This is a genomic window from Lentzea tibetensis (assembly GCF_007845675.1).
Taxonomy (GTDB): Bacteria; Actinomycetota; Actinomycetes; order Mycobacteriales; family Pseudonocardiaceae; genus Lentzea; species Lentzea tibetensis.
In genome coordinates, this window is the sequence record NZ_VOBR01000007.1 from 1 (window position 1) to 55,970 (window position 55,970).

58 protein-coding genes, 4 tRNA genes and 1 riboswitch (1 of these 63 running past the window's edge) are annotated in these 55,970 nt (G+C 70.1%); of the genes, 19 read left to right on the top strand and 43 right to left on the bottom strand.

Annotated elements, in window-relative coordinates:
- Positions 1-439 precede the first annotated feature (439 nt).
- The 10 genes from FKR81_RS12360 to FKR81_RS12405 form a co-directional block, all read right to left on the bottom strand.
- A complete protein-coding gene (locus FKR81_RS12360) occupies positions 440-1,030 on the bottom strand; it encodes an MBL fold metallo-hydrolase (protein ID WP_146351242.1) in 591 nt (196 codons plus the stop codon).
- On the bottom strand, positions 1,030-2,115 hold the full coding sequence (locus FKR81_RS12365; RefSeq protein WP_146351244.1) for an S-(hydroxymethyl)mycothiol dehydrogenase: 1,086 nt from the start codon (positions 2,113-2,115) through the stop codon (positions 1,030-1,032). The genes FKR81_RS12360 and FKR81_RS12365 overlap by 1 nt, the downstream gene beginning before the upstream one ends.
- A gap of 13 nt (positions 2,116-2,128) precedes the next feature.
- On the bottom strand, positions 2,129-2,647 hold the full coding sequence (locus tag FKR81_RS12370) for a VOC family protein (protein ID WP_146351246.1): 519 nt from the start codon (positions 2,645-2,647) through the stop codon (positions 2,129-2,131).
- Positions 2,648-2,669: 22 nt separating this feature from the next.
- Positions 2,670-3,494: a chorismate transformation enzyme, FkbO/Hyg5 family gene (locus FKR81_RS12375; RefSeq protein WP_146351248.1), complete on the bottom strand. Its 825-nt coding sequence runs from the start codon at positions 3,492-3,494 to the stop codon at positions 2,670-2,672.
- Positions 3,495-3,623: 129 nt separating this feature from the next.
- On the bottom strand, positions 3,624-3,896 hold the full coding sequence (locus FKR81_RS12380) for a DUF4235 domain-containing protein (protein WP_146351250.1): 273 nt from the start codon (positions 3,894-3,896) through the stop codon (positions 3,624-3,626).
- A complete protein-coding gene (locus FKR81_RS12385; RefSeq protein ID WP_146351251.1) occupies positions 3,893-4,180 on the bottom strand; it encodes a DUF3618 domain-containing protein in 288 nt (95 codons plus the stop codon). Before FKR81_RS12385 ends, FKR81_RS12380 begins: the two co-directional genes overlap by 4 nt.
- The gene (locus tag FKR81_RS12390) at positions 4,177-4,566 is read right to left on the bottom strand and encodes a phage holin family protein (protein WP_146351253.1); all 390 of its coding nucleotides are present in this window, start codon (positions 4,564-4,566) and stop codon (positions 4,177-4,179) included. The genes FKR81_RS12385 and FKR81_RS12390 overlap by 4 nt, the downstream gene beginning before the upstream one ends.
- 48 nt (positions 4,567-4,614) lie before the next feature.
- Complete coding sequence (gene trxA / locus FKR81_RS12395; protein WP_146351255.1) at positions 4,615-4,983, bottom strand: thioredoxin; 369 nt, start codon at positions 4,981-4,983, stop codon at positions 4,615-4,617.
- A gap of 57 nt (positions 4,984-5,040) precedes the next feature.
- The gene (locus FKR81_RS12400; RefSeq protein ID WP_328593139.1) at positions 5,041-7,665 is read right to left on the bottom strand and encodes a helix-turn-helix transcriptional regulator; all 2,625 of its coding nucleotides are present in this window, start codon (positions 7,663-7,665) and stop codon (positions 5,041-5,043) included.
- Positions 7,666-7,704: 39 nt separating this feature from the next.
- Positions 7,705-8,841: an FAD-dependent monooxygenase gene (locus FKR81_RS12405; RefSeq protein ID WP_222598245.1), complete on the bottom strand. Its 1,137-nt coding sequence runs from the start codon at positions 8,839-8,841 to the stop codon at positions 7,705-7,707.
- Positions 8,842-9,020: 179 nt separating this feature from the next.
- On the opposite strand from FKR81_RS12405, the gene FKR81_RS12410 reads away from it, so the two are divergent.
- The 8 genes from FKR81_RS12410 (at position 9,021) to FKR81_RS12445 (ending at position 15,886) form a co-directional block, all read left to right on the top strand.
- Positions 9,021-9,926: an ABC transporter substrate-binding protein gene (locus tag FKR81_RS12410; protein WP_146351258.1), complete on the top strand. Its 906-nt coding sequence runs from the start codon at positions 9,021-9,023 to the stop codon at positions 9,924-9,926.
- Positions 9,916-10,722: an amino acid ABC transporter permease gene (locus tag FKR81_RS12415; RefSeq protein ID WP_146351260.1), complete on the top strand. Its 807-nt coding sequence runs from the start codon at positions 9,916-9,918 to the stop codon at positions 10,720-10,722. Before FKR81_RS12410 ends, FKR81_RS12415 begins: the two co-directional genes overlap by 11 nt.
- Positions 10,706-11,467: an amino acid ABC transporter ATP-binding protein gene (locus FKR81_RS12420; RefSeq protein WP_146351262.1), complete on the top strand. Its 762-nt coding sequence runs from the start codon at positions 10,706-10,708 to the stop codon at positions 11,465-11,467. Before FKR81_RS12415 ends, FKR81_RS12420 begins: the two co-directional genes overlap by 17 nt.
- A gap of 1 nt (position 11,468) precedes the next feature.
- Positions 11,469-13,136 (top strand): aminotransferase class V-fold PLP-dependent enzyme, encoded by a 1,668-nt coding sequence (locus tag FKR81_RS12425; protein WP_146351264.1) that lies wholly within the window; start codon positions 11,469-11,471, stop codon positions 13,134-13,136.
- Positions 13,133-13,510, top strand: coding sequence for a PPOX class F420-dependent oxidoreductase (locus tag FKR81_RS12430; protein ID WP_146351265.1), 378 nt, complete (start codon positions 13,133-13,135; stop codon positions 13,508-13,510). Before FKR81_RS12425 ends, FKR81_RS12430 begins: the two co-directional genes overlap by 4 nt.
- Positions 13,491-14,639 carry a precorrin-6y C5,15-methyltransferase (decarboxylating) subunit CbiE gene (cbiE, locus tag FKR81_RS12435; RefSeq protein WP_146351268.1) on the top strand — a complete coding sequence of 383 codons (1,149 nt, stop codon included), beginning with the start codon at positions 13,491-13,493 and terminating at the stop codon, positions 14,637-14,639. Before FKR81_RS12430 ends, cbiE begins: the two co-directional genes overlap by 20 nt.
- Complete coding sequence (gene cobM / locus FKR81_RS12440; RefSeq protein ID WP_146351270.1) at positions 14,636-15,379, top strand: precorrin-4 C(11)-methyltransferase; 744 nt, start codon at positions 14,636-14,638, stop codon at positions 15,377-15,379. The genes cbiE and cobM overlap by 4 nt, the downstream gene beginning before the upstream one ends.
- A gap of 111 nt (positions 15,380-15,490) precedes the next feature.
- Positions 15,491-15,886, top strand: a complete 396-nt coding sequence (locus FKR81_RS12445; protein WP_146351272.1) for a hypothetical protein — start codon at positions 15,491-15,493, stop codon at positions 15,884-15,886.
- Here FKR81_RS12445 and FKR81_RS12450 read toward each other — a convergent pair.
- Positions 15,873-18,644: an AfsR/SARP family transcriptional regulator gene (locus tag FKR81_RS12450; RefSeq protein ID WP_235921492.1), complete on the bottom strand. Its 2,772-nt coding sequence runs from the start codon at positions 18,642-18,644 to the stop codon at positions 15,873-15,875. The genes FKR81_RS12445 and FKR81_RS12450 overlap by 14 nt on opposite strands.
- Positions 18,645-18,699: 55 nt before the next feature.
- Here FKR81_RS12450 and FKR81_RS12455 point away from each other — a divergent pair, with 55 nt between their 5' ends.
- Positions 18,700-19,407: a cobalt-precorrin-6A reductase gene (locus FKR81_RS12455; RefSeq protein ID WP_235921493.1), complete on the top strand. Its 708-nt coding sequence runs from the start codon at positions 18,700-18,702 to the stop codon at positions 19,405-19,407.
- Here FKR81_RS12455 and FKR81_RS12460 read toward each other — a convergent pair.
- Genes FKR81_RS12460 through FKR81_RS12470 form a run of 3 tightly spaced genes read right to left on the bottom strand, consistent with a single transcriptional unit; the run spans position 19,379 to position 22,454 of the window.
- Positions 19,379-20,854: a precorrin-2 C(20)-methyltransferase gene (locus FKR81_RS12460; RefSeq protein ID WP_146351274.1), complete on the bottom strand. Its 1,476-nt coding sequence runs from the start codon at positions 20,852-20,854 to the stop codon at positions 19,379-19,381. The genes FKR81_RS12455 and FKR81_RS12460 overlap by 29 nt on opposite strands.
- Complete coding sequence (locus FKR81_RS12465) at positions 20,851-21,477, bottom strand: precorrin-8X methylmutase (protein ID WP_146351276.1); 627 nt, start codon at positions 21,475-21,477, stop codon at positions 20,851-20,853. Before FKR81_RS12465 ends, FKR81_RS12460 begins: the two co-directional genes overlap by 4 nt.
- On the bottom strand, positions 21,474-22,454 hold the full coding sequence (locus FKR81_RS12470; RefSeq protein ID WP_146351278.1) for a hypothetical protein: 981 nt from the start codon (positions 22,452-22,454) through the stop codon (positions 21,474-21,476). The genes FKR81_RS12465 and FKR81_RS12470 overlap by 4 nt, the downstream gene beginning before the upstream one ends.
- Before the next feature lie 51 nt (positions 22,455-22,505).
- Positions 22,506-22,576, top strand: a riboswitch (cobalamin riboswitch).
- Positions 22,577-22,631: 55 nt separating this feature from the next.
- Between FKR81_RS12470 and cobN the strand changes: the two genes are divergently transcribed.
- Positions 22,632-26,237: a cobaltochelatase subunit CobN gene (gene cobN, locus FKR81_RS12475; RefSeq protein WP_146351280.1), complete on the top strand. Its 3,606-nt coding sequence runs from the start codon at positions 22,632-22,634 to the stop codon at positions 26,235-26,237.
- On the opposite strand, the gene FKR81_RS12480 is transcribed toward cobN, so the two are convergent.
- Positions 26,234-28,861, bottom strand: coding sequence for an AAA family ATPase (locus FKR81_RS12480; protein ID WP_146351282.1), 2,628 nt, complete (start codon positions 28,859-28,861; stop codon positions 26,234-26,236). The genes cobN and FKR81_RS12480 overlap by 4 nt on opposite strands.
- A 225-nt stretch (positions 28,862-29,086) precedes the next feature.
- Here FKR81_RS12480 and FKR81_RS12485 point away from each other — a divergent pair, with 225 nt between their 5' ends.
- Complete coding sequence (locus tag FKR81_RS12485; RefSeq protein WP_146351284.1) at positions 29,087-31,711, top strand: LuxR C-terminal-related transcriptional regulator; 2,625 nt, start codon at positions 29,087-29,089, stop codon at positions 31,709-31,711.
- On the opposite strand, the gene FKR81_RS45630 is transcribed toward FKR81_RS12485, so the two are convergent.
- Genes FKR81_RS45630 through FKR81_RS12500 form a run of 3 tightly spaced genes read right to left on the bottom strand, consistent with a single transcriptional unit; the run spans position 31,662 to position 33,559 of the window.
- Positions 31,662-32,063, bottom strand: a complete 402-nt coding sequence (locus tag FKR81_RS45630; protein ID WP_407936521.1) for a LapA family protein — start codon at positions 32,061-32,063, stop codon at positions 31,662-31,664. The genes FKR81_RS12485 and FKR81_RS45630 overlap by 50 nt on opposite strands.
- 20 nt (positions 32,064-32,083) lie before the next feature.
- The gene (locus FKR81_RS12495; RefSeq protein WP_146351286.1) at positions 32,084-32,578 is read right to left on the bottom strand and encodes a DUF742 domain-containing protein; all 495 of its coding nucleotides are present in this window, start codon (positions 32,576-32,578) and stop codon (positions 32,084-32,086) included.
- 39 nt (positions 32,579-32,617) lie between these two features.
- Complete coding sequence (locus FKR81_RS12500; RefSeq protein WP_146351288.1) at positions 32,618-33,559, bottom strand: anti-sigma factor RsbA family regulatory protein; 942 nt, start codon at positions 33,557-33,559, stop codon at positions 32,618-32,620.
- Between the two features lie 207 nt (positions 33,560-33,766).
- Between FKR81_RS12500 and FKR81_RS12505 the strand changes: the two genes are divergently transcribed.
- A complete protein-coding gene (locus FKR81_RS12505) occupies positions 33,767-34,588 on the top strand; it encodes a MerR family transcriptional regulator (RefSeq protein ID WP_146351290.1) in 822 nt (273 codons plus the stop codon).
- Positions 34,589-34,978: 390 nt separating this feature from the next.
- Here the strand turns inward: FKR81_RS12505 and FKR81_RS45980 are convergent, their stop codons facing one another.
- Both FKR81_RS45980 and FKR81_RS12515 read right to left on the bottom strand, forming a co-directional pair.
- Entirely contained in the window at positions 34,979-35,098 is a 120-nt protein-coding gene (locus FKR81_RS45980) for an SEC-C metal-binding domain-containing protein (RefSeq protein WP_222598263.1), read from the bottom strand.
- 158 nt (positions 35,099-35,256) lie between these two features.
- The gene (locus FKR81_RS12515) at positions 35,257-35,913 is read right to left on the bottom strand and encodes a GTP pyrophosphokinase (RefSeq protein ID WP_235921498.1); all 657 of its coding nucleotides are present in this window, start codon (positions 35,911-35,913) and stop codon (positions 35,257-35,259) included.
- Between the two features lie 33 nt (positions 35,914-35,946).
- On the opposite strand from FKR81_RS12515, the gene FKR81_RS12520 reads away from it, so the two are divergent.
- Complete coding sequence (locus FKR81_RS12520; RefSeq protein ID WP_222598246.1) at positions 35,947-36,819, top strand: threonine ammonia-lyase; 873 nt, start codon at positions 35,947-35,949, stop codon at positions 36,817-36,819.
- Here the strand turns inward: FKR81_RS12520 and FKR81_RS12525 are convergent.
- From FKR81_RS12525 to FKR81_RS12545, 5 genes are all read right to left on the bottom strand, one after another.
- Positions 36,808-37,185, bottom strand: coding sequence for an STAS domain-containing protein (locus FKR81_RS12525; RefSeq protein ID WP_186762937.1), 378 nt, complete (start codon positions 37,183-37,185; stop codon positions 36,808-36,810). The genes FKR81_RS12520 and FKR81_RS12525 overlap by 12 nt on opposite strands.
- A gap of 94 nt (positions 37,186-37,279) precedes the next feature.
- Positions 37,280-38,347, bottom strand: coding sequence for a PAS domain-containing sensor histidine kinase (locus FKR81_RS12530; protein WP_146351293.1), 1,068 nt, complete (start codon positions 38,345-38,347; stop codon positions 37,280-37,282).
- A 26-nt stretch (positions 38,348-38,373) separates the two neighbouring features.
- A complete protein-coding gene (locus FKR81_RS12535) occupies positions 38,374-38,766 on the bottom strand; it encodes an ATP-binding protein (RefSeq protein WP_186762938.1) in 393 nt (130 codons plus the stop codon).
- A gap of 70 nt (positions 38,767-38,836) precedes the next feature.
- On the bottom strand, positions 38,837-39,469 hold the full coding sequence (locus FKR81_RS12540) for a response regulator transcription factor (protein ID WP_146351297.1): 633 nt from the start codon (positions 39,467-39,469) through the stop codon (positions 38,837-38,839).
- Between the two features lie 35 nt (positions 39,470-39,504).
- On the bottom strand, positions 39,505-39,747 hold the full coding sequence (locus FKR81_RS12545; RefSeq protein WP_235921499.1) for a glycoside hydrolase family 13: 243 nt from the start codon (positions 39,745-39,747) through the stop codon (positions 39,505-39,507).
- Between the two features lie 140 nt (positions 39,748-39,887).
- Between FKR81_RS12545 and FKR81_RS12550 the strand changes: the two genes are divergently transcribed.
- Entirely contained in the window at positions 39,888-40,841 is a 954-nt protein-coding gene (locus tag FKR81_RS12550; protein ID WP_146351300.1) for an alpha/beta fold hydrolase, read from the top strand.
- Here the strand turns inward: FKR81_RS12550 and FKR81_RS12555 are convergent.
- Positions 40,818-41,282, bottom strand: a complete 465-nt coding sequence (locus FKR81_RS12555) for an SRPBCC family protein (RefSeq protein WP_186762939.1) — start codon at positions 41,280-41,282, stop codon at positions 40,818-40,820. The two genes, FKR81_RS12550 and FKR81_RS12555, sit on opposite strands and share 24 nt — an antisense overlap.
- Before the next feature lie 31 nt (positions 41,283-41,313).
- Here FKR81_RS12555 and FKR81_RS12560 point away from each other — a divergent pair, with 31 nt between their 5' ends.
- Positions 41,314-41,721 carry a MarR family winged helix-turn-helix transcriptional regulator gene (locus FKR81_RS12560; RefSeq protein WP_146351303.1) on the top strand — a complete coding sequence of 136 codons (408 nt, stop codon included), beginning with the start codon at positions 41,314-41,316 and terminating at the stop codon, positions 41,719-41,721.
- 90 nt (positions 41,722-41,811) lie between these two features.
- Here the strand turns inward: FKR81_RS12560 and FKR81_RS12565 are convergent.
- The 4 genes from FKR81_RS12565 to FKR81_RS12580 all read right to left on the bottom strand — a co-directional run bounded on the left by FKR81_RS12565 (position 41,812) and on the right by FKR81_RS12580 (position 42,598).
- Positions 41,812-41,883 (bottom strand) — tRNA-Val (locus FKR81_RS12565).
- A 1-nt stretch (position 41,884) separates the two neighbouring features.
- Positions 41,885-41,956 (bottom strand) — tRNA-Cys (locus tag FKR81_RS12570).
- A gap of 37 nt (positions 41,957-41,993) precedes the next feature.
- Positions 41,994-42,066, bottom strand: a tRNA-Gly gene (locus FKR81_RS12575).
- Positions 42,067-42,172: 106 nt separating this feature from the next.
- Positions 42,173-42,598 (bottom strand): SsgA family sporulation/cell division regulator, encoded by a 426-nt coding sequence (locus FKR81_RS12580; protein WP_030477975.1) that lies wholly within the window; start codon positions 42,596-42,598, stop codon positions 42,173-42,175.
- Positions 42,599-42,864: 266 nt separating this feature from the next.
- On the opposite strand from FKR81_RS12580, the gene FKR81_RS12585 reads away from it, so the two are divergent.
- The 4 genes from FKR81_RS12585 (at position 42,865) to FKR81_RS12600 (ending at position 44,839) form a co-directional block, all read left to right on the top strand.
- Entirely contained in the window at positions 42,865-43,497 is a 633-nt protein-coding gene (locus FKR81_RS12585; RefSeq protein ID WP_235921500.1) for an RNA polymerase sigma factor, read from the top strand.
- A complete protein-coding gene (locus FKR81_RS12590) occupies positions 43,494-44,285 on the top strand; it encodes an anti-sigma factor (protein WP_146351307.1) in 792 nt (263 codons plus the stop codon). The genes FKR81_RS12585 and FKR81_RS12590 overlap by 4 nt, the downstream gene beginning before the upstream one ends.
- A 4-nt stretch (positions 44,286-44,289) precedes the next feature.
- Positions 44,290-44,715, top strand: a complete 426-nt coding sequence (locus FKR81_RS12595) for a TIGR02611 family protein (RefSeq protein ID WP_146351309.1) — start codon at positions 44,290-44,292, stop codon at positions 44,713-44,715.
- Between the two features lie 52 nt (positions 44,716-44,767).
- Positions 44,768-44,839: transfer RNA gene (locus FKR81_RS12600), tRNA-Val, on the top strand.
- A gap of 123 nt (positions 44,840-44,962) precedes the next feature.
- Here FKR81_RS12600 and FKR81_RS12605 read toward each other — a convergent pair.
- The 13 genes from FKR81_RS12605 to FKR81_RS12665 form a co-directional block, all read right to left on the bottom strand.
- Positions 44,963-46,306: a site-specific integrase gene (locus tag FKR81_RS12605; protein WP_146351311.1), complete on the bottom strand. Its 1,344-nt coding sequence runs from the start codon at positions 46,304-46,306 to the stop codon at positions 44,963-44,965.
- The gene (locus tag FKR81_RS12610; RefSeq protein WP_222598247.1) at positions 46,303-46,503 is read right to left on the bottom strand and encodes a helix-turn-helix transcriptional regulator; all 201 of its coding nucleotides are present in this window, start codon (positions 46,501-46,503) and stop codon (positions 46,303-46,305) included. Before FKR81_RS12610 ends, FKR81_RS12605 begins: the two co-directional genes overlap by 4 nt.
- A 360-nt stretch (positions 46,504-46,863) precedes the next feature.
- A complete protein-coding gene (locus FKR81_RS12615) occupies positions 46,864-48,429 on the bottom strand; it encodes a YfjI family protein (protein ID WP_146351314.1) in 1,566 nt (521 codons plus the stop codon).
- Positions 48,430-48,532: 103 nt separating this feature from the next.
- Positions 48,533-49,429 (bottom strand): bifunctional DNA primase/polymerase, encoded by an 897-nt coding sequence (locus FKR81_RS12620; RefSeq protein WP_146351317.1) that lies wholly within the window; start codon positions 49,427-49,429, stop codon positions 48,533-48,535.
- 97 nt (positions 49,430-49,526) lie between these two features.
- A complete protein-coding gene (locus FKR81_RS12625) occupies positions 49,527-49,748 on the bottom strand; it encodes a hypothetical protein (protein ID WP_146351318.1) in 222 nt (73 codons plus the stop codon).
- 26 nt (positions 49,749-49,774) lie between these two features.
- The gene (locus FKR81_RS12630) at positions 49,775-51,352 is read right to left on the bottom strand and encodes a DNA cytosine methyltransferase (RefSeq protein ID WP_146351320.1); all 1,578 of its coding nucleotides are present in this window, start codon (positions 51,350-51,352) and stop codon (positions 49,775-49,777) included.
- Positions 51,352-51,786, bottom strand: a complete 435-nt coding sequence (locus tag FKR81_RS12635) for an RRQRL motif-containing zinc-binding protein (protein WP_235921501.1) — start codon at positions 51,784-51,786, stop codon at positions 51,352-51,354. Before FKR81_RS12635 ends, FKR81_RS12630 begins: the two co-directional genes overlap by 1 nt.
- Entirely contained in the window at positions 51,783-52,217 is a 435-nt protein-coding gene (locus FKR81_RS12640) for a hypothetical protein (RefSeq protein ID WP_146351322.1), read from the bottom strand. The genes FKR81_RS12635 and FKR81_RS12640 overlap by 4 nt, the downstream gene beginning before the upstream one ends.
- On the bottom strand, positions 52,214-52,843 hold the full coding sequence (locus FKR81_RS12645; RefSeq protein ID WP_146351324.1) for a GGDEF domain-containing protein: 630 nt from the start codon (positions 52,841-52,843) through the stop codon (positions 52,214-52,216). Before FKR81_RS12645 ends, FKR81_RS12640 begins: the two co-directional genes overlap by 4 nt.
- A gap of 98 nt (positions 52,844-52,941) precedes the next feature.
- Positions 52,942-53,400: a single-stranded DNA-binding protein gene (gene ssb, locus FKR81_RS12650; protein ID WP_146351325.1), complete on the bottom strand. Its 459-nt coding sequence runs from the start codon at positions 53,398-53,400 to the stop codon at positions 52,942-52,944.
- Positions 53,401-53,427: 27 nt separating this feature from the next.
- Positions 53,428-53,895, bottom strand: coding sequence for a hypothetical protein (locus FKR81_RS12655; protein WP_146351327.1), 468 nt, complete (start codon positions 53,893-53,895; stop codon positions 53,428-53,430).
- 19 nt (positions 53,896-53,914) lie between these two features.
- A complete protein-coding gene (locus FKR81_RS12660; RefSeq protein WP_146351329.1) occupies positions 53,915-54,403 on the bottom strand; it encodes a Pycsar system effector family protein in 489 nt (162 codons plus the stop codon).
- Between the two features lie 191 nt (positions 54,404-54,594).
- Positions 54,595-55,970 carry the 3' portion of an FtsK/SpoIIIE domain-containing protein gene (locus tag FKR81_RS12665; protein ID WP_146351331.1) on the bottom strand. It continues 607 nt past the right edge of the window, so the window shows 1,376 of its 1,983 coding nt (coding positions 608-1,983); the start codon falls outside the window, past its right edge; its stop codon occupies positions 54,595-54,597.

A 55,970-nucleotide genomic window follows, 5' to 3' on the forward strand; every position in this document is an offset into this window, starting at 1 on the left:
GACTTGGGGTGCGGCGTGGTACCCCTATCGGGCCGGCAGGTGCTCTTCCTGCCGGCGGAGCCGGCCCCACCACGCCGCGAGGGGCCCCAAGTCAAGGCCCAATCGCTGCGCCGAAGGCGCGACGCAAGCCACGACAGCGAAACACCGAAGCGCAGTAAGCATCAGACCCCGGCCCCAAGAAAAACCAGCAGCCAAGCAGGGACCCGAGCCCCGACGAGAACCGGCAGCCAGGCAAAGACCCGAGCCCCGGCGAAACCGGCAGCCAGGCAAAGAACCCGGCCCCGACGAGAACCGGCAGCCAGGCAAAGACCCCAGCACCACCGAGAACCGGCAGCCAAGCGACACCTCGGACACGAGCGCCGATGAGACTGGAAGCAGGTGCCTCGTCGGACCCGCAACCCAGGCCGGACGAGACACCGCTACCGCAACCTGAGCGGGGCTAGAAGAGCTCCGCTCCGATCGTCGTGCTGGCGCCGTGTCCGGTGTGGACCACGGTGTCCGGCGGCAGGGTGAACAACCGCTCCTTGATGGACCGCTCGATGGTGGGCCGGTCCGAGTAGGAGCGCCCAGTAGCACCGGGACCACCGGAAAACAGCGTGTCGCCGGTGAACAAGAGACCCATGTCGGGCACGTGGAAGCAGCACGCGCCCGGCGCGTGGCCCGGCGTGTGCAGGACGTGCACCTCTACGGTGCCGACTGGGATGACCTGGCCGTCGGACAGTTCGCCCGGTTGCTCGCTGGGGTGGGTCATGTTCCACAGCACCAGGTCGTCGGGGTGCAGCAGGATGGGGGCGCCGGTGGCGTCGGACAGTTCCGGAGCGAAGCGGATGTGGTCGTCGTGGGCGTGGGTCGCCAGGATGGCTACCACCCTGCGGGGGCCGATCACGTCCAGGATCGCGGGTACCGAGTGCGGGGCGTCGATCACCACGCACTCGTTGTCGTCGCCCAGCACCCAGACGTTGTTGTCCACGTCGAAGGTTTCGCCGTCCAGCGAGAAGGTGCCGGACGTGACGGTGTGGTCGACTCGCATCAGAAGACCACCACGGAACGTAGTACCTCGCCCTTGTGCATCTTGTCGAACGCGGCCTCGACCTGGTCGAGTGCGATCTCCTCGCTGACGAACGCGTCCAGGTCGAAGCGGCCCTGCTGGTACAGGTCCACGAGCATGGGGAAGTCGCGGGTGGGCAGGCAGTCGCCGTACCACGAGGACTTCAGCGAGCCGCCGCGCGAGAAGAAGTCGATCAGGGGCATCTCGAGTTGCATGTCGGGGGTGGGGACGCCGACGAGAACCACAGTGCCTGCCAGGTCTCGGGCGTAGAACGCCTGCTTCCACGTCTCCGGGCGGCCTACAGCATCGATCACCACGTCGGCGCCGAAGCCTTCGGTGAGGTCCTGGATCGCGGACACCACGTCTGCCGAGCGGGCGTCGATCGTGTGGGTTGCGCCGAAACCCTTGGCCCACTCCAGTTTTCGCGGGTCCATGTCCACCGCGATGATCTTCGCGGCGCCTGCTATGCGGGCGCCCGCGATGGCGCCGTCGCCCACGCCGCCGCAGCCGATCACGGCCACCGAGTCGCCGCGTGAGACGCCGCCGGTGTTCACGGCCGCGCCCACGCCGGCCATGACGCCGCAACCCAGGAGGCCGACTGCGGCGGCGCGGGCTGCGGGTGAGACCTTTGTGCACTGTCCTGAGTGGACGAGAGTTTTCTCTGCGAAGGCGCCGATGCCCAGTGCGGGGGACAGGGCGGTGCCGTCGGACAGGGTCATCGGCTGGGAGGCGTTGAACGTCGAGAAGCAGTACCAGGGCTTGCCGCGGCGGCAAGCCCGGCACGAGCCGCACACGGCGCGCCAGTTGAGGACGACGAAGTCGCCCGGCTCGAGGTCGGTGACGCCGGCGCCGACCTGTTCGACGACGCCCGCCGCCTCGTGGCCGAGCAGGAACGGGAAGTCGTCGTTGATGCCGCCCTCGCGGTAGTGCAGGTCGGTGTGGCAGACCCCGCACGCCTGCACGCGCACGACCGCCTCGCCCGGTCCCGGGTCGGGGACCAGCACCGTCGTGAGCTCGACCGGCTGACCCTTGCCTCGGGCGATGACGCCCTTGACTTCCTGCGCCACGTGCGACTCCGTTTCAGTCGACCAGGTGCTCGCCTTCGAACACCCCGAGCTCTTCGCGGTAGAACTCAACACCTACACCGTTGGGGTCGCGGATGTACAGGCTGTCCTCGACGCCGCGATCCGGGCCGAGGTACTCCACACCCGCGGAATCCAGCTTCGACTTGATCTGGTCGAAGTGGTCCGAAGAGACGGACAGCGCGAGGTGCTGCACCGCGCCGATGGTCTCCGAGTAGTCCGGGTGCTCATGGCCGGGGAAGTCGAAGAACCCCAGCAGGTTCCGGTTACCGATGTCGAAGAAGAAGTGACTGGAACCGCGGTAGTCGCGGTTCTCCACGAGCTCCACGAGCGGGAAGCCCAGGAACTCCTGGTAGAAGCGGATCGTCTCCTCGACGTCCTTGCAGATCAGGGCGAGGTGGTGCACGCCGCGGACCGGGGTCGCGGGCCGACCGGTCCGCGGCTGGAGGTAACGCGACTTCAGTTCGGCTCGTCGTGACCTGATGGCGTCGAGCTCAGCACCGTCTGGCTGTGGCATGCCGCCCAGAGTAGTTTCATTTTCAACCTGCCACACCTTCGAACTCTGCGGTCCGGTCCGAGTGCAGCAGTCCGGCGTGGAGGTAGGCCACGTCGGTCTCCGCCAGCAGGCGCGACTCGCAGTCGTACTGCACCGACGCCATCTGGTCCGGGTGCCGCACGTAGACCTTCAACGACGTGATGTCGGTCAGCTCGTACCCGCGGTCGATGCCCCAGTCCCGCAGGTTGATCTTGCTGATCAGGTGCTCGACGTCGTCCAGCGACGACGCCGAGAAGTACAGCCGGTCGTGCAGGAACGTGCCGCGCGCGCCGGTCGGCGCGATGATCGTCACCGGCACCCCGGTGCGGCACGCGAGCAGGTGAAACGCGGTGCCGCCGCCGAGCGACTTGATCGCGGTCGCCGTCGGCAGGCCGCTCCACGTCACCGGCCGCTTCGCGAACGCCTCGGCCTGGCCGAGCAGGAAGTCCTGGTAGGTGCGCGGGGTGAGGTCCTCGAGGAAGTTCCACATCCGGAACACGTGGTGGTAGCCGAGCGCGCCCGCCAGCTCCAGCGCCGCGCGGAACGCGAGGCGGGCGGCGTAGGTGTGCTCGTTGCACGGCGGGATGCGGCCCGCGCAGAACAGGTACTCGCCGTCGTGCGAGAACGCGATGGCCTTGTGCTCACCCGACTCGACCGGCCGGGGCGTCGCCCACACCTCGGCGAAGCTGTTGGCGGGCTCGTCGACGAGGTGGACGTTGAGGGTGGCGTGGCCGCCGCGTGACTCAGGGTTGAACGTGGTGCCGGTGTAGTTCACGACGCCCAGCGCGCCGGGGACCGGGCCCGTGATGGGCTCGAATCTGGAAGACAATGCGCGAGCGTTCAGTTGTCGCGTCATCTTCAGCCTCCCGGAGTCGACCGGGCCAGAGTATGTCGCGAACCGATTGGTGTGTACCTTTGCGTCTCGATTGGCGCAATTCGCACACCGTCCGTAGAGGACTCAATCCTCCTCGTCGCCCGGCCATTCACCTGTCAACTTGTCGAAACCTGTGGCGCCGCCGCGATCGATGACAGCCTTGACCAGGCCGAATATTGCGCCCTGCAACGTTGCTGCCAGCAAGACCTCTGTCCACGTCCCGTTGCGCATCGTCGCGCTGGGTGCTTCTTTTTCACCGCTTATGAATTTCCACACCTGGCCGAAAACTGCCGACGCGGCCAGCCCGCCGAGCACGCCGAAGAGCAATCCCAGTGGTCGGTACAAGAGCTTCGTCATCGGGACCTCCTGGACAGGATCCACAGCAGCATCACGATCGCGCCCAGCACGGCGGCGACCGCGGCCGGATGCCTGCGCGCTTTCTCGATCTGCACGGCGACGGGTTCCGGCAGCTGCTCGACGGCGTGGTCGGTGGCCGCGGTCATCCTGGCGGTCGTCTCGTGCGCCTTCTCCTTGACACGACCGGGCACGTCCATCTTGTGCGCCAACGCTTCCACGGTCTCACCGAGCTGCTTGCGGGTGCGTTCGATGTCCTCGCGCAGCTCGTCTTCCGGGGTGGTCATCGGTGGGCTCCTTCACGGATCGCGGTGATGTCCTGCTTGACGCTCTCGACCGCTTCGCGCGGAACCGGGGGAGTGCCCTGTTTGACCTGCGAGCGTCCGACGAGTGCCAGCACACCCGCGACCAGGAGCAGCGCGCCCGCGACGATGAACGCCGCGATCCACGCCGCGAGCACCGTGGCCAGCAGCATGATCAGCCCGGCGACGACGCTCAGGCCGCCCCACCACGCGAAGACGCCGGCTCCGCCGAAGAGGCCGGCGCCGGCGCCAACGTGTTTGCCCTTGTGCTTCAGCTCCGCCACGGCGAGCCTGATCTCGTCGCGGGTGAGCCTGCTCACCTGCTCGGACAGCTGGTTCACCAGCTGCGCGGTCGACGTGTCGTGGTTCATGCACGTCGGCTACCCGCAGCCGCGAGCGTTTACTCCGTCACCGCGAGGTCACTGGGCTTCCTGGGCCTGCTTCACCTTCTCGTGCACCTCGGCCATGTCGACGTCGCGCGCCTGCTTGATCAGGTCCTCCAGTGCGGGCGCGGGGAGTGCGCCGGGCTGCGAGTACAGCACCACGCCCTCGCGCACGATCATCAGCGTCGGGATCGACCGGATGCCGAACGCGCCGGCGAGCTGCTGCTGGTCCTCGGTGTCGACCTTGCCGAACACCAGGTCCTCGTGCTGCTCGGAGGCGTCCTCGAAGATCGGCGCGAACTGGCGGCACGGGCCGCACCACGACGCCCAGAAGTCGACCAGGACGATGCCGGACCCGCCGACCACCTCATCGAAGTTCTCCGTGGTCAGGTCCACCGTGGCCATCTGCGTTCCTCCTATGTCGGCTGTCCGGTCCAACGGACGACAGCCAACAAGAATTCCCTAGGCGCTGCTGGCCATGTCGGTGGGCAGGTCGGTCCGGTCCTTGACGTTGAGCTTCCGGTACACGCGGGTGAGGTGCTGCTCGACGGTGCTGGGGGTGATGAACAGCTTGTCCGCGATCTCCCTGTTGGTGTGCCCGGTCGCGGCCAGCGCGGCCACCCGGCGTTCCGCGCCGGACAGCGCGTCCGCACCGCAGGCCGCGTGCGGTTCCTCGTCCGGCAGGAGCTCGCGGCACAACGGCAGCGCGTCGCACTCCTTCGCGATGTGCCACGCCCTGCGCAGCACCATCCGCGCGCGCCGCTGGTCGCCGAGCGCGTGGTGGGCGCGGCTGAGCTCACCCGACGCGCGCGCCAGCTCGTAGCGGTCGCCGCACAGCTCCAGCACCTCGGCGGCCTCGGCCAGCAGCGCCGGTCTGCGCGTCGGGTCCTCGCACGCGGCGAGGATCCGCAGTGCCGCGCCGCGCGCCCGCGACGGGCCCTCGCCGGTGATGTCCAGCTGTTCGAACGCCAGCGAGCGCGCCCGATCTGGCATGTCCTGGCGCAGCCACGCTTCGGCCGCGCCGGTCCGCCACGGCACGAAGCCCGGCGCGTCGAGCCGCCACGAGCTCACCAGCTCGCCCACGACGAGGAAGTCGGCCAGCGCGGCGTGCTGCCGCCCGGTCGCGAGGTGGTGCTGCCCGCGCGCGTACAGGTAGTGCACGCCCGCGCGCGTCTCGAACATCGTCTCCGGCACGGGCAGTTCGACGAGCCGCGCGGCGTCGTCCAGCCGCCCGGAGTACGTGGCGGCGAGCAGCGCGCAGCTCAGCGGGAAGCCGAGGTTCGTGCCCCAGCCCTGGGCGTCGAGCGTGGTGAGCGCGGTGTCGGCGTACCGCGCCGCCTCGCGCAGGTCACCCTGGCGCACCGAGATCTCCGCGCGGGTGCCGGACAGCGTGGCCCGCAACGTGTCCGCCCGCTTGCCCTCGGCCGCGGCGAGCAGCCGGTCGCACCACGTCGCGGCCGTGTCGAGCCGGTCGGCGTAGACGAGCGCCAGCAGCGCGGCGACGCGGTAGTCGGACACGCCGTTCGCCCGCGCGCCCTGCAGGATCTGCTCGGCGGTGACGACCGCCTCCTCGCCGCACCGGCCGGTCAGCACCTGCGCCAGCGCGGTCGTCGCGCGCGCCCACGGGTCGGCGGTGAGCGTGCCCGGCGGCTCCGCGGCACCGGTCCGATCGGCCAGCCGGGGGTAGCAGCAGGCCAGCCACAGCTCGACGGCCTGCGGAACCGACCTGGACGCACGCGTCCGTTCGAGTGCTTCCGCGGCCTCGGTGAAGCGGCCGTGCCACAGCATCTGGCGCATCAGCGACACGGTGTCCCAGCATCCGAGCAGTCCTTCGCGCGAAGCGGCGAGCAACGCGGGGAAGTGCCGTGCCGCGGTGGCCGGGCTGGTGCGCCATTCCACGCGGGCGAGCCGGGACCGGATCGACGCCCGCTGCTTGTCGTCGGTACCGGTGCGCACGGCCCGTTCGAGGTGCAGCACGGCCTGCTCGACGTCACCCTCGCGCAGCGCGTGCTCAGCCGCCTCGTGCAGGACGGGCGCCGCCCACGCCGCGAGCGGACGGTCCGCCGCGGCGAGGTGCCGCGCGATGTCGATGGCCGGCGCGCCCTGGTCGTGCAGCAGCCGCGCCGCGCGCAGGTGGAGTTCCCCCAGCTCACTCCGGGAGAGGTCGTCGAGAACGACGGACGCCGACGCGGGGTGCCGGAACCAGCCGTCGGCGAGCAGGCCCGCCGACTCCATGGCGTGCACCGTGCGCGGCACGTCCAGCACGTCCACCCCGGTGAGTTGGGCGAGCAGCGTCGGCGACGGGTCCTCGCCCAGCACCGCGAGTCCGGCGGCGAGCGCGACGACGGCGGGGTCGCTGCGGTGCACGCACGCCAGCAGGTCCTCGCGGAACGCGGGCCCGAAGAACCGGCGGGTCGTGTCGTGGTCCTCCAGCAGCGCGTGCGCGAGCAGCGGGTTCCCGCCGCTGAGCTGGTGCACGTCGTCGGCGAGGTGCGCGGCGAGCTGGCCGGTCTCGCGCCGGGACAGCGCGGCGAGCCGGATGCGGCGGCAGTGCCGTTCGCGCAACAGCTCGGAGTGGAACGGCGTGCGGGGCTGGTCGATCTCGGTCAGCACGAGCAGGACGCGGGCCGTGCCGACCCGTCTGGCCAGGTACAACAGGCAGTCCAGCGACGGGGCGTCGGCGTGCTGGACGTCGTCGACGCCGATCAGCAGCGGACGCTCCTCGGCGAGGTCCGTCAGCGCGCGGCTGACGTCGTGCAGCACCATCGCGTGCTCGGCGACGCTGGGGTCGAGCTCGGTCAGCCCGTTGCCCACGAGCCGGGCGATCCGGTCCGGTGTGGCCGGCAGCAGCTGACTGATGACACCGAGCGGAAGCAGTCGTTCGGCCGGCGAGCAGGTGGCCTTCTGGAACCGCAGTCCGTCTTTTGACGCTTTCTCGGCAAAGGTGTGAATCAACTCCGTCTTTCCGCAACCGACCGGGCCGCTCACCAGAGCGACCCGGCCGTTTCCGGAAAGGCAGTCCGCTCCCATGCGTTCGAGTTGGGCAAGTTGGTCCGCTCGTCCGATCAAGGTCACGCTCGTCCGCACGGCTTTTGAACGGCCGAAGGTTCGAACGAATTTATGAGTTCACTCGATCGGACGCGGCCGGAATCGGCGCCGGAATAACTGCTCGCGCAGGTCGTCCACGAGATCGGCCAGATCGCACTCGTCGTGCGCGGTGCCGAACAGGTAGAAGTCCGGCCGCACGAGCGCACCGATCTCACCGGCCTCGGCGAGGTACGGCAGGTACACGTCGTCGACGTCGACCACGGTGCCGCCGCCCGCCTGGTCGAGCGGCGTTCCCGCTGGCAGGAGCTGCACGACGTGGGCGTCGATGTCGTGCAGGAACGCCCGCAGCCGGTCGGTCAGCACCTCCTTCGGCGGCGCCGTCGACATGAGCACGAACCCGCGTCCGACGACGTCGTCCAACGCGCCGCGCTGGTCCGCCGTCGCCACGCTGGCCTGCGGCAACAGCTGTCCGGTGTGATCACCGGTCGCCGGGTGGACCACGCCGGACGAGAGCCTGCGCGGGTTCTGCCGCTCGACGGCGTAGCTGTCCAGCAGCGCCTCGTTCGCGCGGTCGCGGAGCACCAGGTCGAGCTTCCACGCCAGGTTGGACGAGTCGCGGATGCCCGCGCACATGCCAGGTCCCGCGAGCAGCGGCGCCAGGTTCGCCGAGTCGCCCGCGAGCAGGATGCGGCCGGAGCGCCAGCGGTCCGTCTCGTGGTGGAAGCTGTGCATGCCGTCGCAGCCGACGACCCAGGACGCCGTGATCACGTCGCCACCCGCGACGACCTCGGCGTAGCCGCCCCGGTCGACGAGCAGCGCCGCCTCGACGCCGCGCACCACGGTGAGGTTCGGCAGCTTCCGCTCCCGGTCGGCGAGCGCGGCCTGCAGCGCGGGTTGGTGGAACAGCGTGAGGCACGCCCACCGCTTCGGTTGTGAGAATCGCAGCGTGGCATTCTCGAATTCGAGACAGATGGCCGGTACGCCTATTTGCCGCAGTCGCGTTCCGAGTCCGGCGCTGGCGAGTACGCGCATGGTCTCGCTGTCGAACCCGATGACACTGGGAATGGAGGTCGCGGCGGAGCTGGGATCAACGACGGTGGTGAGCCAGCCGCGTTGTGCGAGAAGTATGCCGAGCACCTGGCCGACGGGTCCGTGGCCGACGACCAGCACGTCGGTGTCGGGGCAGGAGTGCGCGGAGGGTGTGGGCATCGCCATCGCCAACTTCCCCTTCTCGTTTGGCGGTTTTCTCCATTCCTGCATCGAGGGAGTCGCGGGACAACCCGTGTTGGTGGAAAACAGTTTCCACACAAAGTTAGGGAGGGCGTAGGGGGTGCGCTAGGGGGTTGCTTCAACTTTTTGTGGACTCCTTCAACTCCACGTTGTACCGTCCGGCCATGCTGCTGACCCGATCGCTTCTCGTGACCGCCGTGGCGGCGTCCCTGCTCGCTGGATGTGGATCAGCGCAGGACGGCGCAGCTCCCGCATCGACCCCGCCGTCCGCGCCCGCCGTGGCCAAGGACGACGCGCTCGCGGCCAAGGTGCCGCCCGCCATCGCGTCGACCGGCAAGCTGCGCGTCGGGTCGAACGTCCAGAACCCGCCGAACAACTTCTACGCGCAGGACGGCAAGACGCCGATGGGCTCAGAGGTCGACCTCGCAAACGCGATCGCGGCCAAGCTCGGGCTCAAGACCGAGTACTCCGACATGGTGTTCAGCTCGCTGATCACGTCGCTCCAGTCGGGGCGCATCGACGTGACCATGGCGGCGATGAACGACACCGCCGAGCGCCAGCAGAAGATCGACTTCGTCGACTACTTCACGTCCGGCATCACGATCATGGTGCAGAAGGACAACCCGGCGGGCATCAAGGGCCCGGACGACCTGTGCGGCAAGAGCGTCGCGGTCAACCTCGGCACCAGCCAGGAGGCCTACGCCAAGGAGCAGAGCGGCAAGTGCACCGCGGCAGGCAAGGGCGAGGTGACGCTGACCGTGACCGACAGCGACACCGGCAACCAGAACCAGCTGCGCACCGGCCGCGTGGCCGCGATCCTCAACGACCTGCCGACCGCCGTGTACATCTCCAAGACCGCGGGCGACGGCAAGTACTTCCAGGTCGTGCCCGGCGCGCCGATCAACGGCGGCCCGTACGGCATCGGCGTCAACAAGGACAACGCGCAGCTCACGGCCGCGATCCAGGGTGCGCTCCAGGCGCTCGTCGACGACGGCACCTACGGCAAGATCCTGAAGAACTGGGACGTCGAGCAGGGCGCGATCGCCAAGGTCACGGTCAATGGCAAGTGACCTCGAGGTAGTTCCGCTCCGCCACTACGGGCGCTGGGTCAGCGGCGTGCTGATCCTCGCCGTGGTGGTCGGCATCGTGCTCGCGTTCGTGGACGCGCAGATCATCTGGGAGGACGTCCCGGAGTTCTTCACCCACGAGACGATGATCCGCGGCCTGCTCAACACGATCGTGCTCGCCGTGCTGGCGCAGGTGGGCGCGATCGCGCTCGGTGTGGTGATCGCGCTGATGCGGATCTCGGTGAACCCGGTCGCCCGCTGGTTCGCCGTCGGCTACATCTGGCTGTTCCGCGGCCTGCCGGTGCTGCTCCAGATCCTCGTGTGGTTCAACCTGGCGCTGGTGTTCGAGCACATCTCGATCCCGATGCTGTTCGAGGAGAAGACGAACGTCCTGATCACCGCGTTCGTCGCCGCGCTGCTCGGGCTGGGGCTCAACGAGAGCGCCTACATGGCCGAGATCGTCCGCGCCGGCCTGACCAGCGTCGACTCCGGCCAGGTCGAGGCGGCCAAGTCGATCGGCATGACGCCCGCGCTGACGTTGCGGCGGGTCGTGCTGCCGCAGGCCATGCGGGTGATCATCCCGCCGACCGGGAACAACTTCATCAACATGCTCAAGGGCACCTCGATGGCGTCGGTCATCGGCTTCCTGGAGCTGATCCACGCGGCGAACAACATCGCGTCGCGGAACCTCGAGGTCATGGAGACCCTGCTCGCCGCCGCTGCCTGGTACATGGTGCTGGTCAGCATCGCGTCGATCGGTCAGCACTACTTGGAGCGTGCGTATGGCCGCGCTGGTTGAGGCCGTCGGAGTCCGCAAGTCGTTCGGGCACACCGAGGTGCTCAAGGGCGTCGACCTCGCGGTCGACCGGGGCGAGGTCGTGTGCCTGCTCGGCCCGTCCGGTGCCGGGAAGAGCACGTTCCTGCGCTGCGTGAACCACCTGGAGACCATCGATGCCGGCCGGATCTGGGTCGACGGCGTGCCCGTCGGGTTCCGGCAGGCCCACGGCAAGCTCTACGAGCTGCGGGAACGCGAGGTCGCGCGGCAGCGGCGCGACATCGGCATGGTTTTCCAGCGGTTCAACCTGTTCCCGCACCGCACCGCGCTGGAGAACGTGACCGAGGGCCCGGTGCGGGTGCTCGGGCTCGACCGCGCCGCCGCGCGCGCCGACGCCATGGCGCTCCTCGACCGCGTGGGCCTGTCGGACAAGGCGTTGTCGTACCCGCGGCAGCTGTCCGGCGGGCAGCAGCAGCGCGTGGCGATCGCGCGGGCTCTCGCGATGGAGCCGAAGCTGATGCTGTTCGACGAGCCGACGTCCGCGCTGGACCCCGAGCTGGTGGGCGAGGTGCTGGACGTGATGGTCGGCCTCGCCCGCGACGGCATGACGATGATCGTGGTGACGCACGAGATCGGGTTCGCGCGGTCGGTGGCGGACCAGGTGGCCTTCATGGTGGACGGCGCCGTCGTCGAGACCGGTCCGCCGTCGCAGGTGCTGGACAATCCTCAGCAGCCGCGTACCCAACAGTTCCTCGCAAAGGTGTACTGAGTTGCCGATCTCCCCGTCGTACCTCGGTCAGTTCCAGGAGCCGGAGGGGTACCTCGACTTCGCCCGCTTCGGGCCGCCGTCGCACACCGTCGTCTCGACGACCGCGCGGCTGCTGGAGGAGTCCTCGCTCGCCGGGCCGTCCACCGTGGACACGCTGATGCGGGAGGAGACGCGGGTCAAGGCTGCGGTGGCGCGGTTGTGCGGCACCGACACCGACCACGTGGTGCTGACACCGAACACCAGCACCGGGCTGTTCCAGGCCGCGTTCGGCCTCACCGGCTCGGTGCTGTTCTCCGCGGGCGAGTTCCCGTCGAACACCTATCCGTGGGTGCGCGCCGGGTTGCCGTGCGTGCAACTCCCGGCCGGCCCGGTCACGGCCGACGCGGTGCGTGCGGCGTTGACTGACGACGTCACGGCGGTCTCGGTGTCCGCCGTGGACTTCCGCACCGGCTACCGAGCCGACCTCGCCGCGTTGCGGTCCGTCGTCGGCGACCGCCTGCTGGTCGTGGACGGCATCCAGGGCTTCGGCGTCGTCGACGAACCGTGGGACGCGGCGGACGTGCTGGTCGTCGGCGGCCAGAAGTGGCTGCGCGCGGGCTGGTCGACCGGGTTCGTGGTGCTGTCCGACCGGGCGCTCGAACGCCTGTCGCCGGTGCTGTCCGGCTGGACCGGTGCCGTGGACGCCGGTCTGTTCGACAACTCGGTGCACGACCCGGCACCCGACGCGGCGTCGTGGTCCATCACGAACCTCTCGCCGGTGGTGTCCGGCGCGTTCGCGCAGGCGCTCGAGCTGGTCGAGCTCGCCGGGGTGCCCGCGATCGAGTCGCGGATCGCCTCGCTGGTCGGTGAGCTGGGCGAGGTCGTCCAGTCCTGCGGAGGTGTCGTCGAGTCCGCGGGCCGTTCCGGGATCTTCGCGTTCTCGATGCCGGAGACCGCCGCGGCCGTGATCGGTGACGCGCTGGTCGCCGAGGGCGTCACGGCGACCGTGCGGCCCGAGCACGTCCGGCTCTCACCGCACGCCACGACCACGACGGCCACCCTGGAACGGGTGCGGTCCGCGCTGCGGTCGCTGGCACCGCGCCCCGCGGTCGCCAGCGCGCTGTCCGCGCTGGTCCCGACGGTGAACTCGATGGCGCTCGCGCTCGGCCCGGACACCGAGGTGGTGCTGCACGACCTGGGCCGCCTGCCGAACTCGATCGTGGCGATCGCGGGGTCGCTCACCGGGCGGACCGTCGACGGTCCGATGACCGACCTGCTGCTCGGCCTGGTCCGCCGCGGCACGACCCAGGACCTGACCGACTACGAGACGTACGCGCCCGACGGCAGGGCCATCAGGTCGTCGACGGTGTTCGTGCGCGACGACGCGGGTGTCGCGATCGGGTGCCTCTGCGTGAACCGGCTCGCCGCGCACTCGGCCGTCGCGCCGGTGGAGTCGTTCCCGCAGGACGTCGACACGCTGCAGCGCGTGCTGGTCGAGAAAGCCGTCGCGGACGTGGGCGTTCCGGTGTCGTTGATGAAGAAGGTGCACAAGTTGCGCGTGGTGAAGGTGCTGGACGAGGCCGGTTTCTTCCTGATCCGCGACTCGGTCGACCACCTCGCGGGTGTGTTGGACGTGACCCGCTACACGATCTACAACTACCTGAACGAAGTGCGAGACTCGTCGGCGTGATCGATCGTGGCACCGAGTTCTCCCAGTTCTGGACCGAGCGGCACCTGTGCACGCTGACGACGTTGCGCGCGGACGGCACCCCGCACGTCGTGCCGGTCGGCGTCACCGTGGACGCCGAGGCCGGGGTCGCGCGGGTCATCACCTTCGCGTCCTCGCGGAAGGTGCGGCACGTGCGGTCCGGCGGGTACGCCTCGGTGTGCCAGGTGGACGGTCGGCGCTGGTCGACTTTGGAGGGACCCGCGGTGGTGCTGGAGGACGCCTCGTCCGTCGCGGACGCGGAGCGCCGGTACGCGGAGCGCTACCGCACGCCCAGGGTCAACCCGCAGCGGGTCGTCATCGAGATCAAGGTGTCGCGTGTACTCGGCACCGTCTGACGTTCTCGTCGTCGGCATCGGCGCGGACGGCTGGGACGGCCTGTCGCCGGTGGCCCGCGAGGCGATCTCGTCGCGTTCGGTGCTGATGGGGTCGGCGCGGCAGCTCTCGCTCGTGCCCGGCTCGTTCGAACGGGTGGAGTGGCCGTCGCCGCTGCTGCCCGCGCTGCCCGGTCTGCTTGAGCGGCACTCGGACGTGTGCGTGCTGGCCAGCGGCGACCCCATGTTCCACGGCATCGGCACGACCCTGGTGCGGTTGCTCGGTTCCGCGCGGGTCCGGGTGATCCCGCACCCGTCGTCGGCGTCGCTGGCGTGCGCGCGGCTGGGCTGGGCGCTCGACGCCGTCTCGGTCGTGTCGCTGGTCGGACGGCCGGTCGACCTGCTGCGTCCGGAGCTGCAGCCCGGACGCCGGGTGCTCGTGCTCGGCGGTGACCCCGCCGAGGTCGCCGCGCTGGCCGGGCCGATCACCGTGCTGGAACAGCTCGGCGGGCCTGCCGAGCGAGTGTCCCAGTGGGACGGATCGCCCGTCGATCCGTTGCACGTCATCGCTTTCGAGTACGCCGGTGAAGGCCTGTCGCGCGTGCCAGGACTGCCGGACGACGCGTTCGACCACGACGGCCAGATCACCAAGCGCGAGGTGCGCGCGGTGTCGCTGTCGACGCTGGCGCCGTTGCCCGGTCAGCTGCTGTGGGACGTCGGCGCGGGTGCCGGTTCGATCGCGATCGAGTGGTCGCGCACGCACCCGTCGTGCCGCGCCATCGCGATCGAGCAGTCGGTCGAACGGGCGGAACGGTTGCGCCACAACACTTCCGCGCTCGGCGTGCCGGGTGTAGCGGTGTGCGTGGGACGTGCGCCCGAGGCGTTGAAGGACCTGGACGCGCCGGACGCGGTGTTCATCGGCGGCGGCCTGACCGTGCAGGGCGTCGTGGAAACCTGCTGGGCCGCCTTGAAACCCGGCGGCCGGCTGGTGGTGAACGCGGTGACGCTGGAGTCCGAGGCCGTGGTCGCGTCCTGGTACTCCAAACTCGGCGGCTCGCTGGTGCGGGTGTCCGTGAGCCGCGGTTCGGCGGTCGGCGGGTTCACCGGCTGGCGCCCGCACATGCCCGTGACGACCTGGAGCGTGACCAAGTGACGGTGCACTTCATCGGCGCGGGGCCCGGCGCCGCGGACCTGATCACCGTGCGCGGCCGCGACCTCATCGCGTCCTCCCCGGTGTGCCTGTACGCGGGTGCGCTGGTGCCGCGGGAGCTGCTGGCGTTCTGCCCCGACGGGGCGCGGGTCGTCGACACGGCGAACCTGACGCTCGACGAGATCGTCGGCGAGCTGCTGGCGGCGCACGAGGCCGGGCACGACGTGGCGCGGCTGCACTCGGGCGACCCGTCCGTGTTCAGCGCGATGGCCGAGCAGATGCGCCGCCTCGACACCGCCGGTGTGCCCTACGACGTGACGCCCGGTGTGCCGGCCTTCGCGGCGGCCGCGGCGTCGTTGCAGCGGGAGCTGACCGTGCCCGGCGTCGGGCAGACGGTCGTGCTGACCCGCACCTCGCAGCGCGCCACGCCCATGCCCGAAGGCGAGGACCTGGCCACGCTCGGTGCGTCGCGGGCGACGATGGTGCTGCACCTGGCCGTGCAGCGGATCGGTGCGATCGTCGAGGAGCTGGTCCCGAACTACGGCCCGGACTGCCCGGTCGCCGTCGTCGCGTACGCCAGCCGTGACGACGAGGTGATCCTGCGCGGCACGCTGGCCGACATCGCGGCCCAGGTCGAGGCGGCGGGGATCAAGCGGACCGCGGTGATCGTCGTCGGGCGGGTGCTGACCGCGTCGCAGTTCCCGGACAGCCACCTGTACTCACACGACCGCTGCCGTTCCTGATCTCCACAACCGCGCCACAACCGGCCGCGGGTACTTCTCTTCGTGACGTATCACGGAGCGGGTGGGCAACTCCGCTGGAGCGGAAGCGACCATCCGAGGGGGAGTTACCTGATGAAGCTGTTGGTGGCGTTGTTGTCGCTGCTCGTGCTGCCCTGCACGGCGCAGGCGACCCCGGCGGGCTGCGGCGAGCAGTGCGAGCTGTCGGTCAACGACGGTCCGGTGTGCGTGGTCCCGAACCCGTGCAAGGTGAAGTTCCAGCTGGACGAGGTGACCATGCGGGACATCACCGCCGAGTACCGCGTGGACAACGGCTCGGCCCGTCCCGGCCGCGAGTTCGAAGCCGACCCGACCGGCCGCGTGGTCGTCCGGGCCGGGACGGACCACGCGGTGCTGACGATCAAGACGCTCGCCGGTGGGCGTGACTCGAAGTTCGACGTCGTGGCCACGCGGGTCAGCGCAGGCCGGATCGTCAAGGCGACGGGGGCGGTGACGATCAAGTCTCACTGAGCCGCGCGGCGCGGAGCAGGTCGACCGCACTGGCCCAGTGCCGCGCCGCCTCGTACCACCTCCCGCACCGCGCTTCCACCTCGGCGGAGGTGCGGTGCGCCAGTCCCTTCTCGAACGGGTCGGGGTGCACCTCGATCGCGAGCGCCAGGTAGCCCCGCGCGCTCGACGGGTCACCCCGACGCAGCCCGACCTGCCCGAGGTGGTGCAGGACGGTGGCCTCCCGGTGCCGGTCGGCGATGCCCCGGCACACCTCCAGTGCCTCGTCGAACGCGGCGTGCGCCGCCGGGAGGTCACCCCGCGCCAGCCGGGTGACGCCGAGGTCGGCCAGCGCGTCGGCCTCGAACCGCTGGTCGCCCAGCGCGCGGCCGATGCGCAGCGCCTCACCGAAGTGCTCCAGCGCGGTCGCGTGCTCGCCGAGCTGCTGATGCGCGGTGCCCAGGGTGTTGAGCGTCGCGCCGACCATGCGCAGGTGGTCGGACGCGCGGAACGTCGCGAGCGCCTCGCGGAGATGAGGCAGGGCGAGCTTCGTCCGTCCCATTCGGACGTACGTGTAGCCGAGGTTCCGCTGGGACAGCGCGACTCCCAGCGGATCGCCCGCGGCCTGGTTGCGTTCGATGGCCTGCTCGAACGCCGCCAGCGCGGGGGTGAAGCGGCGCAACTCGGCGTAGGCGTTGCCGATGTTGTTGTGCAGCCTGCCCTCGCTCTGCGGATCACCGTCGACGAGCACGAGCGCCTTGCGCTGCACCTCGATAGCGAGGTCCAGCTGACGAGTCATGAAGTACGCGACTCCCGAGGCGCGCAACATCTCCGCCTCGGCGCACGGGTCGCCGAGCGCTCTGGTGGCGTCGAGCGCCACCGCGCACAGCTCGACGCGGGCCGTCCAGTTGCCGCGCGCCTCGAAGTAGCCGGTCAGCAGGTACGTGAGCTGCCACGTCTCGGCGTGCCGTTGGTGTGCCGCGGCCAGCCGGACGACCGGCAGCAGGTTGTCCCGCTCGGCGTCGAGGTACGCGAGCACATCGGTGCGATCCGAGCCGAACGGAACCGAGGTGGACTGCCGGCTGACCCGGTGATGCGTCTGCGACAACACGGTGTTGGCCGCGAACGCGATGTCGAGATACCAGTCCAGAAGTGGTTGCACGTCCTCGGTGCCGCACGACCGCGCGAACAGCCGGACGAGGTCGTGGAAGCGGTACCGCCCGCTGACCACCTCGCTGACCAGGTGCGCGTCCACCAGCTCGTCCAGCCCGGTGCCGAGCGAGCAGGCCAGGTGCTCGGCGAACGTGCCGGGATGCAGGCTGAGCAGCCGGAACAGCCGTTGTGCCGCCGGGCTCAACGCGCGGTAGGCGCTGGTGAACACCGCGCGCACCGAGCGGTCGTCCACCGCCAGCACGTCGAACGGGTCGGCGCGGTCGAGCTCCGCCACCAGCTCCGCGATCCTGCGCCGCGGCCGGGCGGCGAGCTTCGCGGCGGCGATGCGCAGCGCGAGCGGCAGGTGCCCGCACCGCGCGGCCAGCGCGGCGGCTGCGTCGGGTTCCTCGTCGACCCGCGGGCCGATCACGCCCCGCAGCAACGCGACCGCGTCCGATGCGCTCAGCACGTCGAGGTGCACGGTCCGCACGGCGAACGACGTGTTCAACGCCGCCAGCGCGTCGCGTGAGGTGACCAGCAGCAGGTTGCCGGGATCGCCCGGCACCAGCGGCAGCACGTCCCGCGCGCAACGGGCGTTGTCGAGCACGATGAGGAAACGCTTGCCGTGCAACAAAGAGCGGTAGAGGCCGGGCGACGCCGGCTGGTCCGCGCCCAGCGCGTGCAGCACGTGCGCGAGCGCGTCGGTCCGGTCGCCCAGCTCGACGAACAGCTGCCCGTCCGGGTAGCGCTCAGCGACCCGGTGCGCCCACTCGACGGCCAGCGACGTCTTGCCGACACCGGCCGCGCCGCAGACCACCACGACCGACGGGCCGTCCGGCGACAACGCCGCCAGCTCGGCGTTCCGCGCGGTGAAGTAGCCGGCGCGGGCGGGCAGTTCCGCGGGCTTCACGGTGCGCACCTCGAGCGACGGGTCGCGGCGCAGGATCGCGGTGTGCAGCTCCATCAGGTCCGGGCTCGGGTCGACGCCGAGGTCGTCGGCCAGCCGGGTGCGCAGCCGTTGGTAGGTCTCCAGCGCGTCGGTGTGCCTGCCGGTGCGGTGCAACGCCAGCATCGCGAGCCGCACGAACCGCTCCCGCGCCGGGTGGCTGACCAGCAACCGCTCCAGCTCGCCGATGGCGTCCGCGTGGTTGCCGCGGTCGAGCTCCGCCTGCCACAGCTGTTCCAGCGCGCACAACCGCACCTCGCGCAGCCGGTCGACCTCGGCCACACCCCAGCCGAACAGCTCGGCGTCGGCCAGCGGATCACCGCGCCACAGTGCGAGGCCCTCGTGGAACCGCCCGGCCTTGACGTCTCTCTCGAATCTCGAGGCGTCCACGTCCGCGGTCAGCTGGTAGCCGGGCTCGCGGGTGACGAGCGCACCCGGCATGCCGCAGTCGGCCAGCGCCTGCCGCACGCGTGCGACGTGGCTGTGCAGCGACTTCACCGCGGTGCGCGGCGGGTCGTCACCCCACAGCACGTCGATCAGCCGTTCCGTCGGCAGCACCGAGCCCGTGTGCAGCGCTAGCACCGCCACGAGCGTCCGCTGCCGGGCCCCGCTCAACGCCGCGCGCCCGCGCGGCCCGTGCACCTCGACCGGGCCGAGCACCCGGACCTCCCCGGCGCCGGTCAACGTACTCTGCGTCCTGTGTTCACGTTGGTCTCCTCCCCACAGGACTGATGCGCGAGTGACGGTGTTGATACTCGGTGGCACCGGAGAAGCCCGCCGGCTCGCCGCGCAGGTCACCGCGATCACCTCGCTCGCGGGCAGGGTGAGCAACCCTCGGCTGCCGTCCGGCGAGGTGCGCGTGGGCGGGTTCGGCGGTGTCGACGGCCTGGCCGACTACCTGCGCGCCAACGGGATCACCGCCGTCGTCGACGCCACGCACCCGTTCGCCGCGCGCATCACGGCCAACGCGTTCGCCGCGACGTCACGGCTGGGCGTGCCGTTCCTGATCCTGCGCAGGCCGGGCTGGACGCCGCGGCCCGGCGACGACTGGCGGTGGGTCCCGTCGGTCGGGGACGCCGTCGACCTGCCCGGTGACCGGGTCTTCCTCACCACCGGCAGGCAGGACATCGCCGCGTTCGCCGACGCGCCGCAGTGGTTCCTCGCGCGCATGGTCGAACCGCCTTCACCGCCGATGCCCGCGCGCATCGAGGTGCTGCTCGACCGCGGCCCGTTCACCGTCGACGGCGAGCTGGACCTGATGCGCCGCCACCGGATCGACGTGCTCGTCACCAAGGACAGCGGCGGCGAGATGACGTCCGCGAAGCTCGTCGCGGCCCGTCAGCTCGGCCTGCCGGTGGTGATCGTCCGCCGCCCGACGCTCCCGGACGCGCCGGTGGTCGAGACCGTCGAGGCCGCGGTCAGCTGGTTGGGTACCGCCGGGGCGTGAACACGACGCCCTGCGGCGTCACCTGCGTCTGCGACGAGCCGATGATCAGCAGGCAGCGCATGTCGACGGTCGCCGGGTCGAGTTCGGCCAGCGTCACCACGTGCACCTCCTCCTTCTCCGAGCCGACGGCCCGGCCGACCACCACGGGAGTGCCGGGGGCGCGGTGCCGCAGCAGCAGATCGCGAGCCTCCTCGACCTGCGTCGTGCGCACGGTCGACGCCGGGTTGTAGATCGCGATCACGAGGTCGGCCTTCGCGGCGGCCTCCAGCCGTTCCGCGATGATCTCCCACGGCTTCAGGCGATCCGACAGCGACAGCACGCAGTAGTCGTGCCCGAGCGGCGCGCCGACCCGGCTCGCGACGGCGTTCGCGGCGGTCACACCGGGAAGCACGCGCACCGCGACGTCCGGCGACTCGGCGGCCACCTCCAGCACGGCCGTGGCCATCGCGAACACACCCGGATCACCGGATGAGACGACCGCGACCCGCTGCCCGCGCCGGGCCAGGTCCAGCGCGAACGCGGCGCGCTCGGACTCGACCTGGTTGTGCGACGCGTGCCTGGCCTGACCGGGCTTCTGCGGAACGCGGTTGAGGTACGTCGTGTACCCGACCAGCGCGTCGGCCTCGTCGAGCGCCTGCCGCGCCTCGGGCGTGAGCCACTCCGGACCACCCGGCCCGAGGCCGACGACGACCACGGAACCCGGCTCGTCGCACCACGTCGAGGCGACCTTCGGCTCGTGGTGCGCGCGCGAGGGCAGCATCGCCAGCGAGAAGTACGGCACCGTGTCCGGGTCGACGTCGGCCAGCGGCGACAACCGCTGCTTGCCGGTCGTCGCTCGCTCGACGTACCAGGCGTCACCCAGCCGTCCGGCCTCCTCCAGCGCCGACCGCACGCCGCCGAACGTCCGTCCCAGCTTGAGGATCGCGGCCGAGTCGGTGTTCGCGATCCGGCGTGCCAACTCGTCCTGCGGCAGCGTGCCGGGCAGGATCGTCAGCACCTCGTCCCGTTCGACGAGAGGCTTGCCGAGCACCGCCGACGCGCCGGACACCGACGTCACGCCGGGCACGACCTCCCACGGATACTTGTGCGCCAAGCGTTTGTGCATGTGCATGTACGAGCCGTAGAAGAACGGGTCGCCCGCCGCGAGCACGACCACGTCGCGTCCCGCGTCGAGGTGCGCGGCCAGCCGGGCCGCGGCCGTCTCGTAGAACGCGTCGATCTCGCCCTGGTAGTCGTCGCTGTCCTCGGTCGTCACCGGGTAGACGAGCTGCTCCTCGATCACGCCGTCGCGGAAGTACTGCGCCGCAATGGATCGCGCCACGCTGCGACCGTGCCGCGCGCTGTGGTAGGCGACGACGTCGGCCGCCGAGATCAGCCGCGCCGCCTTGACGGTCACCAGTTCCGGATCGCCCGGACCCAGCCCGACGCCGTAGAGCTTGCCCGTCATTCGTCCTCGCTCGCGATCGCGTTGATGGCGGCGGCCGTCATGGCGCTGCCGCCCCGGCGGCCGTGCACGACCAGGTACTCCAGGCCGAGCTCGTTGGCCGCCAAGGCTTCCTTCGACTCGGCGGCACCGATGAAGCCGACCGGGATGCCCAGCACGGCGGCCGGCTTCGGCGCGCCCGCGGCGATCAGGTCGAGCAGGTGGAACAACGCGGTGGGCGCGTTGCCGATCGCGATCACCGCGCCGGCGAAGCGGTCCTGCAGCAGTTCGAGAGCGGCCGCGCTGCGCGTGTTCCCGATCTCCTGCGCGAGACCGGGCGTGCGCGGATCGGCCAGGAAGCACAGGACCTCGTTGTCCGCGGGCAACCTGCGCCGCGTGACACCCGCGGCGACCATGGTGGCGTCGCACAGGATCGGCGCACCGGCGCGCAACGCCTTGCGGGCGTCACGCACCACGTCGGCCGAGTACGCGAGATCCTCGGTCAGGTCGGTCATGCCGCACGAGTGGATCATCCGCACGGCGACCTGCGCGACGTCGGCGGGCAGCCCGGAGAGGTCCGACTCCGCGCGGATGGTGGCGAAGGACTGGCGGTAGATCTCCGCGCCGTCCCTGATGTAGCTGGTCACCTGATCTCCTCGTACCCGTCGCCGGTCGCGACGTACTCCACCACATCGCCCGCCGGGCGCCCGCACCTGCGCGCGCAGCCGGACCAGTGCACGAGGCTCGCGTGCGGCGTGCCGAGCCACGCGGTGACGTCGGCTCGCACGTCCGAAAGGGACTTCGCGCAGCCGGGGCGTCCGGTGCACGCGGAGACACCGTGCCAGTGCGAGTCGGGTGAGGTGAAGAGGCCAGTCGTGTCCGTTCCCTCGGGCACGACCAGGCTGCGCCACGGCGTGATCCGCACCGGAACACCCGCGAGCAGCCGCGCGTCGAGCCTGCCCAGCGGCACACCGGCGACCGTCGGGCCGGGTATGGCAGGCGTCACAACGGCCGAAGTTCGCGCCTGGCCCGGCACCCCCAGCGCGGAGGTGATCTTTCGCACACCGTTGTCCACTTCGGACAGCCGCCACGCCGTTCCGCGCATCTCCCCGAACAGCAGGGCCGCCCGCACCACGGCCCCGACCGGATCGGTGACCCGCAGCCCGGAGTCCTGCCCTGCCAGGAACAACGCGTCACCGACCAACCCGATGTCGCCACCGAGCCCGCTGACCGCAGCGCCGACCGTGACGAGGAAACGCCCAGGCAGATCGGCCAGCACCGGTTCAGCGCACAGCGCCTGGTCGATGGCGTCCACGAGGTCCTGGTTGTCGTCCAGCGGCGCCGCGATGATGTTGCGCATCCGCTCGTGCGTGTCGGACGGCAGGAGGCCGGCCGCGCGCAGCCGTCCGCTCAGCTCGATGCCCGAGTCCAAGCCCCTGATCTGCACGTTCGCCCGTGAGGTCAGTTCGAGGAACCCGCTGCCGAGCTCCAGCGCCGCGACCCTCAGCACGTCGAACTGCTCGGCCGACAGTGATCCACCCGGAACCCGGATCCGAGCCAGTCCGCCGTCCGCCGCCTGGTGCAGATCGACGGCGCCGGGACAGGCATCCGGGTGAGCGCGCATGGGCCACACAGTAAACGCCGGTTAGGGTGACCACCGAACGGCGAAGCACAGGAGGAAGCCGGTGTGAGTCCGGCGCGGTCCCGCCACTGTGACCAGGTCAAACGTCTGGGAGTCAGGAACTCCGCGACGCCGTGCCCAACAACAGGGGCGAGGACCCCCGAGGGATGGAGCCCGCGCGTGATCCTGCTGCTGTCGACCTCCGACACAGACCTGCTGTCCGCTCGTTCCAGCGGCGCCGACTACCGCCTCGGCAACCCCGCGAGGCTCTCGAAGGACGACCTGCCCGCGCTCGAAGAGGGCGCCGACCTGGTGGTCGTCCGCATCCTCGGTGGCCGCCGGATGTGGGAGGAAGGCCTCGACCACCTCCTCGCCGGACCGCGCCCGGTGGTCGTGCTCGGCGGCGAGCAGGCGCCGGACGCGCAGCTCATGGAGCTGTCGACGGTGCCGAAGGGCGTCGTCGCCGAGGCGCACACGTACCTCGCGCACGGCGGCCCGGCGAACCTCCAGCAGCTGCACAACTTCCTCAGCGACACCGTGCTGCTCACCGGTGAGGGCTTCGAACCGCCCAAGCCCACGCCCACGTGGGGGCTGCTGGAGCGCGAGGAGAAGCCCGGACTTCCGCTGGGAGACGCACGTCGGCCGGTCGTGGCGGTTCTCTACTACCGGGCGCACCACGTCGCCGGGAACACGGCGTTCGTGCACGCGCTGTGCGACGCGATCGAGGCGAAGGGCGGCAACCCGCTGCCCGTCTACTGCTCGTCGCTCCGCACCGCCGAGCCCGAGCTGCTGGACACGCTCGGCAAGGCTGACGCGCTCGTCGTCACGGTCCTCGCGGCCGGTGGCACGAACCCGTCCGCGGCGAGCGCCGGTGGTGACGAGGACGCGTGGGACGTCGGCGCGCTGGCCGCTTTGGACGTGCCGATCCTCCAGGGTCTCTGCCTCACCAGCAGCCGCGAGTCGTGGGATTCCAACGACGACGGCCTGAGCCCGCTGGACACCGCGACCCAGGTCGCGATCCCCGAGTTCGACGGCCGGATCATCACGGTTCCGTTCTCCTTCAAGGAGATCGACGCCGACGGCCTCACCGTCTACGTCGCCGACCCCGAGCGCGCGGGCCGCGTGGCGGGCATCGCCGTCCGGCACGCCCGCCTGCGGCACATCCCGCCCGCCGAACGCAAGATCGTCGTGATGCTCTCGGCGTACCCGACGAAGCACTCGCGCATCGGCAACGCGGTCGGCCTCGACACCCCGGCGAGCACCGTCCGGCTGCTGCAGGCCATGCGGGAACGCGGGTACGACATCGGGAACGAGCTGCCCGGTGTGGACCCCCGAAGGGACAAGGAATTCAATGCAGCGGACGGTGACGCGCTCATCCACGCGCTCATCGCCGCCGGTGGCCAGGACGCGGACTGGCTCACCCAGGAGCAGTTCGAGACGAACCCGGTGCGCATGACCGCCGCGCGCTACCGCGAGTTCTACGGCACGCTGCCCGACGACTTCCGCGAGGAGATGGAGCAGCACTGGGGCGAAGCGCCCGGTGAGCTGTTCGTCGACCGCTCGAAGAACAAAGACGGCGAGATCGTCATGGCCGCGCTGCGGTCCGGCAACGTCGTGGTGATGGTCCAGCCGCCGCGCGGCTTCGGCGAGAACCCGATCGCGATCTACCACGACCCGGACCTGCCGCCGAGCCACCACTACCTGGCCGCGTACCAGTGGCTGCAGCACGACTTCGGCGCCGACGCGGTCGTGCACGTCGGCAAGCACGGCAACCTGGAGTGGTTGCCCGGCAAGACGGTCGGCATGTCCGCGGGCTGCGGCACCGACGCCGCGCTCGGCGACCTGCCGCTGATCTACCCGTTCCTCGTCAACGACCCCGGTGAGGGCACGCAGGCCAAGCGCCGCGCGCACGCCACGCTCGTCGACCACCTCGTCCCGCCGATGGCCCGCGCCGACAGCTACGGCGACATCGCGCGGCTGGAGCAGCTGCTCGACGAGTACGGCAACATCTCCGCGATGGACCCGGCCAAGGTTCCCGCCGCCCGCGCGCAGATCTGGACGCTGATCCAGGCCGCGAAGCTCGACCACGACCTCGGCCTCGACGACCGGCCGCACGACGCCGAGTTCGACGAGTTCATCCTGCACGTCGACGGCTGGCTGTGCGAGGTCAAGGACGTCCAGATCCGCGACGGTCTGCACATCCTCGGCCAGGCACCGGAAGGCGAGGCGCGGGTCAACCTCGTGCTCGCCATGCTCCAGGCGCGGCAGATGTGGGGCGGCCAGGTCGCCGCGCTGCCCGGCCTGCGCGAAGCGTTGGGGCTCAACGACACCACCCGTGAGTCGACCGATGCCGTCGAGGCACAGGCCAAGGGGCTCGTGCAGGCGATGGAGGACGCCGGCTGGGACGCCTCGGTCGCGCAGTCGTTGAGCGACAACGAGAACGTCGTCAAGATCCTCGAGTTCGCGGCTCTCGAAGTCGTGCCGCGTCTCGCGCGCACGACCGACGAGATGACGAACCTGCTGCACGCGCTGGACGGCGGCTACGTCCCGGCAGGCCCGTCGGGTTCTCCGTTGCGCGGCCTGGTGAACGTGCTGCCGACCGGCCGCAACTTCTACTCGGTCGACCCGAAGGCGATCCCGTCGCGGCTCGCGTGGGAGACCGGTCAGGCGATGGCGGACTCGCTGCTGCAGCGCTACCGCGACGACAACGAGAACGAGTGGCCGCCTTCGGTGGGCCTGTCGGTGTGGGGCACGTCCGCGATGCGCACCTCGGGTGACGACATCGCGGAAGTCCTCGCGCTCATCGGTGTCCGGCCGGTGTGGGACGACCAGTCCCGCCGCGTCACCGGCCTCGAGGCGATCGGCCTCGAGGAGCTGGGCCGCCCGCGCATCGACGTGACCGTGCGCATCAGCGGCTTCTTCCGCGACGCGTTCCCGCACGTCGTTGCGTTGCTGGACGACGCGGTGCGGCTGGTCGCGAACCTCGACGAGCCCGCCGACCAGAACTTCGTGCGCGCGCACGCCGAGGCGGACAAGGCCGAGCACGGTGACGAGCGGCGTGCGACGATGCGCATCTTCGGCTCCAAGCCGGGCGCGTACGGCGCGGGCGTCCTGCCGTTGATCGACAGCCGGAACTGGCGCGACGACAAGGACATCGCCGAGGTCTACGCGGTGTGGGGCGGCTACGCCTACGGCCGCGGCCTGGACGGTGCCGAGGCGCGGCCGGACATGGAGGCCGCGTACCGGCGGATCGCTGTGGCGGCCAAGAACATCGACACGCGCGAGCACGACATCATCGACTCGGACGACTACTACCAGTACCACGGCGGCATGGTCACCATGGTGCGCGCGCTGACCGGCAAGGCACCGGCCGCGTACGTCGGCGACAGCACCCGTCCGGAGGCGGTGCGCACGCGGACCCTGACGGAGGAGACGTCCCGCATCTTCCGCGCCCGCGTGGTGAACCCGCGCTGGATCAACGCGATGCGCCAGCACGGCTACAAGGGCGCGTTCGAGCTGGCGGCGACCGTCGACTACCTGTTCGGCATCGACGCCACCACCGGCGTCGTGCACGACTGGATGTACGAGGAGCTCACCGCCAAGTACGTCATGGACCCGGAGACCAGGAAGTTCCTGACCGAGTCGAACCCGTGGGCGCTGCACGGCATCGCCGAGCGCCTCCTGGAGGCGGCGTCGCGCAACCTCTGGGAGCACCCGGACCAGGAGACCCTCGACGCCCTGCGCGCCGCCTACCTCGAGACCGAGGGCGATCTCGAAGGACGTTAGTCGGCGAGGTCGAGCACCTCGGGCAGCTGGAGCCTGCCGGAGACACCGAGTTTCCGGCAGGCGCCCGACAACAGGCCCTCGATGGCGTGCGCGGGCACGAGCAACGTCGTGGCGATCTCCTCGTTGGACCGTCCCCGCGCCGCCAGGTTCGCCACCTGGTGCTCGGTCGGCGTCAACGCGGTGGGCCCGGTCTGCCGCATCCGGCGAGGCCCGGACCCGGTGGCCACGAGCTCGGCGTGGGCGCGCGCGGACAACGCCGCCGAACCGCACTTCTTCGCCAGGTCCAGCGCGTCGCGCAGGTGCCCGCGTGCGGTGGACGTGTCGCCCTGTCGTCGCAGCACCACGCCGAGATCGGTCAACGCCCGCGCCAGCTCCAGCCGTGCGGACGAGGTGCGCAGCACGACGACCGCGGACTCCAGCAGCGCCCGGCCCGCGGCACCGCTGTTGACCCGACCGGCGGCGCGCAACGTCATGCCGAGCATGCGCGGCGCACCCCAGGCGCGGGCGCGCGCCAGCTCCTCGTCGGCGTACTGCCGCGCGCGTTCACCGTCGCCGAGCGCGGCGCAGGCCAGTGCGGCACCCGCGCGCCACGGCAGCAGCGCCGGGTTGCGGAACGGCCACCGCGCGGCGTGCTCGTGTGCGGCGAGGAAGTCGGCGAGCGCGGTACGGGCGTCACCGCGCACGATGTTCAGCCTGCCGCGCGCGGCCAGCACCCCGGCCATCGCCCACGACGCCCGCACGCCCTCGCTGCACACCTTGTCCAGCACCGCTTCCGCCTCGTCGACCCGGTTGTCCTCCATCAGCAGGTCGACGCACAGCGTCGCGTACATCGCGGACACGGTCGGCCAGCGCTTCTCGTCGCGCAGCAACGGTTCCGCGGCTTCGGCGTCCGTGCGGCCCGCCTGCAGGTCGCCGTTGCGGCGGTGCGCGTTCGAGCGGTACAGGAACGCGAGGCCGCGCACCACGGGCGCGTGCTCCTGCTGAAGCACCTTGTCCATCAACGCGATCGCGTCGTCGCCGCGGTCGGCGATGCTCAGCGTCGTCGCGGCCGCGATGCGGCTCATCGCGTCCTGCCGGTCGGCGACCACGCGCATCGTCAGCTCGACGGCGGCAGGCGCGTCCAGCTCGTTCGTCGAGGCGCGGTAGAGGATGTTGACCGGCTCGTCCTCCGGCACGACGGTGGCGGGAACCGCTTCCGCCCAGCCGAACGCGTGCATCAGCCGGTGCTCGCGCAGGCGCACGGCGAGCGGCCCGTCGACCCTGGCTTCGGCGGAGGAGAGCACGGACGTCAGCTCGGCCGGGTCTTGCTCGGCGTGCAGCGCGATCGCCAGCGGGATCGCGGTCTGCGCCTGTTCGACGGGGTCGTCAGAGGACTGGAACGCCTCGCGCAGCCTGCTCGTCGCACCCGGCAGGCCGCCGACGAGCTCCGCGGTGCCCAGCAACCGGAACGCCCGCGCGGGGTTGCCCTGCGGTTCGCGCAGCGAGCGCCACAGCAGGCGGGCGGCGGCGTCCGGCTCACCCCTGCTCACCGCGTCGCGTGCGGCGCTGTCCAGCACCTCGCCCGCCCACGGGTCGGCGCCGGGCGGGGTCTCCAGCAACTGTTCGGCGACCGCGCGGTCGTCCGCGCCGTGGTTGCGCAACGACCGCGCGGCGCGCAGGTGCAGGTCGCAGCGGGTCGCGGGCGGCATGTCGTCGAGCACGGCCGCGCGCACCGGTGCGCCCAGCGCGCCGATGCCCTCCAACGTCCGCAGCGCGTCCGCCAGCTCGACCGCACCCATCCCGGTCAGCTCGCCGAGCACCGCCGGGTGCGGGTCGGGTCCGAGCACCGCGACGCACTGCGCCGCGGCCACCACCTTCGGCGGTCTTCGGCGCAGCCTGCCGAGCACGACCTCGCCGCGCACGAACGTCCCGTACTCGGCTGCCCGCCAGGCCGACGCCGCGCGCGGCGGCACGCCGTCGTCCGACATCGCGCGCAGCAGCCGCGCGGTGAGCTGCGGGTTCCCGTCGGTCGCCGCGAGGCACGCGTCGACGAACGCCGGCTCGACCGCACCGCCGTAGACGCGCGCGGCCAGCTCGGCCGCCGCCGCGTCGTCCAGGTCGCCGAGCACCACGCGTTCGCACGTCGGCTGGTTGACGACCTCGCCGAACGACGGGTCGTCGCACCGCTCGTCCGCGCCGATGGACAGCAGCAGCGAGATCGGCTGGCGGCGCATGCGCAGCGCCAGGTAGGCGAGCCAGCGCAACGACGGCGCGTCCGCCCAATGCACGTCGTCCACCACCACGAGCAGGCCGCTGTCACCGGCCAGCTTCACCGCGAGCCGGTAGACGGCGTGCAGCACCGCGAAGTCCGGCGACGGGGTGGTCATCCGCAACGCGCCCAGCGCGTCCGGCGGCACGTCGACGCCCTCGTCGAGCACCGGCTCGAAGAGCTGGGCCACGATCCCGAACGGCAGCTCGCGGTCGAGCTCGCTGCCGTGCGCCCGGATCACCCGGTGCCCGCGCTCCTCCCACATCGCCGCGGCTTCGTCGAGCGCTGACGTTTTTCCGGTACCCGCAGCGCCTTCGACGAGGGTCGTGGCACCGCTGCTGATTCCGGCGCACCACACTTTTCGCGGGTGTTTCAAGATCTCTCCGCAATCCGTGGGGGAAGGTGTCCGCGAATTTCATGCTACTGAATGAAGGCCACTTGCTCAGGTAAAGGTAGTTACGCTATGGCGCGTCTCAACAGGGACGTTCCGCCTATGATCTCCGCGGCTACTACCCGGATGGGTAGTGGTGGCACTTCGACGTGCTCACGACGGTCATCCCATCGGCCTAGTGGATCTGCATCGAAGGAAAGGGAAAAAATAGTGTCGGGGAATCGAGACGGAGCGTTCCACGGCCGTGCCGCAGAACGGGACGTCCTGGCCAAGGTGCTCGACGCCGGTTCCGGTGTGGTGCTCGTCGAGGGCGCGCCGGGAACGGGCAAGACGCGCCTGCTCGCCGAAGCGGCGCGTGAGGCGGTGCGCCGGGGTTTCACCGTTGAGACCGCGGCCGACGAGCTGGATCAGCCGTTCCTGCTCGCGCGCGTCGCCGAGCGCTCGCCCGCCGAGCCGACGGTGATCGTGCTCGACGACCTGCACGTCGCCGAGCCCGGCACGCTCGCCGCGCTGCGCTCGTTGCTCCCCACCTGCCGCGACCTGCCCGTCGTGTGGCTGCTCGCCCGAGTGGCGGGCGCGGGCGCGGACCGCTCGTTCGCGGCCATCGGCGGGCTGGCGACGCGGCTCGAGCTCTCGCCGCTTCCTGACAACGTTGTCCTCGATCTGGTTGCTGATTTGCTGGGTGGCAAGCCGGACGCCGGGCTGCGTTCGCTCGCCGCGCTCGCGCAGGGCAACCCGGCCGAGTTGGTCGCGCTGTTCACCGCGCTGTGCGAGGACGGCCAGGTGCAGCTCGAACGCGGCCGGGCCGTGCTGTCGCCGGAACCGCCGCCGCGCCGCGTCGAACGGCTGATGCGGCGCCGCATCGACACCCTGTCCGGACCGGCGCGGCACCTGCTCCAGGTCGCGTCCGTGCTCGGCGCCGGCTTCGAACCCGGTGACGTCGCGCAGATGCTGGGCACCAGCACCGCTGTTCTCTTACCCGTGCTCGACGAGACGATCGGCGCGGGCGTCGTGACGTCCGCCGACGACCGCCTCGCGTTCCGGCACGAGCTGATCTGGCGGCTCGTCTCGGACTCGGTGCCCGCACCCGTGCGGCGCGCGTTGCACCGCGAGGCGGGGGAGATGCTGCTCGACCGCGGCGACTCCGCCGTCACCGCCGCGCAGCACCTGCTGCACGGTGCGCAGCGCGGTGACGTCCGGTCCATCGAAGGACTCGTCACCGCCGCGCGAGCCGTGCTGCGGCAGGCACCGGACGCCTCCGCCGAGCTGGCTGTCCGCGCGCTCGAGCTCACCGACCCGGCGAGCCAGTCGGTCATGCCGCGCACGGTCGTCGCGGTTCGCGCGCTGGCCGCGTCGGGCAAGCTGACCGCCGCGCAGGTCATGGCGCAGGACGCGCTGTCCCGCCAGGTCTCCGCACCCGCGTCGGCCCAGCTGCGCCACATCGTCGCGCTGACCCTGATGCTGAGCGGTCAGTACGCGGACGCGGTCGACGTCGTCGAGCACCTGCTCGACGAGCCGGACCTGCCCGACGACCTGGTCGAGTGGGTCGAGATCACCCGCTTGATGAGCCTGCTCGGCCACGAACCCTCTCGCGCGGGTGAGATCGCCGAGACGATCGTGCGCGCGCACCGCGGTCCGTCGACGGACCTGCTGGCGACCGCGCTCGCCGTGCTCGCGGTCGTCACCCGCGACACCGGGCAGCCCGGCGCGGCGGTCCAGCTCGCCAGGGAGGCGGGCAACTCGGCGGCGGGGACCGAGCTGTGCGGCTACCCCCAGCTGGTGTACGCGTCGCAGCTCGGCTGCCTGCGCGAGTTCGCCGACGCGGACGCCGTGGTGCGCAGGGTGCGCAGCATCCCGCTCGGCAACGCGCCCAAGGAGACGCTCACGTCCGTCGTCCAGTCGCGGATCCTGTTGCAGGCCGGGCGGATCGAGGACGCGGTGACCGAGGCGCGCCGCGCGCTGGCCGTCGCGGAGGAGACCGGGCTGGTCCTGCTCGTCCCGCCCGCGCTGGCCGTGCTGGCGACCGTCGCGATCCACACCGGCGACCTGCCTGCCGCGATCGAGCACGTCGAACGGTTCCGCACCAAGCTCCCCGCGGACGGGGTCGTCTTCTCCGCCGCCTACTACCAGTGGACCGACCTGCTGGTGTCGTTCGTGGGCTTCGGTCTGGAGCGCGCGTTGACGTTGCTGACCGACACCTATCCGGACCTGGTCGAGGGTTCCGCGTTGTTCGTCGAGGAACCGCGTTCGGCCCCTTGGTTCGTGCGGCGCGCGCAGGAGGCGGAGGACCAGGCGCTGGCGGAGGCCGTGGTGCGCAGGATCGAGCGCTTCGCCGACGACAACCCGGAGTTCCGCGCGGTCGCGGTCGCCGCCATCCACGCGCGCGGCGTGCTCGACGGTGACGCGAAGCTGTTGGAGCAGGCGGCTGTGCAGCACCGCGACCTGTGGGCGCGCGCCAACGCGTCCGAGGACCTCGGCGTGCTGCTGGCGGCATCCGACCGGGCCGCGTCGGTGAAGGCGCTGGAGAGCGCGCTCGGCCTCTACCGCGAGATCGGCGCGATCCGCGACGGCGCCCGTGTCATGGGCAGGCTGCGCAAACTGGGGCGCCGCAGGCGAACCCAGCCCGTCCGGCCGCTGTCCGGGTGGTCCAGTTTGGACGACACCGAACAGGCGATCGCGAACCTCGTGGCGAAGGGGCAGACGAACAGGCAGATCTCGACGCAGCTGTTCATGTCACCGCACACGGTGAACTTCCACCTGCGCAAGATCTTCCGGAAGCTCGGGATCAGCTCGCGGGTGGAACTGGTGATGAGGACTCGTCCGGAACAGGCTTAGCCAGCTCGGTCTTGTCGGCGAGCCCGGTCTTGTCGGCGAGCTCCTTCTTCTCGGCCAGCCCGGTCTTCTTGGCCAGTTCCGTTTTCTTGGTCAGCTCCCTGCGGGCCTGCCTGCGCAGCTGCATGATCCGCGCGGCGCCGACGAGCGCGACGGTCAGCGCGCCGCCGATCATCCCGAACAGCAGCGCGACGCCCAGCGGCAGCGTGGCCTCGACCCACAGGAAGTGGACCGTGGCGGTGCCGAGGTTCTGCAGGATGAAGACGAGGAGGAAGATCAGCAGGACGATCGCGACGAGCACCGCGACCCAGGTGCCGCTGATGCGGGTCGGCCGTGGCTTCTTCGGCGTGGTCACGTGCTGATTATGGGGCCTGCTCAGAGCCGGTGCAGGCCGGCGAGCACGCGTTCCAGCAACGACATGTCCGGCAGGTCGCGCTCGTGCACGGCGACGAGGCCCAGCGTGATCAGGTCGCTCAGCAGCACGCGCGCGACGCCCAGCGGGACGTCCGACAGCGCGGCGATCTCGGCGACCGAACGCGGGTGCACGCACAGCCGCATCATCGGCAGCTGGTCGTTCGTGGCGCGGTAGAGGTTGACCTCCTCGGCGGAGATCAGGGTTTCCAGGCGGAGGTCGTAGCTCGACTCCGTGCGGCCGCCTGTCCTGGCGTACGGCCGGACCAGCGCGCTGCTGTCGACGTACTCCGGCCACACCGGCTCGGGTTCGAACTCCGGCTCGGGCTCCGGTGGGGGAGCGGGCTCGGGTTCCGGTTTCGCCTTGGCACGTCTTCGTTCTTCACGCAGACGCTTGCGGACCGAGGGCGAGCCGAACCGCGCGCCCACATATCCGACCTCTGTGTCCTCGTCGTGCACCGGATCACGCTATAACGCGGTTTTCGCCAGATATTTCGATCAGGTTTCCAGTTGGTTGTGGGCGTGTGACCGGGTGAACCTGACCTGGATCGTGGTGCCCGACGGTGTGGTGTGCAGCCGAACGAGATCCGCCAGATGGTTGACGACCAGCAGTCCGCGCCCGCCCATCCGCTCCGGCCCGACCGGCAGCCGCCCGGCGAGCGGGTCCGAGATGTAGCCGCCGTCGGCGACCTGGCACACGTACGCCTCGTCGTCCGCCCAGAGGTGCACGGTGCTGTTGCCGCTGCCGTGCTCGATGCTGTTGGTGACCAGTTCGGTGATCGTGAGCAGCAGGTCGTCGAGCCGCAGCGGGTCGAACCCCGCGTGCAGCGCGTGCTCCTTGGTGAACCTGCGCGCCTGCGACACCGGCCCGGAGATCTCCGTGCGCACCGCGTCCGGCGGTGGCGGCAGCAGCGGCCGGTTGTGTCTCGCGATCACCTGCTCGGGGGCGAAGTGCTCACTGGGTCTGGGTCCGCTGTCGTCCACGACGAGCGGGTGCGTCGCCTCCGCGTCGCGCAGCACGTCGGCGCTGAGCCGGTGGACGTCGTACGGGCACAGGATCGTGGCGCCCCGCCCGTTGAACGCCTTGTTGATCAGCGCCTCGTGCGTCGCGCACGCCGGGTACTCGTTCTCCGACCGGCCGGGCCACACCGGTTCCCCGATGATCCGCACGTGCCTGCCGGGATGCGAGTCCGCGAACGCCCGCAGCACACCGGGGATGATGCGGCCGGGATTGCGCCCGACCAGCGACATGTCGTGGAACACGATCATGTTCTCGAACGTGGCGAGCGCGTCGCGCAGCAACGCCAGGTTCGGCGGTGGCACGGCCACCGCGACCGGCTCGCCCTCGGCGAGCCCTTCCACGACGAACGGAACGGTCGCGGAGAGGTAGTCCTCGGCGTCGCGGTAGAACAACGCCGGGTGCACGAAGGATTCGCTCATCGGGTCCGCACTTCTGTCCGGGGTGTGTCCTCCAACCGCGTTGCCGTCTCATGCACGACGATACGTCTGCCGGGGCGCGACCGGCCCACTCGCACCTGCAAGGTCACCCCTCATGAGTCCATGGACGTCCTGGGGTTCCCACTGGTGGTCGTGTTCAAACCTCGTGTTTGACCCTGACACCGTGTCAGCCTCTAGACAGGACGCGTCATGTTCACCATCGGAGACTTCGCCCAGCTGGGGCTCGTGTCGGTCCGGATGCTGCGCCACTACGACGCCATCGGGCTGCTGCGGCCGGCCCACGTGGATCCTGCTTCCGGCTACCGGTTCTACGAGGCCGCGCAACTGGCCAGGCTCAACCGCCTGGTCGCGTTGAAGGACCTCGGGCTGACGCTCGACCAGGTCGGCGTCGTGCTGTCCGGGTCGATCTCGCTCGCCGAGCTCCAGGGGATGCTGCGGCTGCGCAGTTTGGAGCTGCAGCAGGAACTCTCGGCGTCGGCTGCCCGGTTGCGCCGGGTCGAGGCGCGTCTCCGCGCCATTGAAAGGGAAGGCCACATGCACACCGACGACATCGTCGTGAAGCCGCTCGGAGCGGCTCGGGTCGCCGTTCTGTCCGCTGTCGCCGCGTCCTACGACAGCGAGGACATCGGGCCGGTCATCCAGCCCATGTACCCCGACCTCTGCGCTCGGCTGGAGCGGGCCGGGGTGCCCATCGTCGGGCCCGGGATCGCTTACTACACACCTGCTGACGGGGACGCGGTCAACGTCCACGCCGGGATGCCGGTCAACGTTGCTCCGTCTGCCGCGTACGACTTCGACGTGGTCGACTTGCCTGCTGTGCCCACTGCTGCCTCGTTGATCCATCGGGGGGCGATGGAGAACATCGGGGCCTCGTACCAGGTGCTGGCCACCTGGATCGAGGACAACGGGTACCGGCAGGACGGGTTCGCTCGCGAGGTGTACCTCGACTGTCCTGACGACCAGTCCGCGTGGGTGACCGAGTTGCAGGTCGTTGTGGTGCCTGGTTCTTGATGTTCGTGGTGGGGTGGGGAGGTCCTCCGGGAAAGTTTGCTCTGTTCATTTGGCTGCCGGTTTGTGCTCGGGGGCCGCGCCCGGTTGGCAGTGCGGGGGGTCGCCAGTGCGGCGGGCGCTCCTTTCTTTTGGTACCTGCCGGTTTGGCGGTGCTCCCTTGGTGCCCGCCGGTTTAGGCGTTGCTCGCTTGGTACGCGCCGGTTTCGCTGTGCCCGGCTCGCCCTGCTGGCCCGGAATTGTCGGTGCTGACTGGGAGCATCGATTCGGGGGGTTCTCCGCGCGAGGGGACGCCCGCGTGAGCATTGCCGCGAACGTGCGGTCACGCTCCCGCGGACATCCCCGGCGCCCAGGGCCTTGCCGAACCGCGGACACACCCACGGCGCGTTCTAGTCACGCACGTAGTAGTCGCCCAGCACGCCGTCGTACCCACCGCCCGCGCGGCAGCACCGGCGAAAACCGCCGCCCGGAACCACACGGACAAGGGTCGTTCCCGCCGAGCTTCTCGATCAGCTCCTTGCCGTCCCCAACGCTGCGCGAGCCGCGCTTGACGCGGTCTCGCTAGAGGGAACCCCCTGCGGCGCTTGCTGGTCGGCTCAAAAGGACGATTCGTTCTCGTGATCGCGGCGCATGACTGCCTCCCCAAGAAGAGCCAACAACAGAGGCGAACGCTAGCCGGGCGAGCCGTCGGTCTGCGACGGGTTTTCCAGATGGACGCGCCGGTGCAGCGACTCCATGCGCTCGTCGAGCTGGGCGGCGATGGCGGCGGTGCTGCTGAGCTCGTCGGCGAAGTCGCTGGGGATCTGGTCGTCGTACTTGTAGAACAGCTTGTGCTCGAGGGTCGCCCAGAAGTCCATGGCGATGGTGCGCAGCTGGACCTCGACCTTGACGTTCTCGACCCGGTCGGACAGGAACACCGGGATGCGCACGATGAGGTGCAGGCTGCGGTAGCCGTTCGGCTTCGGCGAGGCGATGTAGTCCTTGGTGCGCATGATCTCGACGTCGTGCTGGCGGCGCAGCATCTGCTCCACGCGGTACACGTCGGACACGAACGGGCAGATCACGCGCACACCGGCGACGTCGTCGAGGTGCTCGTCGATCAGTGAGATGTCGGCGGGCAGGCCCTTGCGGCGCAGCTTCTCGAGGATGCCGTCGGGCTTCTTGATGCGGTTGGTGATGTGCTCGATCGGGTCGTGCTGGTGAACGGAGTCGAACTCCTCGCTCAGGATGCGGAGCTTGGTCATCAGCTCCTCGACGGCGAACTTGTAGACGAGCAAACGCCTTTCGAGCTGCCTGAACACACCGAGATCGTCGACCACGTCCGTCACGTGATCCAGCGTACAAGCGGGTACGTTGGGGCCGTGATCGGCTTGGGGGAGATCCGGGCGGCGGCGGAGCGGATCGCGCCGCACGTGCGGCGCACACCGTTGCTGGAGTGCGCCGAGCTCGGCGTGGTCGTGAAGGCCGAGAACCTGCAGCACGCTGGGAGTTTCAAGGTCAGGGGCGTGTTCAACGCGCTGCTGTCCTACGAGGAACTGCCGCGCGGCATCGCGACGTTCAGCGCGGGCAACCACGGCGCGGCCGTCGCGTACGCCACTCGATCGGTCGGGATTCCCTCGGTCGTGTGCATGCCGCCGAAGGCCGTGCGGGCGAAGGTCGACAACGTGCGCAAGCACGGCGGTGAGGTGGTGTTCACCGAGGACCTGCTCGGCACGTGCCAGACCATCGCGGCCGAGCGCGGCTACTCGCTGCTGCACCCGTTCGACGACCTGGCCGTGATCGCCGGGCAGGGCACCGTGGGACTGGAGATCGGTGATGCCGACCTGGTGCTCGTGCCGGTCGGCGGTGGTGGGCTGATCAGCGGGATCGCGGCCGCGCTGCCGGGTGTGCGGGTGGTGGGCGTCGAACCGGAGACGGCGAACGCGATGACGCACGCGTTGCGCGTCGGGTGGCCGGAGCCGTTGCCGGAGAAGCCGGTCTCGATGGCGGACGGGCTCACCGCGCCGTTCGCGGGCGAGCACACGCTGGCTCACGTGCGGGCGCTGGTGTCCGAGGTGGTCGAGGTGACCGAGCAGCACATCCGCGACGCGTGGTGGCCGTTGATGGACGCGACGAAGCTGCTGGTGGAGCCGTCTGCGGCGGTGGGACTGGCGGCGTTGCGGGAGGGGCTGGTGGAACCGGGGGAGAGGACCGTGCTGGTGCTCTCCGGCGGCAACACCGCGCTAGCTCACTAGCTGGATGCGGACCGCGGCCAGTGCGTCGGGCAGCGTCTGGTGCACGTGCACGACGCGGTCGACCCCGGTGACCGCCATCGGGCGCAGCACGGCGCGTTGCGGGGCGACGACCGCGAAGACCACGTCCTGGTTCTCGGCGCGCTGCTGCGACTCGACCAGCACGGAGAGACCGGTGGAGCCGAAGAACGTGGTGGCGCACAGGTCGAGCACGATCGCCGGCGAGTGACGATCGAACTGGGCCGTCAGCGCGGAACGGATCGGCTCGACAGTGTGCTCGTCGACCTCACCCGTCACCCGGACCACCGGCACGCCGTCGACCTCAGTGGCGGTGACCGAGTCCGGTACGTCGGGTACGTGTTCGCTCATGCGCATCCTCAAGACAGCGGATCAGGATCGAGCACGCTGCTGAACTCGGGTTGGCCTCACCGTACGGTGGGCGTGAGGCGACCACAAGGAGCACTCACCCGCTTGAGCCAACGAAGGGCAACCAGAACTCGACGGTGGTGCCCTCACGGTCCGGTGCGACTGTCCACCAGCCGCCCGCGGTTTCCGCGCGTTCACGCATTTCAATCAAACCGAAATGCTCGCGACCACGAGCGCTGTGGACCACGGCGGGCTCGAAGCCCTTGCCGTCGTCGGTGACCCTCACCAGCGCCCCGTCGTCCACTGTGGACAAACTGATGTGAACGGTTTTCGCGTTGGCGTGCCTGAGCACGTTGGTGAGCGCCTCCTGGCAGATGCGGAAGATCGTGATCGCGACCACGGCGGGCGGCTCCTGGTCGAGCTCGTTGTGCAGCACGAGCCGCAGCTCGCTGTCCCGCAACACGACGCTCGTGTAGCTGGTCAGCGCTTCCACGAGCCCGTGCTGGTCGATCCCGGGAGGACGGAGCCGGAAGACGAGGTGCCGCAACCGGTTGATCGTGCTGTCGACGGCCTCGTCCAGCTCTCGCAACACTTGCGCGTACTCGGCGGGCACGTCGTCCGCCAGCAGCTGCAACCGCATGCCCACGGCGATCATGGCCTGCACGGAGTCGTCGTGCACGTCCCACGCGATGCGCCGCCGCTCGGTCTCCTGCGCCTCGACGAGGTGCGCGAGCAGCAGGCGCCGCTCGGACAGCCTCAGCTCGGCGTTGCGCCGCTCGGTCAGGTCGCGGGTGACCTTGCCGAAGCCGCGGAGCTCCCCGGTGTCGTCGAACAGCGCGGTGATGACGACGTTGGCCCAGAAGCGCGTGCCGTCCTTGCGCAGCCGCCAGCCCTCGTCCTCGAGTCGCCCGTCCCTCTTCGCGGTCTCCAGCTCGAGTGCCGGCTTCCCCGCGTCCTCGGGCGGGTAGAAGACCGAGAAGTGCTGGCCGATGATCTCGTCGGCGCGGTACCCCTTGATGCGTTGCGCACCGATGTTCCAGCTGGCGATGTAGCCCTGCGGGTCGAGCATGAAGATGCCGTAGTCGACGACGCTCTGCACCAGCAGCCGGAAGCGCTCCTCGCTCTCCAGGAGCAGGCGGGTCGGTTCGACGGGCGGCACGGACATGATGCAACTGTGCACCACCGGCGCGGTCAGCAGGGGTAGGTGACCGTCTCCGGTTCGGCGTGCAGCTCGGACCACACGACCTTGCCCGCGTCGCGTTCGTCGACACCCCAGTCCGTGCTCAGCCCGGCGACCAGCATCAACCCCCAGCCGCCGTCCGTGCCGGACCGCCTGCGCCGCGGACTTCGCCTGCTGCGGTCGGTGACTTCCAGCCGGACCCGGCCAGCATCGCCAGCGACTCGGAGCACCACGTCGCCGCGGCCGTGGCGCAGCGCGTTGGTGACTAGCTCGGAGGTCACGAGGATGACGTCGTCGTGCGATCCGGTGTATCCGGCCCTGGTGAGGAAGATGCGGGCGAACTCCCTGGCCAGCGCGACGCTGCCGGCGTCGCGGGCCACGCTGAAGTCAGCCTGGGTGCTCACAGTCGCACTGTCCGCCACGGGAGCGTCCGGAGCGAGACACAGGATCACCACGTCAACTAGTGCAACTGCACTAGTCGATCACGCCCTGCCTGCGTGCGATCGACACGGCTTCCAGCTTCGAGCGCGCGCCCAGCTTCTGCAGCAGGTTGCGGATGTGGTTGCGCACGGTGTTGTGCGCGATGCCCAGCTTCACGCCGATCTCGCGCGTGCTCGCCCCGTCTGCCAGGAGGAACAACGTCTGCTGCTCGCGTTCGGTCAGCGCGGCGCCCGCCGGGTCGACCCGGCCGGTCAGCCGGTCGAGCACCCCCGCGAGCAGGCGGGAGTCGAACACGGCCTCACCGCTCGCGACCCGGTGCACGCCGACGACCAGCTCGTCCAGCTTGGACGACTTGAGGAGCAGACCCGACCCGCCCGTTTCGGCGACCCTCGTCGCCACGGCGGCTGTCGCTTCGGCGGTCAGCACGAGCACGCGGGCTCCCAGTGCGGCCAGCTCGCCGATCAGGTCGATGCCGTCGCCGTCCGGCAGCCTGCGGTCCAGCACCACCACGTCCGGCCGGTGGCGGGTGACCTCGGCCAGCGCGAGTGCCATCGTGTCGGCGCGGGCGGTCACGCGGACGTTGGAGCGCTCGAGCGCGAGCGCGATCGCCTCGGCCACCATGTCGTGATCCTCGACGATGACCACCCGGATCGGTGGTGCGGACATGAGATCAACCCTAGTCGCACCACCGGCCCGGCGCGTCAGATGGAGATGACGCTGCCCTGGTGGTCGACGTAGTCCGCGGTGGTGTCGTCGAGCCACATGTCGTGCTCGGCGAGGTAGCGGAACTTGTGCTCACCGGGCGGGAGCGTCACGGAGACCGTTCGCCTGCCACCCCTGCGGGGCAACAGCTCGTGCACTCCGGGTGCCCATCCGTTGAAGCTGCCGACGACGCTCACCCGGCCGGGCGGCGCGTCGGACGGCAGTTCGAACGTGATCCTCATCTTGGTACCGAAGAGTCGTGTTCGACGCAGCATCGATGTCCTCACTCGGATCGGTTGCGCGCAGCAGGTTAGCGGCGAACAGCCCGAAACTGTCGGACCCCACGCGTATGTTCACCACATCAAGTCTGGGGAGGCATGAGATGTCCTTGAACAGAAGGAAGATGATCGCGCTGGGGGCCGGGGCGGCGGCGCTCGCCACCACCGGAGGCGTCGCGTCCGCGGCGTCCGGACCCAGCGACAGCGAGCTGGCCCGCTCGCTCGGTTTCCGGAGCTCTTTCGCCCGTGCCAACGGAATCCGGCTGCACTACGTCGCCGGTGGCCGCGGCGAACCGCTCGTCCTGCTGCCCGGCTGGCCGCAGACGTGGTGGGAGTACCACAAGGTCATGCCCGCGCTGGCGCGGAAGTACCGGGTGATCGTGCCGGACCTGCGCGGCATGAACCTCTCGGAGAAGCCCGCGGGCGGCTACGACAAGAAGACCATGGCCCGCGACATCCTGGAGCTGGTGCGGTCGCTGGGCCACCAGAGCGTCAACATCGCGGGCCACGACATCGGCTCGCAGGTGGCGTTCAGCTTCGCCGCGAACCACCCGGCGGCGACCCGCAAGGTCGCGCTGATGGACATCGCGCACCCGGACGACAGCTACTACGACCTGCCGCTGATTCCGCGGCCGGGCGCGGGCTTCAACCTGTGGTGGTTCGCGTTCAACCAGGTCCAGGGTCTGCCGGAGCAGGTGCTGCAGGGCAGGTTCCGGCAGGTGCAGGACTGGCTGTTCGACAACACCCTCGCCGATCCCACGTCGATCCCGGACCGCGACCGCGCGATCTACGCCCGCGCCTACGACCCGGCGGAGGCGATCCGCGCGAGCAACGGCTGGTACCAGGCGTTCCACCAGGACATCGCAGACCTGAAGACGTACGCCAGGATCCCGTCACCGCTGCTCGCGCTGTCCACGGAGTTCAGCGACGCCGATTTCCGCGCCAAGCTGCCGAACCTCGCGGCCGACTTCCGCGTGACCAAGCTCAACACCGGCCACTGGATGCCCGAGGAGGCGCCGGAGGAGGTGTCCCGCCTACTGGCCGAGTTCTTCGCCTGACAGGCGCGCCAGGGACGTCTCCATGGCCTTGGCGACGTCCTTGGCGCCGAACGCCTTCATCAGCCAGCCCTTGACCCGCCCAGCGGGCTCCTGGAGCGACCGCAGCGTCACCGACGTGCCGCCGTCCTCCTGCGCGAGCTCGATGCGGAACTCGGTCGACGCCGCGAACTTCGGCGCGGGCTTGCCGTTGAGGCGCTCCTCGACGTGCCGCCACGCGAGGAGCCTGCCGGGCTCGAACGCGATGACCTCCTGGTCGACCTCGGCCGGCTTGCCGCCCCACCGCCCGTGCTGGGTGCGCAGCTGGCCGAGGCCGTCGCCCGCGCGCACCTCGACCCGTTCGGCGAAGGCGAACCACTCCGGCGCCCTCACCGCGTCCGACACCTTGGCCCACACGTCGTCAACCGGCGCGTCGACGTGCGCCTGCCGCACGATCTCGATCACGACGACCACCTCGCGGTATGATGTTCACATCATGAACAGTTCAGATTCTGAACGTTTCGAGCAACTGTACCGCCGCATCTGGGGCGCGCTCAATCGTCAGGACGACCCGGATCTGAGCCAGCACGAACGCCAGCTGCTGCACCACATCGCGCCCGGCACCCCGCTGACGTGGCTGGCGACCCATCTCGGCCTGCCGAAGAGCACCACGTCGGTCATGGTGAAAGCACTGGCGGCACGCGGTTTCGTCGAACGCGCCCGCGACCCCGACGACGAGCGCCGCCTCGCACTCCGCCTCACCGCGAAGGGGCAGGAGGTCGTCGCGAAGGACACCGTCCTGCGGCCGGGGGACCTGACGGCCGCGCTGGCCGAGGTCGCTCCGGACGTGCGCGCGGCGATGCTCGAAGGCCTGCGACAGCTGGCGGAAGCGGCGGAGCGCTGAGCACCCTGTTGCATCGCCAAGAAATCGTTCTTCGCGGCCTGGAAAAGCAAGAAGCCAGGCAGTTGGTGAACTGCCTGGCTTCTGTGCGAATGGACGATACAGGGATTGAACCTGTGACCCCTACCGTGTCAAGGTAGTGCTCTCCCGCTGAGCTAATCGTCCGAGGCGGAGACGGGAATCGAACCCGTGTACAGGGCTTTGCAGGCCCTTGCCTAAACCACTCGGCCACTCCGCCACCGTGTCCAACCAGGTAGTGAGCCTGGGGCTCACAGAGCGGATGACGAGACTCGAACTCGCGACCCTCACCTTGGCAAGGTGATGCGCTACCAACTGCGCTACATCCGCGTGCATCACGTTGTGTTCGTGATGTTGGAAACCCTATACGACCGGTTCAACCGGTTTCAAACCGGGGGTCCCCCACCACCTTGTGGGCCCCCGGACCTCGGGTTTCTCAGCTCAAGTCGTTCGAGATGAGGTGTGTCAGCGCCTCGTCGACGTTGACCCACAGGTGCTCGTTGCCGGGCACGACCACGTCGTACGTCCGGTCGAGGAAGTCTGCGAGCTCCTGGGCGGACGCCTCGAACATGGCGTGCCCGGAGGGAGAACTCAGTTCGATGACGACGACTTCGGGGTCGTCGGCAGCAGGGCGGATCCGGACGTCACCGTCACCGGCGTCGGCGATCAGTCCGTCGGCCAGCAGGTCGCGGGCGTACACCCACTCGACCCAGCCGGCACGGCCGGTTCGGAACGCGGCAACGACCGCGTACGGGTCTTTCGTGTCGTATCGAAGCTCCACCTGGACCGGGACCGCCGGTGTCCTCGGCGCCAGCAGGTCGAAGACCGCTGTCGAGCGGAGCGTCACATGGTCGTTGCGCATCGTCGTTACCCTCTTCTCCCTTCCCGGTCATGGAAACGACCGAGCACGTTAGTTGTGACGTGCATGTGGCGAGGAACGCTCAAGAATGGGTCGCAGATCACCCGTCCGGGGCATCATGACTTCGTAGTGCCACCGGTCGTGCGCGTTCCGTGTCCACCTCGCTCCTGCTGCGCTCTTGTGGTTCTTCCGGCATCTGACATCTTGCTGGGTCTAACCTGAACCCGGTACCGGCTGTTGCGCGAATGTTGGACGTGAGGACATCTCTGGTGGCTGACTCGCCTGCCCAACCCGGTGCGTCGAGCGACGGTAGACCGTCCGATGTCGAGCTGGTCAGCAGGCTCGCCAGGGGCGATCGAACCGCGTTCGGCGAGCTGTACGACCGGTACGGCACGCCGGCGTATTCGCTGGCACGACGCATCTGTGTGGACCCCGACCTGTCGGAGGACGTCGTCCAGGAGGCGTTCCTCGCCCTCTGGCGGCACCCCAGCAGGTTCGACCCCGCCAGAGGAGGTTTCGGCAGCTGGTTGATGACCGTGGTCCATCACCGGGCTGTCGACACCGTCCGTAGGGAGAACACCCAGCGCCGACGGAATGTTCCGTTGACGGACGAGGTGTCCGAACGCACAGTCCCGCCCGCGGACGGTGCGGACGCCGAGGCGCTGACCAGCGTCGTCGGGGCGGAGGTCAGAGCCGCGCTGCGGACGTTGCCGGAGGAACAGCGCCAGGTGATAGCCCTGGCCTACCTCGGCGGCTACACGCAGTGCGAGGTGGCGAAGTTGACCGGCGTCCCGCTGGGCACTGTGAAGTCGCGCACATTCGCGGCCATCAGGCGCCTGCGCGGCACGTTGGGGAGTTTGTGGGCCGGCGAGACCGGCGAGACGACAGGAGCGCAGCGGTGACCGGGGAGCGGAGGGGCCAGCCGTGCCCCAACGAGGAGCTCGCGGTCGGCTGGGCGATGCACGCGCTGGAGCCGAACGAGGAAGCAATCCTGCGCGACCACCTGCCCGGCTGCGCGCGATGCCAGCTGACCGTGCGCTCGACGCACGAGGTGATGGCCGTGATGGGCGGATCCGTCCGGCGCGAGGAGCCGCCGGCGCGTCTGCGGGCGCGACTGATGGACGCGATCGAGCACACCCCGCAGGAGCCGCAGAAGCCGAACCAGCCCAGGCACGCCCTGCCGGACGCCTCACCGATCCCGCTGCGCCCCCGGCGCAGCAAGGCCCGCGTCCTGCTAGCGGCCGCGGCGGTCCTGCTCGTGGTGGCGATGGGCGGCGCGGCGGCGGTCAAGCTGAACCAGCTGTCCGGCGAGGTGTCCGCGGTGAAGCTGCAGAACGAGCAGATGAACCGAGCACTGGCGCTCAGCGTCGACCCGAAGGCCAGCCACGTACCGCTGAAGTCGACGACGACGGGCGAGGAGATCGGCACACTCGTGTCGACCGCCACCGACGCCGCCTTCGTGCCGGAACGCCTGTCGCCCAACGACAACGGCCACATCTACGTGGTCTGGGGGACCAGCACGCCGTCACCGGTGCCACTGGCCACCTTCGACCTCCAGTCCGGAGCCCCCAACCTGCTCACGTGGTCGGCCGACGCCCACAAGCACAAGCAGTTCGCGGTCTCCATCGAACCCGGACGTGTCGCACCTGCCGAACCCACCACCATCGTCGCCAACGGGCAGGTAGCGTAAACACGTGGTCCAACAGGATGAGACGAAGAAGCACCACCACGGCCCCCGCCACTGGTTCCGCCGCACCCCCGCGCTGAACCTGGCCTACCGCATCGGCGTCGGCGTGGTCGGCGGCCTCGTCCTGGTCGCGGGCATCCTGATGATCCCGTACCCCGGCCCCGGCTGGCTGGTCGTGTTCTTCGGCCTCGCCATCCTCGCGACCGAGTTCGAGTGGGCCGGCCGCGTGCTCAAGTTCGCCAAGCGCTACTACGACGCCTGGGTCGAGTGGCTCAAGCGCCAGCCCGGCTGGGTCAAGGGCCTGGTGATGGCAGGCGTCTGCGCCATCGTGCTCGCAACTTGCTACTTGCTCGGCGTGTTCTCCCTGGTTGGCGGATGGTTCGGGGTGCACGAACCCTGGTTGGAGAGCCCGATTTTTGGGTCTCGCGGGTGATGTTGTAAGCTATGGCCACACCGCGAGAGCGGGGCTAGCAACAACTCAACAAGGGCGTTTAGCTCAGCGGGAGAGCGCTTCGTTCACACCGAAGAGGTCACTGGTTCGATCCCAGTATCGCCCATTTCAGCCGAAAGGCCCCCTCATCTGCACAGATGAGGGGGCCTTTCGGTTTTTCGCGCACGCCAAGGAGTTCGGAAACCGGCCTTCGGTAGCCGAAACGGTAGCCAAACAGGGATTTAGCCGCTCAGTCGTCCTCCTCTTTCAGGACCGGTAGGAATAGACCACCGATGGCCTCCGCCGCGTCGGCATCGATGTCGGGGATGTCTTCGGTGTAGGTGTCGAGGGTGAACGCCACCTTGGCGTGTCCGAGCCGACTGCTCACGATCTTCGGGTGTGTGCCGGACCGCAGCGCGATCGTGGCGTAGGTGTGCCGCACGTCGTGCAGCCGGATCCGCGGCAGACCGGCGCGGTCCACGATGCGGTTGAAGTGCTCGGTGATCGTGTCCGGGTAGATCGGGGTGCCGTCCTCCCAGCAGAACATCAGCCCGTGGTCCTGGTAGGTGCTGCCCCAGAGCCGTTTCTCCTCCTCGATCATCGCGACGTGGATCCGGACCACCGCCACGGTGAACGCGTCCAGCGCCATCGAACGGCGGCTCTTCTGGCTCTTGCCGCTGCCCGCCTGCACCTTGCCGCCCGCGACCACGCGCGTCGCGTTCATCCGGACTCTCGCCTCCTCAGGAGCGAACCTGTCCAGCGGCAGACCGCACAGCTCGGAGCGGCGCATGCCGGTGGCGGCCTCCAGCACCCACATCGCGAACAGTCGCTCTCCACGCGCCTCCTCCAGGAACCGCCGCAGCTGCGCCGGCGTCCAGGTCTTGTGCGGCCGACGCGGCACGGATGGCGCTTTGACACCGGTGACCGGGTTCCTGCCGATGTACTGCCAGACAACCGCGGTCGTCATGGCCGAACTCAGCATGATGTGCACGCTCTGCACCGTCTTCGGAGACAACCCGGCTTCCGGCGGACTCGGCACCCTGCCGACCTCGTACCGTCGAAACGCCTTGCGCGCCGCCGCGTACGAGACGCCTACCTTGTCGGCGACCTCACGAGGCCGGATCTCCCGCTTGCTCAGCTGAGCGTCTTCCCAGAGTTGGAACATCTCCCAGTTCGTGTCGCGCTTGCGCCTCCCCGCCGTCAACAGGTGCTGATACAGCGCCACGATCACGGACGGCACGATCTCCTGCATCGACCGCTTCCCGATCCACGGCAGCACGTACGCCTTGGCGAGCTGCTCGTAGTTCGCCGCGGTCGTGGGCTCCGTCGTCGTGTGCGCGTACGGGATCCACCTTTCGAAGAAGTCGGAGACCTTGGCCCTGGACGGCTTGACGTAGGTCTCGGTCTTGATGGCGTTCTGCGCTTCCGCCATCGCGTCCCACGCGTCGTCTTCGGTTTCGAAGCCGCTCTTGGTGATCCGCTGACGATCACCGGTCAACGGGTGCGGCGGGCCATCGAACGCATACGCCCACTTGTTGCCACGCTTGAAGACAGTGCCCGGTATCTGACCCCGGTTGGGCTTTCGCTTGGTCATGCCGCGTCCGCAGCGAGCTGCTCGTCGGACGCGAGGAACTCCTCAAGCCGAGCACGGACGACGTACACACGTCGGCCGAACCGCCGAACACCCGGCAACTGGTTTGCGTCTGCGTAGCGGTAGGCGGACGCGCGGCTGATGCCGAGGAGTTCGGCGGCCGCAGGGACGGAGATGAGGGCAGGCTGCTGGTCGGACACGGATGCTCCTCGGAGTCGACGCCGCTGGGCTGCCGCAGAAACCGCAGAATCCGCAGAATTGGCGGTAGTTGTGGGTTTGTGCAGCTCAGTGGCGGTGTCGGTGATCTTGGCTCGCTTGCCGCAGAATTCCGCAGAATTGCCGCAGAATTCAGGGCGGTCGCGGCGGCGGCCCGCGTGCGCGGAGCACCTGGCGGCTGCGCGTGGCGCCGGGGCCGCTCGCCTCTCCCCGCAGCTGGGTATTTGTGCGGCAGTTCTGCGGAGTTCTGCGGCAGACGGCCCGTGATCGGCCGCAGCACTGCTGACCAGCGCAGATCCACCCCTTGAAGGATTTCTGCGGATTCTGCGGTTTCTGCGGCAGGGTCATCGCGCGGGCTGCCGGTGCGCCGGGTGCACGAAGTAGGTGGGGCTGGGCTTGCGGCCTCGTCCACTGCGTTCGGCTTCGGGTGCGCGCTGGATGTGGAAGTGCTGTTCGAGCAGATCGAGCGCGGGCAGCAGGTCGGCGACCTTGCGGAACCGTGCCCTGGTGATCGAGGTGAACAGCTCGCGGACGGTGAAGCTGATCGGTCCCTGCCGCTCGATCCACGCGAGCACCGCACGGGCGTCGTCGGTGGCCTCGTCGCTGCCCATGTAGTCGAACGCACCGAGTGCGTGCGCGAGGTAGTAGGAGCCGAGAGCGCGGGCGCGGCTGAACGTCTCGCTGGTGATCTCGGTGGACCACTTGTCGGCGGGACGGTCGGCGAGGTGCAGCAGCCCGGCGAGACGGGCGACGGTCCCGGCGTACTTGGCGGCCCAGTCGGTGATGTGGTGCAGGGTGCCGCCGCGCGCGAGCTGAGGTTCGAGTTCGGTCTGCAACGCGAACATGTCCTCGTCGGCATCGTGGCTGAAGTCGACGGTGGTCAGGTCGCGCGGTGCCAGGTGCAGCACCAGTTGCGCGAGCCGTGTGCGGTAGGTGGTGCTGATGTGGTCAGGGACTTCGGGTACGCGGATCTCGCGGTGTCCGACCGTGCTGACCGGCAGCGAGTAGAGGAAGCGTCCGAGCAAACCGCGTTCCTTGGCTGCCTTGATCTGTCCGAGGTCGCGGATGATCTGCGGCTGTACGACGAGGCCCAGGGTGAGGTAGGCGTGTTCGATGAAGTCGGAGTCGCGGCCCTGGCGGTCGACCTCGAGGTATTCGCCGGCGTGGCCGCGCAGGAACACCTCGTAGTTCGGGGTTCCTGAGTAGCGCCCGGCGATGTTGGCGACGATGCCGCCCTCGGGTGCGAGCACGGCCAGGCGTCCGCCCTGTTCGGACATGATGGTGGCGGCCTTCTCCGCGGTGATGTCGTCCACGACCAGGCGGGGCTTGGCTGGGATCACGATCTCTTGTGCGCGCAGCGCCGCGTCACTGGCCAGGCCGATGGACACGACGTCGGCGCTACTGGCGGATTTCTCCAACTTCTCCGCTTCGCGTTCGGCGACGACCTTCTGGATGCGGGTTTCCTCGATCTGCGGCAGCGCGAGTTCGACGAGTTCAGCCTGAGCCTCGCGGATGGGTCCAGCCATGGCAGCGAACACGTCGGACTTGCGCGATCCCGGCGGCAGCGCCACAGCCAGGAACAGGTTGACCGGCTGGGTCCAACCCGGCCGGATACGCACGCTGATGCGCCCGGCCGCGGCCGTCGACAACGCGGACAGCGCGACACACCCGGCGAGGTCCGCCGGTGTCTGGGTGAACTCGGTGACGGCGCTGACCATGTCGGCCGCCCAGCCGGGCAGGACGTCGACCGGGAACGTGGGCAGCGCCCGCTGTGCAGCCGAGAGCGGAACCGGCTGCTCCCAACCGTCTCCGGTCTGGTTGGCGCCTCCGGACTGGCCAGGTTCGTCCGGCACAGCACGCAGAACGCGCGCAGCACCAGTCTCGGGCAGGTGCTTGTTCGTCGCGTTCATGGAGGTGCCTCCAACCGTGGTGTCTGGAGTGGACGGTGAGGGGTGCCCGTGCCGCGCATCGCGGTGTGCGGCACCGGCCGTGTGTTAGTAGTGGTGACGAGAGCTAGGCGGCGTCGCGGTGCAGGCGGCGGGGGCGCGTGGCTCCGAGCTTGATTCCGGACTGGACGGTGGCCGTGATCTGGCGGGGCGTGCAGTCGCAGTCGCCGGTGACCATGTGCGCGGCGGATTGCTGCAACATGTGGGCAGCGTCGGCGTGGCCCAGCTCGTTACCCCCGACCAGTTGTCCAAGGCTGAGCGCGGCCTGGAACAGGGTCTTGTTGTGGCGGCTCCGCTGGGCGGCTGCGACCTTGGCGCACTCGCCGGTCACGATCGCGTCCAGGTACGCGGACCGTTGCGCAAGGGCGTTCTGGCCGGGCGCTGAGGCGGCCGTGGACGGCTTGGCGGCGGGTGGCTGGACCAGCCAGATGGGTAGTTCGGCAGGCGGGCGGTCGTCGGTGACCTCGTAGCGGCCAGCGGCGGTGATCGATGGTGGAGCGACGACGTAGCCGCCGTGTGCGCGGGTGTCGATGAGCCAGCCCAGCGTGCCCGCCGTGTTGCGCAACGGGTGGCCGGCGGGTGCCCGGAAGTACAGGTGCGTGCCACCGGATGGGGTGTGCGCGGTCCAGGTGGCAGGGATCGTGGTGCCAGCCCGTTCGGCCAGCACCGCCAGGACGTCGAGCCCTGTTGCCACTCCGAGCATGTTGAAGCCGTCCGGTGCGACCTGGCCGGGCTTGGCGACGTCGCAGTCGACCACGACGAGGTGTGACGGCCCGGTCGCGATCGCGACGTTGTGGTGTGGGTAGCGGGTCCAGAAGTCGCGGATCACCGTGGGGTCGGTGGTGGCGCGGGACTCCCACTCGTCGACGGCGGGGCGTTTGGCGCCGGGGACGACGGGGAAGACGTGCCAGCCGCATGCGGCGGCGCGCAGGATCTCAGCGAGGCGGGCGGGTTCGGTGCTCACATCGGTTCCTTCCTGGGGGCTTGAGTTGGTGCCGTGGCGGGGCGAGGTGGTGGGCTGCACTCGCCCCGCCACGGGGTCCGGGTGGTGCTGGTGAGGGTCAGCTGTCGAGTTCACCGGCGGGCGGCAGGCGATCGGTGCGCGCGGCGGTGGCGCGCACGACACGGGCGGTGTGTGCGGCCACGGTGAGGTACACGCGACCGAGCACGGAGTCCCCGCGGTTGGGGTAGAAGCGGCTGGCCTCGTGCACGTCGAACACTTCGCGCAGCGCGGCCACGGCGGCGGTGGTCTCGTCGCGGGTGCCCTCGACACGGATCTTCATGGGATTCCCTTCCGGTGCGGTGATGGTCAGGCCAGGATCTGGGCGAGGCGTCCGGCGAGCCATTGGGCGACGTTGGCGGACACGGCGTTTCCGGCCTGCATGGTCTGTTGGGCGACGTTGCCGGTGACGTGGTAGTCGTCGGGGAACCGTTGGGCGCGGAGCTGTTCGCGGGGGCGCAGCATGCGGTAGCGGCAGTCGGCGACGTCGATGGCGGTGCGCGGCACGCCGTGCTGTTCGCGGGTGGCCACCGTGGACAGCGGCTGGTCGGTGCCGTGCGGTTTCGCGTCTTTGCGGTAGGGGATGACCAGGGCGTGGTGGTCGCGGGTGGTGACCGCGCCGAACGGCTCGCCGATAGGTTTGGCGGCGTGGCGGGGTTCGAGGTTGCCGCCGTAGTTCTTGACGTAGAAGGCGTTCTCCGCGCCGGGCGGCACGGTGAGCCCGTGGTGGTTACCTCCGGCGGACACGGTGGTCAGCGGGGCGTCCACGCCGGTGGCGGTGGCGTGGTTGCGCAGCACGGTGAGGAACGGCGAGCACACCAGGGCGTCGTTCTCCCTCGTGGTGCGCGCGGGCATCGGCACACGCAGGCTGGTCGCGTCGCTGCGCCAGGTACCGCCTGAGGGCACCAGGTAGCCGGGCGTGGCCAGGCCGTCCCCGATCTTCACGGTGCGGGTGTGCAGCGGCGCGGTGCGCGCGGGGTAGGCGCGGCCGTCGTCTCCGCCGTGCGTGACGGTGACCATGGTCGGTTCGCCGAACATGGCCAGCCCGGCCTCGATGCGGCGCATGGTGGATGCCGCGAGCGGGCGGGCGCGGTCGCCGATGCGTCCTCCGAGGTCGGTCCAGTCGATCGCGGCGGCGGCCGGGAGGACGTAGGGCTCCACCAGGGCGTGGCGGCACGCGGCGTTGGGGCAGCGGTAGTCGTACTGCTGGCGGTACTTCCCGATCGGCCGGGGCCGTTGCTTGCGCCACGACTGCACTGCCCGCACCTGCTCGGCGCACGCCGCGCACCAGGAGAGCGGGCGCGGCGTGACGTCGGGCAGCGGGATGCCCTCACGGGTGAAGCTCATGAAGAGCCGGTCACGCCACTGGGGAGCGTGCGGGTTGGTCTCGTCGCCGATGTGCGCGGAGCTGACGCTGGTGAACTGGACGTTGTAGCCCAGCAGCTTCATGCCGCCGATCCACCAGTCGAACAGCTCCCAGTCGGTGGCGACGTCGACCACGTTCTCCACCAGCACGGCGCGGTAGCGGTGCACCTCGGTGGCGCGGATGACGTCCATGAAGGTGGCGCGGGTGCGCTCGAACCCGGCCTGCCGCACAGGGCCTTGCTCGAGGAGATCGAGCTGGGCGCGCTGGCGTTTGCGCCCGCCGGCTGGGCTGATCTCGGTGCAGATCGGCGAGGCCCACAGCACGTCGGTGCGCGGCAGGCGCCGCATGTCGTAGTTCGAGACGTCCGCGCACAGGTGCTCCGCGGCGGGGAAGTTCGCGGCGTGCGTCTCGATCGCCCGGTCCCAGTGGTTCGCGGCCAGCTTGAGCTCGAACCCCGCGGCGGCCAGGCCGATCGAGGAACCGCCGGCGCCGCAGAAGATGTCGGTGAACGTGAGGGACATCAGCAGGCCTCCGCGTACTCGTTGGCTTCGAAGCAGGTCCAGCAGCGCTTGTAGGAGGTGGGCACGCAGTAGCCGACGTCGCGTTGGCATTGCGGGCACCAGCGGCGGGCGGCCATCGCCTTGTCCAGCGCGAAGATCCGCGCGGCGTTGAGCGGCCGGACCGGCGCGGCGAGGTCCACGCGGAATAGGTCGGCCATTTCCTCGCGCCGGTAGGGCTTGCGGTGGCGGAACCACAGCAGCGCCTGCGCGCCCTGCCCGTTCGGGCGCAGCCCGATCATCCGCAGCTGGCGACGTGTGGCGAGACCAGGTGGGACGGCGCCGGGCTTCCCGCGCCAGGCAAACACGATCAGCCCGAACTCCCAGCCCCGGCAGAACGCCATCTGCCCGTTCCACGGCAGCACCACCTCGCAGATCGGCCGGGTGAGGCCGCTCACCAGTGGTCCCGGCCTTCGGCGAGTTCGGCAACGACGCGCTGCCGGACCTTGAGCTGCTCGATCAACCGCGTCAGCACGCCAGCAGCCCGATGGAATTGCTGGTCGCGAACGAGGTCGGCGACATGCTGCACGGCGTCGCCGGTGCGGTCGGCCCACTGGCGCCACGAACGCTTGGCCTTGTCGATGAGCTGCTGCAAGTGCTCGCGGTCCCACTCATCGCCAGCGGTCTCCTCGCCCTGCTCGGTGGGCGGGTGCAGCGTGGCGCCAGTCCATCCGCAGTCGCACTGGGCGACGTAGCCGACGAACTCGCGGGTCTCGTGCGTCCACGTGCCGGTGAGCTTGCCGCTGGGGAGCTTGCGGGCGGCGTAGCCCTCGTGGGAGTAGGAGTCGATCAGGTCCGCGTACGGTCCGCAGTAGACGATGCCCATCACGCACTCTCCAGTCCGGGCTCGGGGCGCTGGTCACGCAGTCGTCCGGTGGCGGGGAGGCTGGTCAAGCGGCGGTCGTGCTTGTCCGCGTACATGGCGGCGTCGGCCCCCGCGAGCAGCGCGGACAGCGACACCTCGCGGGCCGGAAGGGTGTGGGCGCCGATGCTGACCGCGACCCGCAGCCGGTGGCCGTCCACGGTGATCGGCTCGGCGAGTGCGGCACGCACTCGGTCGGCACGGTGTACGGCGGCCTGGCGGCCACGCTCGCCGGACGGGACGCATCCGAGCCAGACGGCGAACTCGTCGCCGTGCAGCCGGATCGGGTGCTCGCCGGGCAGCCGCAGTGCGGCCAGCCGTGACGCGAGCACGCGCAGCACGTGGTTGCCCGCCTCGTGGCCGTGGGTGTCGTTGACGGCTTTGAATCCGTCGATGTCGAGCAGCAGCACACCGACCGCGCCACCACGGCGGGTCCGGGCGGCGCGGCGGGCCAGGATCGACAGGACTTCGCGGTTGCCCAGCCCGGTCAACGGGTCGATGTGCAGGCGGCGGAACAGGTGCAGGGCGTAGGCGGTGCTGGCCGCGTACCCAGCGGTGGCGGTGGTCAGCAAGATGGTGCTGGTGGTACTCATGGGTGGCTCCTCGAAACCGTGGAAGCGGTGGGAGAGCGGGGTTGCGGGGCGGGGTCTTGCTTTGGTCGGCGACATCGCCCCGCAACGCCCGGCGCGGATCAGAACGGCGGTTCCTCGGCGAACCCGGAGCCCGTGGCGGCCGGCGTGGTGTTCCACGCGTCAGCGGCCGGGCTCGCGCCCGTCGTGGCGGTCGTGCGGGTGGCCTTGACGACCTTGGCGGTGGCCCAGCGCAGCGAGGGACCGACCTCGGTGACGTCGAGTTCCATCGCGGTGCGTTTCTGGCCGTCGACCTCGTAGGACCGCTGGCGCAGGGTGCCGGTGACCAGGACGCGGTTGCCCTTGCGCAGTGACTCGGCGAGGTTCTCGGCGGGCTGGCGCCACAGGGTGCAGCGCAGGAACGTGGCGTCGCCGTCGACCCACTGCCCGGACTGCTGGTCGAACTTGCGGTCGTTGGCTGCGACGGTGAAGTTCGCGACCGGGATACCGGATTGAGTGAACCGCAGCTCGGGGTCGGCGGTGAGGGTTCCGGCAACGGTGACCTCGGGAAGACCGGCCATGATCTGTACTCCTGTTCTCGCGTGAGTTCAGCGGGTGACGTGGTGCAGGCAGCGGGCGTCGATGAGCCGCGCGGCCAGGTCGGTGATGCGGCCCCAGTGCGCGGCGACGAGCCGGTCGGCCTCGCCCTGCACCGCGCGGAAGCTCGGCCGCTGAGCGCGCGGGATGCGGGCCAGGCACTCGTGGACGACCGTGCGGTCGTAGGCGCCGCTGGCATCGACGTCGTGCGGCCACGCCGACCGCAGTACGTCGTGCTCCTCGAGCCAGGCCAGTTCCGCGGCCACACCGGCCAGCAGCGCGACAGCGGCGGCGTGATCGCCGTCCGGGGACTCCTCGAACTCCATGTCGGTCCAGCCGCGCCAACCGGCCAGGGTGGCCTGCCAGATCCGGACCTTGGGCACGGCGTTGCCACTGACGAGAGCACCGACGGCGTGCGCGGCCTCGTGATGGGCGATGGTGGCGAGGTCGTGGTCGACGACAACCGTTGTGGGATTCATCGGATTGCGCCTCCCCGGCTCAGGCGGTGAGGACGGCGAGGGCGAGCAGGGCGAGGCCGGTCAGCAGCAGGTGGACCGCGGTGCGGATCCGCCAGTACTTCGCGACCACGGCGGCCGACATCGCGGCCAGCACCTCGGTCCGGACGATCAGCGCGCCCGGTTCGATGAGGTCGGCGAGCAGATCGGTGGGCAGGCCGCGGAAGCGGGCCCAGCGTGGGAACCCGTAGGGGCAGCGGTAATCGAGGGTGGGGCGGAGCACGGCGAGCAGCAGCACGATCGCGGCGGCGATCGGCAGCGCGGCGAGGTGCAACAGCACGGTGGCGGCGGAACCGGGGTGGGTGCCGAGCAGCGCGACGACGCCGGCTAGTGCGGCGCCGAACAGTCCGAGCAGGCCGATCGCCTTGGTGTCGGCGCGGCGCAGCTCGTCGCGCACTTCGCTGTCTGCGGCCTTGAGCGCCTCCTGGTGGTGCTGGTCGGTGGGGATCGCGGTGAACTCTGCTCGAACCATGACGTCCTCCCTGGTGTCACTTTCTGTAATCGTCAGAAGGTGTGCGAGGTCGGGCCAACGGGGCGTTGGCCTGTGTCAGAACGGTGTTATGAATCGGGTTTCGCGCGCGCACGTGCGCGCGGACGCATAGGGCGGGAGTGCGGGCGCCTGACGTCAGGTGACATCCGGGGACGTCAGACACCCGCTGCGTGTCACGCTGCGTTATGTGCGGGCGCGCGGTAGACGGTGGCGCGGCCGTCGCTTCCGGCCTCCTCGAGGACGCCGTCGCGGGCGAGGGCGGCGAGCTCACCGGACACCCAGGACCGGCCGCGGCCGAACGTGGTGTCGGGGTCGGGCAGGTCCCGCACGGTGATCTCGGTGCGTCCCTCGGCGATCAGCTTGTCGACGATCAGCCGCAGCCGCTGGCGGGCAACCCGGCGCGGCGGGCGACCGGCAGGCAACTCCATGCCGGGGTCGATGGGCAGGTCGCTGTCGAGATCGCCCTCGAGGTCCGGCTCCGGGTCGGCGGGCAGCTCGATCAGCGTGGCGTCTTCTTCATCGGAGGGCAGGGGCATCGCGTCCAGGTCGTCCACGGCCGCGGTGGCGCGTGAGGTCGTAGGGGCGATGACGCCGGCGGTCCGCGCGCCTTCCGGGCGTTCGGTCAGGCCCAGCAGCTTCGCGGTGGGCGCCCACAACCCTGGTCGTACGTCGCGGTACTCGGTGAGCGCCGCGGCCAGCTCGGAGTCGGTGGTGCTGAACGTGCGTGCGGGCATGGCGAACCTCTCCTCGTCGATACCGGGGGCCTCGAGGTAGAAGGACCCGGCGCGGCGGTTCTTCCACCGGTCCGGCCGCGCCCCGGCCTCGATCGCGTCGTCGGACAGGCAGAACCCCGCGTCGTCGATGCTGTTGACGCCGAAACACCACGCGGCACCGAGCTGCGAGCGGATGTCGGTGTTCATCCGGCGGAAGCTGGACTTCTGCTGCGACAGCACCAGCGCGATCCCCGCGGACCGGGCCTCCTCGGCGATGCGGGTCAGCGTGGCGGCGTCCTCGAGCACCCGCGAGGCCTCCTCGATCCACAGCACGATGAACGGCATGTCGTGCTGCTCGAACACCTCCGGCCGCCACTGGTCGAAACCCCACTTGCCCAGCTGCGAGGCCTGCTCGGTAATCACGTCCGGGACGCGGGTGATGAACCGGCGGCACGCGTCGTGCCCGATCACGGTGTGCACGTTGTCCCCGAGGAACCCGACCGTCTGCTCGCCCTTCGAGGGATCGAGCACGATCAGCACCGCGTCGCGACGGGTACCGGCCTCGGTCCAGGCGAGCTTGCCGCCGTGCGACTTACCCGACCCGTTCATGCCGTTGATCTGCACATGGGTCAGCTGGCGAGCGGTTGCCTTGTCACCGGGCAACCACAACCGCACCTGCTCGCCGTCCTCGTACAGACCAGGCACCAGTGGCTCCACAATGGACCCACCGGGCGCGGACGGCCCCGGCCAGGTCTGCGGGTGCCGAAGCACGTCCTTCGGGACGATCGTCATCGTGGCCTGCGACAGGTCGTCCGGATCACCGCTGATGCGCACCG

Coding starts and splice junctions, on each gene's coding strand:
- FKR81_RS12445 (WP_146351272.1), top strand. CDS start 15,491: ATGAAGCTGTTGGTGGCGTTGTTGTCGCTGCTCGTGCTGCCCTGCACG.
- FKR81_RS12415 (WP_146351260.1), top strand. CDS start 9,916: ATGGCAAGTGACCTCGAGGTAGTTCCGCTCCGCCACTACGGGCGCTGG.
- FKR81_RS12545 (WP_235921499.1), bottom strand. CDS start 39,747: ATGAGGATCACGTTCGAACTGCCGTCCGACGCGCCGCCCGGCCGGGTG.
- FKR81_RS12505 (WP_146351290.1), top strand. CDS start 33,767: ATGTTCACCATCGGAGACTTCGCCCAGCTGGGGCTCGTGTCGGTCCGG.
- FKR81_RS12580 (WP_030477975.1), bottom strand. CDS start 42,598: ATGCGCAACGACCATGTGACGCTCCGCTCGACAGCGGTCTTCGACCTG.
- FKR81_RS12385 (WP_146351251.1), bottom strand. CDS start 4,180: ATGACCACCCCGGAAGACGAGCTGCGCGAGGACATCGAACGCACCCGC.
- FKR81_RS12380 (WP_146351250.1), bottom strand. CDS start 3,896: ATGACGAAGCTCTTGTACCGACCACTGGGATTGCTCTTCGGCGTGCTC.
- FKR81_RS12360 (WP_146351242.1), bottom strand. CDS start 1,030: ATGCGAGTCGACCACACCGTCACGTCCGGCACCTTCTCGCTGGACGGC.
- FKR81_RS12390 (WP_146351253.1), bottom strand. CDS start 4,566: ATGAACCACGACACGTCGACCGCGCAGCTGGTGAACCAGCTGTCCGAG.
- FKR81_RS12525 (WP_186762937.1), bottom strand. CDS start 37,185: ATGAGCGAACACGTACCCGACGTACCGGACTCGGTCACCGCCACTGAG.
- FKR81_RS12560 (WP_146351303.1), top strand. CDS start 41,314: ATGAACAGTTCAGATTCTGAACGTTTCGAGCAACTGTACCGCCGCATC.
- FKR81_RS12470 (WP_146351278.1), bottom strand. CDS start 22,454: ATGCGCGCTCACCCGGATGCCTGTCCCGGCGCCGTCGATCTGCACCAG.
- FKR81_RS12405 (WP_222598245.1), bottom strand. CDS start 8,841: ATGGCGATGCCCACACCCTCCGCGCACTCCTGCCCCGACACCGACGTG.
- FKR81_RS12550 (WP_146351300.1), top strand. CDS start 39,888: ATGTCCTTGAACAGAAGGAAGATGATCGCGCTGGGGGCCGGGGCGGCG.
- FKR81_RS12460 (WP_146351274.1), bottom strand. CDS start 20,854: ATGACGGGCAAGCTCTACGGCGTCGGGCTGGGTCCGGGCGATCCGGAA.
- FKR81_RS12655 (WP_146351327.1), bottom strand. CDS start 53,895: ATGAATCCCACAACGGTTGTCGTCGACCACGACCTCGCCACCATCGCC.
- FKR81_RS12370 (WP_146351246.1), bottom strand. CDS start 2,647: ATGCCACAGCCAGACGGTGCTGAGCTCGACGCCATCAGGTCACGACGA.
- FKR81_RS12410 (WP_146351258.1), top strand. CDS start 9,021: ATGCTGCTGACCCGATCGCTTCTCGTGACCGCCGTGGCGGCGTCCCTG.
- FKR81_RS12540 (WP_146351297.1), bottom strand. CDS start 39,469: ATGTCCGCACCACCGATCCGGGTGGTCATCGTCGAGGATCACGACATG.
- FKR81_RS12645 (WP_146351324.1), bottom strand. CDS start 52,843: ATGAGTACCACCAGCACCATCTTGCTGACCACCGCCACCGCTGGGTAC.
- ssb (WP_146351325.1), bottom strand. CDS start 53,400: ATGGCCGGTCTTCCCGAGGTCACCGTTGCCGGAACCCTCACCGCCGAC.
- FKR81_RS12530 (WP_146351293.1), bottom strand. CDS start 38,347: ATGTCCGTGCCGCCCGTCGAACCGACCCGCCTGCTCCTGGAGAGCGAG.
- FKR81_RS12605 (WP_146351311.1), bottom strand. CDS start 46,306: ATGACCAAGCGAAAGCCCAACCGGGGTCAGATACCGGGCACTGTCTTC.
- FKR81_RS12615 (WP_146351314.1), bottom strand. CDS start 48,429: ATGAACGCGACGAACAAGCACCTGCCCGAGACTGGTGCTGCGCGCGTT.
- FKR81_RS12660 (WP_146351329.1), bottom strand. CDS start 54,403: ATGGTTCGAGCAGAGTTCACCGCGATCCCCACCGACCAGCACCACCAG.
- FKR81_RS12500 (WP_146351288.1), bottom strand. CDS start 33,559: ATGAGCGAATCCTTCGTGCACCCGGCGTTGTTCTACCGCGACGCCGAG.
- FKR81_RS12420 (WP_146351262.1), top strand. CDS start 10,706: ATGGCCGCGCTGGTTGAGGCCGTCGGAGTCCGCAAGTCGTTCGGGCAC.
- FKR81_RS12630 (WP_146351320.1), bottom strand. CDS start 51,352: ATGTCCCTCACGTTCACCGACATCTTCTGCGGCGCCGGCGGTTCCTCG.
- trxA (WP_146351255.1), bottom strand. CDS start 4,983: ATGGCCACGGTGGACCTGACCACGGAGAACTTCGATGAGGTGGTCGGC.
- FKR81_RS12625 (WP_146351318.1), bottom strand. CDS start 49,748: ATGAAGATCCGTGTCGAGGGCACCCGCGACGAGACCACCGCCGCCGTG.